We start from the raw sequence: 57248 nt of genomic DNA, 5'->3' as shown, positions 1-57248 counted from the left end.
CCCACATCGTCTTGAACCGGCGTTCCCAGGAAGGCGAGTATTTCTATCTGGGGCGGGATCATCACTTCAACTATGATGATTTTCGCCTTTCGATGGTCGAACATGCCGAAAAGGTTGGGGTTCGCCTAGAGGCTACGCGCAGGCTTGACCGTGGGGACGCAACCTATGCGCCGCGCACGAAAGAAATTTACGACGCTAAAGCAGAGGGCCGGGAGCCGGTTCAGCGGGAGAGGGTTGGACGTGACCTCGACCGCGCGTTGGCTGAAATCGCTACCACATCCAAAGTCTACCTTTCGTTGTCCGCCGAGGCGACCAGCGACAACAGGGAAGACATTTCAAATGCCCTTTTCCGGGCAGGTGAAGTCCTTGCTCGTGGGGGCCAATTACAAACAGATGGAGACGTTTACATGGAGAACCAGCAGAGTTTCGATGATCTGAAAACAAGCCTCACAGATCGTCTTAATCGGATTGAAAGCCAAATCCAAAGTGCGTCCGAGGCTGATCGGCCACGGATGGAAAAACAATTGGACAGCGCATTGCAGCCGGTTGCGCACTTGAACCCCGTTGGCACAGCTTCATCGAAGCTGACAACCGCACCGTCAGACACCGGCGTTTATTCAGAAACAAACATCAACAAAGACGGCGTTGGTGCCATGCGCGAGCCTGAGACACGGGCGCAGATTGAGACTGCGTTGCGGGGAACGGGCATTTCATCAGAGGCCGTCATTGCGCGAGTAGAGCAGGGGGCCAACAACGCATCTTTGGAGCAGCGTTGGATTGCGGATGACCTCACCAAAATCGCAGATACCGAAGGCTTAAACCTTGAGCGTAAGGCTGACTTGGAGGTTGCCGCTGAAAAGCTGGATCAGGCGCATGTACGTCTGGGTGAGGCACTTCAACGCGCCGAGGTGATCAAAGACGACGGTGTTGTATTGGATGATGGTGACGCCGAGTTTGATGCCATGCGCGAAAACGCAGCGACGGAGACCTATCGTGAAGCAGCGTCAGAGCGGTTAGCAACAGAAAGCGGTATTGATAGGGCCGAGGCGACAGGCATCGCCGAGGCTGACCGTCAGGAGGCCGTGACGGACGCATTCAATCAAAACATGAAGGCGATGGAGCGTGCTGGAATGCCTGCGTCGGTCATTGGTGGCTACACCGTCCAAATGATGGAGCGGGCTGAAGAACGGATCGCTGATAATCCAGAGCTTATTCAAATGACCCGCGAAGATCGACGCGAGTTTGAACGGCTTGAGGAGAACCTTGTTCACACACAGGAGTTCAGTGACGGCGATAACGACCAAGCCTTGCAGCAGGACCGTCAGGCCGAGTTCGACGCTTTTGCAGCGAAGTCACCAGCCCACGCGCAGCTTGCGTCCCGTGCATGGGATAAACTTGGCGATGATATGGAGAAGCCCGCGACATACGTTCAGGCAGATCAGAACAACGCCTTGCGTGCAGATATGTCGGACAGAGAAATTGTTGCTGATATTGACCGTGGGGTGCGTGAACAGTTTGACGGGCGAGCCGACGAGTATTCCCGCTTCGAAGCCCTCTCGGTTGAACGTAGCCAAGCGGGTGGGGTCGTTAATGGTGCCGCAATGGGTGCCGCATTCACGACATTGGCTGAGAGCCGCAATGATGCCGATGTTACGACCGCTGATCAAAGGCGGATCGACGCTTACCTGCGGGATACTGCGGATCGCTATGGTGAGCAGATGCGCGATGGATTGGCCCGTGACAATCAGCCCGAAACAGACCGTCTTAACGATCCAGATTATGAACGGGACGCGGTTCAGGCCCGAGAGTTTTCTGATGCAAGGGTGCGTGAGTTTGACAATGCCATTCGGCCATACCGAACAGATCAAGCTGAAACCGCTGAAATGCGCCGCGTGATCGAGCATGAGCGGACTGAAAAGATCGAAGGTCCGTTTGATGGTGACGTCGACAGCCAGACGTTCCGTGACCAGATCGAACGCGAGTTGGATGATGAACAGCTTGAAGCATTGCGCAACGGTGATGCGGACGCCTTGGAGAACGTGATTGATGAACGTCTTGACCGTTTGTACGCAGCCAAAGCCTATCTGCAATCAGACGCCGAGACCGCCAACAGTGAGGCGACACGCGAAGTCGTCTCAGAAATTGCCGAAGAGGAATTTGATGCACAGCGATTGAAGACGGTTCGCGTAGACACAGAAAAGGGGCAGACACATGGATAAGGGCAAAATCGCAGCGGGTATCTTCCTTCTTACAGCCGTGTTCGTGGCGATTGGCTATGTCGTCGCCACCGCTTTTCTGACGTTTCGCGATTACGGCATGAATGCTGAATTGGACTTCATCTGGCTTGCGGAAAATTACACTGGATTGCAGCGGTTTCGACCGGACGACTTTCGACTGGTTAACCTGATCGTTGGTGGTTTCGGCGTGACCGGCCTTTTGCTGAGTGCGGTCTTGTCAGGGAATGCCCTGACGAAGTTTGGCCGCACTCAATGGCAGAGGGCGCAGCACATGCGGAAGAACGGGTTTTTCAGCAAACCAGGAACAGGTTTTATCATCGGGAAGCTGGGAAAACCGAAAGGCAACGGCAAGCTGATCAGCTCGAAGGTTTTTCCACATGCGTTGATCGTGGCACCAACAGGCCGAGGTAAAACCACAGGCTTTGTCATTCCGAATCTACTTACCTTCAAAGGGTCAGCTGTGGTCCTGGACGTGAAGGGCGAGAACTTTGAAGCAACTGCGCGGCATCGAGCGGCGGAGGGTGACAAGGTTTATCGCTTTGCGCCAACCGACTGGCATGACCGGCGCAGCCATCGCTACAACCCTTTGCTGCGGATTGCTGAGTTAGAAGATCCCGACCGCCAGCAGATGGAATTGCAGTTGTTGGCGTCACTTTTTCTGCAAGCGGACAGTGACCGCGTTCAAGGTCTCTTGAAGGGCGGGATCGACTTGTTTGTTGCAGCCGGCCTTTTGGCATTCGAGCGAGAGCGACCCACGCTTGGGGAGATTTACCGGATCACGGCCAGCGGTGGTAACAAGCAAAAAGAGTTCATGATGCGCCGTGACGAGATTCAGAACCGCGCCGGTAAGCTGATCTTTGAACGCATGGCTTCAACCAACAATGACACACTTACGTCCTACGTGTCGTTGCTTATGACGTCTGGTTTGGACCAGTGGAGCAACCCGGCGATCGACAAGGCCACGCAGGTTTCGGATTTTGATTTTCGGACCATCCGTAAGAAGCCTTTTTCTGTTTTTTTGGTGGTGTCACCAAATATGGTCAAACCAATGGCTGCGCTTATCCGGCTGTTCTTTTCTGACCTGATTTCATCCATGCAGGACAAAGAACCTGGCCCGGACGAGCCGTGGCCGGTCATGATCATGCTGGACGAGTTCAACCGCCTTGGAAAAATGCCGATTGTGACTGACAGCATAGAGACTTTACGTTCCTATAAGGGTCACTTGGCTATCGTCACGCAGACCATTCCAGCGTTGGACGAAATTTATGGTGAGAACACCCGCCGTGCCTTGCAAGGTAACGCGGGCGTTAAACTCTATCTGACGCCATCGGATGAAAAAACCGTTGAGGAATTGAGCAAGGCAGTGGGTAAAACCACGAAGCGGGTTGTCACGCGGTCGCGGTCCATCGGGAAAAACCCGTTCGAAGGGCGCAGCATGTCGGAGCGGACAGAGGAAGTGTCATTGCTGCCCGAAGACGAAGCACGTCGCTTGCCTTTGGATGATATTATCATTGTGGTGGACGCACAAATGCCTATCAGAGCCAAACGCATCAAGTATTACGATGATCCGTTCTTCAAAGGCATCCATTCGGCGCAGAAGGGTGAGTTGCCGTTCCCCGAAACGTCTTTGGACAAGGTTTCCCTTTCGGAGCAGGCGAAGGCTACTGGACCAGCCCCGGAGGCTTCACCGGCGGTCAAAGAGACTGATCGACCCGCAACCCCAATGGACAAGCCGGTGAAGGGCCAAGAGCCTAGGCCAGAAAGCCAACCGGCGTCACCGATGGAAAGGCCCGTTAAAGGCCAAGACCCTATGCCAGAGGGCGGAGCTGGTGCAGACGTGTCAGAGAAGGCCGAGCGGGAAGCACCGAAGGCGGTTTCCGTTGGTGCGGCGTCTCATATCCCGTCCAAAGGCACGTTGCCGACTTCCGGCCGGAAACGTGCCAAGGCGGTGGTCCAAGCAACCAGAGACTTTGATGATCGACAGAGCCAGCTTGATTTGGCCGTGCAACAGAGTTTGAACCTTGAGGCCCCAACGGCCTCTGACATTGCCGCTATCGAAGACACAGACAAGGCTCTTGCGGCGATTGAAGCCGAGTTCGAGAACGAAGGGCAGGGGGGCGTGAAGGTCACTGCCGCTGAATGATCGAGGTAAGCACAAAGCAAAAGGGCCGCTCATTGAGCGGCCCTTTTGCTGTTTGATGTATCTTCTATTTTTTTCCGGCCAGCCGGTCAGCGCGTTCTTTCAACCGGTGCTGTTGTGCGCCAGTGCCGGTTGGCTGTGGCGCGGGCCGTGAGTTGTTCGCCGGGGCTTGGGTGCGTTTGGTTGGGTCGGTGAAGCCCAACTTCTCACGCGCACGTAGAGCTACAACTTCGGCTCCAGAGGCAGTGCCGACGCCTTGTCGTGCATATGCTTGTCTTGCGCCCATTGCAGCAGCACCGAATTGATATGCACCGCCCATGCCGCTGGTCAACGCAGGCATGACAATGTTGCCTGAAATTGCCCGAACGATGAAAGGCGTGGCTATGATGAAGCCTTTAGCCATCAAAATCATCATAAAGAACGGAATCAATGCGCCAATGTTCGATGCACCAGCGGGATCGCCAAGTTCAGTGATCAATGCACCAGCGACGCCCGTGATCGTTGCGAAAACACCGGCTACAACAATCGGGTACATCGCAAAAGAAACGAGTGCGGATAGCCAACGAGCAAAGTAATCCTTGGTCACTTCAAACAGTGTGAGGAAGATCATTATAGGTGCCATGCCAATCAGCAGAGCAATCATTAGACGTGACGCAACGAGAATGAATGCCGCTAAACCACCGAGGATCGACAACATGAGAACGCCAAGAATGTCTAACATCGCGCCAGCCATCCAGTTAAGTTCCGAACCTGCGGCATTGAGATAAGAACCGAGTTCAGCGATCAGAACATCAAATTCCTCTGCAAAGGTCCCCGAAGGACCAGGCGCACCCCCTCCTACCGAGGCGATTAGGGAACCTGCAATGCTATCAATGCCGTTCAGAATCCCAGACGAGAAGGCGTTGAATTGTATCCAGTTGGTCGCAAATAACCCGACTAGGGTTATCTTAACGGCCAACCAAAAGGCCGTCCGACCATCCATCGACCTAACCTGATAGACCATATTGATAAAGACGAAAGCTACCAGCAGCGTTGCGGCCAGCACAATCAAGGTTCCGACCGTGGCTGCAACCGACCCAAATTGTGTTTCAGCAGCAGAGTTGAGATACCCTTCGGACGTTTCTACAAAATATGTGACGACACTCATTTAGCTCACCTCACCAGTTGTTTTCGAGTTCACAAATCGGTTGAGCGATTTTTCGAGCATCGTTTGCTGCACGTCTGTATTCAGACGTTCGTTGCTGCACTTCAAAGCGTTCGAGTGCGGAATAATGTTCGAAGTAGTATTCTTGCGCTTTGTCCCATGACGGAAACCTCGTTTCGCATGAACATGAACCCGCTTCAGCTACCGCCTGTAAGCCTTGAGCGCGGTACATCATCTGAACCAAATGACCAGTATGTGCCTCGCGGGGTTCAATGTTTTCAATCCACTCGGGCTGCGCAGGTTGATCTGGACAAACACGGGGCGTGTCCGAACCCAAAGTGGGAATGAATTGCGCCGCCGCTCCACTGGCGACGGCGCTAACAAGTGTTGCGATGATCAAAGTTGGTCTAATCATGCGGCTTTTCCCTCGTCTTTGTTGTCAACTAAGACTTCACGCTTGAGAAAAGCCGTTACATGACTGCCGTTCATAGACGTAGATACAACGCTGACGACTTCATAACCGGCAGCGCCCCATTCAGTGAGCGTATCGGCCATCTTCTTCATTTCTTTTGCGTTGCTTGTCCCGAAGGTCAAAACTTCATGTTCAAAATAGATCATTTTGCGTCTCCTTCTTGATCTGTTTCGCCCGGTAGATAGAATTGAGTGATACCCCGATCCCCTTCATGGCGACCGGCTTGAATAATAACATCAATCGAGCTTTCGATGTATCTTATCATATCTTGGTAAGTCATCGGCACATCTGTTTTCAGTGCTGCGATAGCAAGGCGTTGAACCGCCAACTGGGGCGTTTCAGCGTGGAGCGTTGTCATCGAGCCACCATGCCCCGTGTTGATCGCTTCAAGGAAGGTCAAAGCCTCTTTCCCACGCACCTCGCCAAGAATGATCCGGTCAGGCCGCATTCGAAGGGTGGAGGTCAAAAGAACGTCAGCCATTTGAACCGGCACGTCTCTGTTCGAGATAAGCGTGACCGTGTTTGGCTGCGTTGGGACCAGTTCCGCCGCTTCTTCAATCGTGATCAGCCGTTCGGCCTCGTCAATGTAATTGATGATCTTGCGGCAAGCGACGGTTTTACCAGTCGATGTGCCACCCGAGACAATGACGTTCAGCCGCTTATCGACACAGAATTTAATCGCAGCATCAATGTCACCGGCGAGAACAATCTTGCGAAGTTCAAGATTCCGTACCTTGCGGTTATTTTCCAGACTGATCTCCTCACCAAAGAGGAATTTCAGCTTAATGTCATCGAGCGACATGGTTGATAAGAACCGCAAGGCGATGGAATACCCGCCGCGCACGACAGGATCTTGGATCACTTGCGCACGGACAGCCCGCCCATGGTAATCGACGCTGCACGACACAATAGGCTTATCACGGCTGATCTTGGTTTCCGCCGCTGCCGCAATCTGCGTTGCCAGATCACCGATTTGCCGAGTGTCCCAGACGGTATCGAGACGGCTCATAAAGTGATCGCCCTGAAACTCGCCCCAGATCGAGCCATCGGGGTTGATGCAAATTTCGATTGCATCAGCCCTTTTTGCTTCTGGCAGCTTGTCCAGCGTGACTTGGAAATAGTTGCCTGCCACTTAGAAAATCTCCACGTCACGGTCGACCATGACCGTGATGCGCGACCCTTGATCGACATAGATCACAGGACCAATCGCAAGGTAGTCGCTGAGAACAGAGTCTGTGCTATCCGCCAGATCATCCCCAACATCTTCTAGGACTTCTGCGGAAGTATCATTTTCGACCTGCGCTGCGGCTGCACCGGGCAGGGCCGTGATCAAGGAAATCAACGCCGCCGACCCGAAGCGTTCATCGAAGCGGGTATCGACAACGCCGGTCACACCGGAACGGCCGAGTTCATCCCCACCGAAAGAGCTGATGACAACCGTTTGGTTATTAGGAAGGATAATCCGGTCCCAAGCCACAGTTACACGTTGCTGCGCTATTTCCACACCGGACTGATACCGGCCAATGAGACGTGATCCACGCGGGATCAGCACACGCGACCCGTCAAAGGAATGCACGTCCTCAGAGATAATGGCACGGATCGGGCCGGGCAGGGTGCTATCTAGCGCCGTTTCGGTGACGGCTTGGATCATTGTGCCTTGAACGACCGTGTTTGCGGGGTTTGCAATCACTTCTGCCTGCGTAACCTGCGTAGGCAGCGCACCATTGGCAACGAAATCCTGAACAGCGCCCAATGTCCGTTCGCTCAATTCGGTATCACCAGCCCCCGAACCACCACCGAAAGCGATAGTCGGGGAAAGAATGCGAGCCTCTTGAAATGCCAGTTCTGCTGCACGACGTTGTTCGAGTTCCGCCATGCGCCGCGCTTCTTCTTCGCGGGCGAGACGTTGGCGTTCAGCTTCCAAGAGTTCGTCTTGAGACGGGCCAAGCGGAGCGGGTGTAGGCGATTGAAGCTGCGCCAATTCGAGGTCCATGCGCAGCCGTTCAAGATCACGGTCGCGGGCTTCCAGTTCATCTTGGAATTGCTGTTGTGCTGCCTCAGACGATGCTTGCAAAGCTGAGATTTGCTCTGTCAAAGCGTTGATAGCGTCAGCCGCCGCCGTGTCTTCTTCAACAGCGGGTTCGGGCGCATTTTGTATGGCCTCGATTTGGGCCTGCAAAGCTGCGAGTTGCGCGAGAAGTTCCGCGTTCGGTTCGGCCTGTGTTTCCACAATTTGAACCTCTGGCTCTGGTGGGGCAGGGGGGACGAACGGCGCAATCTCACCAAAGCCGTCGCCCTGGGACTGAAATTCCTCGGGCTGTGCGACGGGCATTGGCGCTTCGGTTTCGGGCTGCAAGGCAACATAAGCAAGCCCGCCAAGGGCTGCGATGCCGCCGATGCCAGCAATTGCGACTATGGGTGACGGTTTTTTTCTACCGCCAGTGCCGCCGCCCGAATTTTCTAATGCAGCAAGCCGCGCTTTGAGGTCATCTGCTTCACTCATAATTATGTCCCTCCATTGGTGACTTGGATGCAGACAACTTCATCGCCGAGGCGAAGAACCCATTGACCGCTGACACCTGACACGCGCAGGACGCCATCTTCGATTTGCTGAGAATTGACCGTCCGTTCACGTCCGTTGGTAGACCGGAAAATCGCGGGGATTGGTGCGTTTCGTGCGAAACGGAAGTAGGTAAACGTGCCATCGTCCCATACCGATGTTGGGGTGAAAGCTGTCTGACTGCTTGCAGCGTAGTTGTAGTTCGGGGCTTGCTGCGCGACCGCGTTGACACGTTGCACGTTATCTTCGGGGTAACGGAATTGAACGACATAGTATGTCGGTGACGATGCTTCTGTGACGTTGAAGTAATAGCTGCGACGGTTGGTGTAGACCGTGATGTTCGTATGGACACCACGCGCATTGGGTTTCACTGCGAACGCCCGTCCACCAGGAACACCGTCAAGCTGGAAACCTTCCGTATCACCAGCGATGATCGACCGGATTGTCTCACCTTCGCCAAATTCTACAGTGGTAACGTGCGTCAGGCTTACACTGAGACGGTAAACTTGGCCTTCCTGATAGGTGGCCAGCCGAACCCGGCTATCGTTCGGGCCGGATCGTGGTGTGTATTCCGCAAGTGCCGGACCGGCTACAAGAGCCAGCGCCAGCGACAGAATGGTTGGCTTCAATACATTCATCCTAGTTCTCCAATCTGTCTGAGCGGATAGAATATTCTGTGACCGTGAACCCGAATGGGTTGCTCCAAACGTCATCAATGGATCGACGTTCTTCGGGTCTAAATTCGAAGAGCATTGTGGCGGTGAACAAACCGGCTTGGACGCCTTGATTTGAAGTCAGGCGTTTGCGAAGCCGGACCTGCGCACGGTTGACGCCAATGCGGTTGATGCTCAAAACCTCAACTTCGAGACGCGCATTGTCTCCGTAAAGTTCGGGCGGATAGTTCGGGTTGGCGCTGTCCCAAAGCGCCCGCATAGAAGCGAGCGCCGCGCCGTCTGACCTTTCAAGGATGCTCCGAACCCGCACGTCATTGTCGAGCTGGTTGTATGTTTCGCGGTCAGTCACATAACGGAAGGCGACACTTTCGATAATCGCCTGATTTTCCGTTATGCGCTGAGTCAGCACCTGAGCATTAGGCAAAGCCATGCCGGTTTCAGGGTTGAAGGGGACGACAACTGGCTCAGGGTCTACATCGAGAACAGCAACCGCCGCCGCTGACAAGCACCCAATAATTCCAAACGCCATGCCGCCCAGACCGAGCTTTTGCCACAACTGTTCACGACGCCGAGCGCCGTAAATCAGTTCTTCTTCGATGTGTTCCTGTTCAGTAGCCAATGTCTTTTTTCCTTAATCTGCGCTCAAAGTTGGCAGCGTGAAGTCCATGAATTGCTGTTCTTCGGCCAGGGTCGCGGCATCCAGTACGCCAGTCGAACCAGCGCCGACGGTTTGCACGGCTTCCAACTGCCATTGGGCAACCAGAGCGATTGCAAGTTCAGCCGTGACCCGTGTGTTGAGGTCTACGCTGTCCTTGAGTTCTTCCATGTCACCAATCATGCCGACGAGCCGATCCACGCGCTCAAGCGATTGTCCGGCGTCCTCATAGCTATTCTGCGCCGCCGCGGACATGACCGCGCCAGTCGTCGCCTGTTGGGCCGCACGTTCAGCACCGGCAACGCCGCTGTTTGCCATTTCTGACAATGTGTCTTCATCGAAACCGGCATCGGCCAACACGCGCGTCATTTGCGTCTGAATTTCACCGGATCCACTTCCGGCAAGCTGGGACCAGTCGCCGTTCTGGATCGCGTCGATGGTGCCCATAATGTCACCAAATTCTTGATCGAGCAGGCCGTTCAGTTCGTCTTCGAACTGCGTCGTGATGATTTCAGGAAGATCCATCAGGCCTGTCAGCGCGGCATAGGTTTCCTGTAGTTGGGCGTATTGCTCGCGCAACGTCTCCAACTGTGCCACAGCTTGGCGCAACTGTTCGTTTTGCAGAACTTCGTCTTCAATCATCTGGCGAAGCTGTTGAATTTCTTGTGCGATGTTCTGCGTATCAACCGTTGGGACGCCCTGCGCATAGGCCGCGCCGCCCCCCATAAGGCTGGGCGCGGCAACGAATGCGGCTGTGCCGATCATGCTTGCAATGATTGTTTGACGCAGAAACGCACGGGGTTGGGTGAATTTTTCCATTAGTCGAGTTCCTCCAATGTGAAGTCCATAAATTGTTGCTCTCTGAGTTGAGCCGCAGCCATAGCCATTTCAGCATCACTCAGAGGACGTGTGCGGGCAGCTTTGAGACGGGTCAGCACGGACACCAACCTGACCAGTTCGGCCCGCGCATAGGTATTCAGAGCCATCGACTCTTGAATGTCCTCGGTCTGGCCGATCCGCTGCACGATGTTGCGAATGCGAAGGGCCGCAGCTTCTACGTTCTGCATCGAGCTATTAGCGTAGAAACTCGCACCACTGCCCGAAATGGACAGGTTGGAGTTCGCCAACAACGCAGGGTCGATGGTTCCCAAAGCATCAATCCCACCAACGCGGGTCAGATATTCGTTATATTTCTGGGGGATCACCTGCACATAATGCTGGGTTTCTTGGAAAGGCGGAACACCACCGTAGTTTTGGACGTTGCCCGGTCCAGCGTTATAGGCAGCAAGCGCGTGGATGATGTTGCCATCAAACATACGAAGCATCTGCGCGAGATACCGTGCGCCGCCTTCAACCTGCAAATACGGGCTGTCATAGTAAGCGGGGTAGATACCCAGATCACCCGCCGTAGGTGGCATAATCTGGGTTAGGCCGAACGCGCCCACTGGCGACCGCGCGCCGATGGTAAACCGGCTTTCCTGCCAGATCAGAGCTTGCAAAAGACAACGCCATTGTACGACCGAAAGACCTGCCTGATTGACGCCGTTCAATCCGTGCGTTTCCTGTGCCACACGGATGATAAGCTGTTCGATGTTCAGGTTTGCGTCCCCAAACATTTGATTCCCAGCAGGGTTGGTGTCGGTCGGTGAGTAAAGGGCGTCAGCAGATTGTTCTGGTAATGCGCCGTCTTCGAGACCTTGAACCATTGCAGGAATATTCTGCCCACCAAAACTGGATTGTGCGTCGAGGATGTTCTGCAGCACTTCAAGCTGTTCGGCTTCAATTTCCGCGATGGCCTCGGCGGTCGAAAGACGTTCGGCCTGTGTCGCAAGATCAACCTCACGCCGCAGGTTGGCGGCTTCGTTGCGAATGATCAGGCCCCCATCAACCGTTGGCACACCTTGAGCGAACGATGATGTTGCCCAGATTAGGCAAAGAGCCGTTGTTGATAGGGTAGGGCGCATCACTGGCCCCCCGGTCCACCCAGAGGGGTGAAGTTGCAATCGTCAACGGGTGCAGTCGAAGTAGACAAGCGCCCACCGGATTGCGGCAAAAAGCTCATTGAATTGGCCGAACGTGTGACCACATCAGAAGTGTTGTCGAAGCAATTTGCCGTTAAGCCTTGATACTCACCACACGCTGACAGCGATGCGAGGCCGAGAAGCAATAATACAGTTCTTGTCATTTGACTCTCCAAAAGTCTGGACGTTGGCGGTAATCGGCACCCACCAACTGTTCTCCTTTTTTCATCCCGCCGAGGATTGTTAGCAGCGGCCCAAGGGCGCTCAGATCAGCATTGACAACAACTGACCCTTGATCGTCTCTCACAAGCCCCAGGCGCGACGCGCTTGGAGTTGTGAGCATCACATCAAGTTCCTTGTCTTCGAGGCTCAGGAGGTCATAGTCAGCCGCCTTCGCTTTAGAATTGGGAAGCAAGATTTGCGTCGGCACCGCTTGCAAAATGGTCTCTGCAACGCCGGTCTTTTTGAGTTGGCTAGGGAATTGGGTCATCATCACAACGACCGCATTCTGTTTCCGCACGGAAAAGAGCCAGCTTTCCAGTTTTTCGCGAAAGTAATGGTTGTCGAGCGACTTCCATGTTTCATCCACGATGATCAAGGTTGGCTTGAGGTCTTTCATGGTCCGTTCCACACGGCGGAACAGATACGAAAGCACAGCCATGCGTTCGCGTTCACTGGAATCGTCCAAAATGCCTGTTAGATCGAAGCCAACAAAATCGCCATCCAGCGAAAAGCTGTCTTCAAGGTTCTGGCCGAAAATCCAACCGTAACGTCCGTCAGCAGCCCATTCACGCGCCCGCTGTTGCAGGTCGCCATCATCATCGGTTGCCGCGAACAGAGACGCCAGATCATCCCAATTCCGCAAGGACGGATCGGCGGCTTCGGCGTTCTGGCGGATCACCTCTTGGATTTTGGTGCGTTGCAGGGGCGTGTATGACTTATCATCGCGGCTAAACAAAGACATAAGCCATTCGTTCATCCACGCCTGACCTTCAACATCTGTCTCGGTCCACAGCGGGTTCAAACCTGTTGGTTCGCCCGCTTTGATCGAAGAATATGTGCCGCCGTTTGCGCGGACGGCCATTTCCATACCGAGGCGGTAGTCAAAGACGAAGACCCGCGCACCGGCCCGCCGAGCAAGCGTGGCAAGGAAAGCCGACAAGACCGACTTACCGGCACCCTGCCGACCAAAGATCAGCGTGTGACCGCCCGTAGGTTCCGCGTCAGGTGAGCCCTTTTCGTGATAGTTGAACCAAAAGCCGGAGCGTTCGGGCGTGGGGAGCATTGTGATCGGGACGCCCCAAGGCACGTTATCGCCGGTTTTCCCCAACGGGGTGCGGTGAAACGCGGCAAAGGACGCGAAATTCTTACTCGTCACGATTGCCTTGCGGCTGCGCTTGACCGAGTTGCCGGGGTGCTGGGCAAAGTAGTGGGTCCGCAACGCGAAGCCTTCTTTGATGATTTTCATACCCTGCGTTAGCGCACTACTGCGTATCTCCGCCGTGAAGTCATCCAGTTCAGGAACAGAATTGGCAAAGAGCGTCACCGACATATGGTGATCGCCAAAGCTGAGACGGCCACTGAGAAGTTCATCACGCGCGGCGGCGAGTTGTTCATATTGCGTCACGGCGCCATCATCGGTGGTTTGCATCAAGCGCATCTGACGCTTGATACGATCATCCATCGTATTGCTGTTTACTGGCGTGAAAGAATGCGTGATCACCATGTCGATAGGCAGATTGAGTTCGTCGAACATCGTGCAAGGCGTTCTCTCGGAATAATCCTTGATCGCTAATGTTGTGCCGATTTTCTTACCGACCGAACCGCCAGTCAGTTCAAAGCTATCGCCCTTGAATGTGACCCGAGTATTGGCGACAGCATCCGCAACCACACCGTATTTTGTGCCGGGGTAGAGCGGGGTTTCTTCGCCGGTGTTGAGACTGCCAAGGAAGCCCAACAGTTCGCCGCTTTCCGCGTTCAGCAGACGCGGTTGCATATCTACGAATGTGGTGCTGATAAAGCCAACAGCCTCGCGCAGCGCGCGCATACGTTTCGCAGTTTCTTCGCGCAAAACCTCGATGGATTTCTTTGGCGAGAACGGCACCTTTTTCGCTGTTGTGGGCCGGTGCATGATTGTCAGCGTGAGGGTCTTATCCCGCATTCCGGCATTTTCTAGAAAGTCACGCCACTGTTCATCGACCGCCGCCGCAAAGCTATCGCCCTCGATAGGCTTCATTGTGGGATCAATGGGCTTGGAAACTTTGTGAACATAGTAGGCAAACTGATGGCCGCTATCGGAAACGATTTGCGCGAACAAATCACGCACCTTGTCCAGTTCGTCGTCGTCTTTGGTGTAGCTGTTGATGCCATCGAGACGGATGCACTGAAACAGTTCATTGCCGCGTGTGCGAACCGTTTGATCGTCTACCAGACTGACATAGGGAAGCATCTGTGCGAGGTGCTTTTCCTTCGCAACCCAATGGGGCAACAGCGATGCAGCGTCAAAGCCATCTTCAAGGCGCATAGCTATCTCCATCGTGGATTTTGCGGTTGGTCGTGGGTGGCGTTTCCTGCAAGGTCGTCACAACCACGTCCAAGAAATTTGGGTCCCAATCTGCGGCTTTGCGCAGAGCGGGGTAGGCGGCCACGGCAAGAACCGCGACCACCCAATGTTGTGTCCACAGAAACACCAGAACGCCGCCGAACAACCACACCATCGCATACATAACGGGCAAGCCGAGTAGTTTCGGCTGTCTGAGCAGCCCTTTGAAAAGTGGCACTTGTGCAGCCATTTCAAGTGTTCCTTATGTGGTCCAGATTGCAGCGACGATTGTTGGTGCGGCTGCGATGCCTGCGATCCCGATGATCACCCAAAGGGCTTGACGGAAATCGAGGATGCCAAAGAGCCACGACAGGAACACACCGATCAGAGCCAGTGTGCCGATCACGATACCGAGCGGGCCGGTAATCGCATCTACGATGCCTTGCAGAACACTTTGGACAGGTGAGAGGTCGATGGATTGCGCTAATGCCGGTTGTGCCAGCATCAGGAATACACCGATCAGTGTCACCACGTTGGTCGTATTTGGCCTCATGAGTTTTCTCCTTCTAGCCGGTTAAACACAGCCAGCACCCTGCTGACGTGATTTTGGGTTTCCCGATAAGGCGGGATACCGTTGTTGCGCGTCACGGCATCGGGGCCAGCGTTGTATGCAGCCAATGCCAATCGCGCATCCCCGAATTGGACCAGCATCATGAGAAGATACCGGGCCGACCCGTCGAGATTCTGTTGCCAATTGTGGGGATCGACGTTCAGGTCACGCGCTGTCTCAGGCATGAGTTGCCCAAGGCCTATTGCGCCGACCTGACTCCGAGCGCCGACGTTGTAGGCACTCTCGATTTCAATGTTTGCTCGGAACAATAAACGCCATTCAGTCACCGAAAGCCCTGCACGACGCAGGGCAGGGTGGCTTGCGTAGCGCATAGCTGTTGCGTCGATTGCTTGAAGAATTTCAGGGCGCGGCACAGCGGCCCTTGGTGCAACAGAGGCAACGCGGAAGTCGCCATCTGCTGTCTCACTGTCAACAGCGGTGCCTTGACCGAAAAGTTGCAGCCCTTCCGCAGCTGAACCTTGGCCGACACCATCATTGTAATTTCGTGCAAAATTGTCTTGCGCAGTAGACTCACTAAGTGAGCCGTCGCCGTTCATTACAAGCACCATGCCCTGCGCAAGAGCAGGGGTGCTGGCGAGTGTTAAAGCAGCAAGACTAGCTGTCGCTACTCTCGATAGGCGTTTCTGGCAGGGCGTGCAGCGTGCGACCACCTTCAAGCATCGGAATGTTGACTTGTGTGAAGCCCATGCTTTCGAGGAACGAGATAAGGCCGTTGGCTGTCTTAAAGGTACGGACTGCAATTTCGTCGTCGTCGCCGAGCTTTTTGCGGGCTGGGACGAGCAGCTTTTCGTAAGTGCGTTCCTTGTTGACGACGCGGATAATCCAGATGCCGTACCAAACCGCAGCTTTCTTTGTAGCTTTGGTTTTGCACACAACCTCTGCTTGATAACCGCTGTCAACAAGGGTCTTGAAATGTGTTTCTGTGACCACATTAGGGGCTTCTTTGTTTATGTTTGTCGCCACGATCTGCGTCACCTCCATGGTCAGCAGCAGTGGCACCCTTCTCAGGTACCACCGCAATACAATCTTATAAGATCCTCATCAAGTTATAATATTGTCACTCGATGAAAGTCTCTCTATAAACTACCTTTAAGCAGCAGGATGAATTTTTCCAAGTATCTTAGGGGCACAAGCATCATGTCTAAGTCGAAGAAAAAGACATACACTGTTATAATGTGGTTTGTTTTTATGGCCCATTCGGCGCAAGCCGAGACGTGTTTGGCACCTTCCAGACCATTTGTACCGAGCGATCCGGCCTCCACGCGTGAATATGAAGACCTTATCCGACAAGATTTCGAGCACTACATCACAAATATTCAAGACTACTTTCGATGCATGGAGGGTGAACGGGCGAGGGCGTTCACGGAAGCGCAGGAGGTCAGTCAGGAATATGGGCGCTTCGTTCAGCAAATGGCGAATTGAAGCGCCAGCTATCAGTTGATTTGATTTGACCTGCATTCCCGCACCTCAAGAAACGACGGGACGTCTTGCGACAGTCGTATGTCATCAAGGCGGGCTTCACGCATAACCATTCATTCAATGCGCTTTGCATGCAAGCATGCTTTGTTGTTTGTGGATAGATCGTAGGGAAGCGTTTCTAGGGTATAAGTTCTTTAAATCCCTGTTAGTATTTATAGAATGAAAACGGGGCAGAAACACACAATGGCAAAAGACGATATCTCTAATCTCGGCGGCTTCGTTTGGTCCATCGCCGAGATATTGCGCGGCGACTTCAAACAATCTGAATATGGCAAAGTGATCCTGCCTTTCGTGGTGCTACGCCGCCTCGATTGCATTCTCGAGAGCTCTAAAGACGCTGTGTTGAGCGCAAATAGTACTCTCCCCGCAGGGGTGGACGAAGCCACGCGCGACATGATCCTTTTCGGCGCGGTTGGAGGTAATGCTCAGGTCTATAACCTGTCGCGCTTCACCTTTGACAAGCTGCGCGGCCAAGACCCTCGCCAACTTCATGACAACCTAGTGGACTACATCACCAATTTCTCGACCAACGTTCGCGACATTTTTCTGGATAAGTTTCTTTTCACCGACCAGCTCAAGCGCTTGAAGGACGGTGGCATCCTCTGGAACGTCTTCGAGCGGTTCGCTGAGATTGACCTGCATCCCGACACGATCAGCAACCTTGAGATGGGCTACCTCTTCGAGGAGCTGATCCGCCGCTTTTCGGAAATCTCGAACGAGACCGCAGGGGAGCATTTCACCCCGCGCGAAGTAATCCGTCTGATCGTCGATCTTCTTATCGCAAATGACGACGATAAACTCACAGGGCGCGGCATCATCCGTCAGGTCTATGACCCAGCTTGTGGGACGGGCGGCATGCTGTCTTTGACCGAAGAAGCGCTTAAGGACTTCAACGACGCGATCCGCGTCGAGCTCTTCGGCCAGGAGCTCAACGGCGAGTCCTTCGGCATCTGTAAATCAGACATGCTTGTGACAGGCCATGATCCCGAGCAGATCGCCTTTGGCAACACGCTTACGCAAGACGCCCAGGCGGGCAAGCGTTTCCATTACATGCTTTCCAATCCCCCTTACGGCGTGGACTGGAAGAAATACCAAGACCCGATCAAATCCGAGGCCGAGAATTTGGGGATGGACGGGCGCTTCGGGGCAGGGACGCCCCGTATCTCTGACGGCCAGCTCCTCTTCCTTCAACACATGATTTCCAAGATGCGCGACGATGAGATCGGATCGCGCATCGGCATCGTCATGAACGGCTCGCCGCTTTTCACAGGCGGGGCAGGATCGGGCGAGAGTGAAATCCGCCGTTGGATGCTAGAGAACGATTGGGTTGAAGCCATCGTCGCCCTACCCACCGACCTCTTCTACAACACCGGTATCCAGACCTATGTCTGGCTCTTGACCAACCGCAAGCCCGCCAACCGGCAGGGCAAGGTTCAGCTTATCGACGCGAGCGGCGAACGCTTCTGGAAATCCATGCGCAAGTCCCTGGGCAGCAAGCGCCGTGAAATCCCTGAGGAGGCGCGTGCCGAGATCGTGCGCATCTATGCGGGTTTTTTGAACGGTGAGAGCGGCGAGGGTGAGGTTTCCCGCATCTTCGACACAGCCGACTTCGGCTATCGGGAAATCCGTGTCGAACGTCCATTGAAGCTGAATTTCTCGGTCGATGCGGAACGGCTTGATCGCCTGTCCGATCAGAAAGCTTTCGCCAAGCTTGAAGAGGACGAGCAGGCAGAAATCCGGTTCGCGCTCAAGGCCATCGGCGACACGCTTTTCACCAACCGCGCAGAGTTCGACAAGGCTCTGACCGGCGCGTTGAAGAAAGCTCAGATCAAGATCGGCGCACCTATCAAAAAAACGCTCATGGCGGCTTTGTCCGAACGGGATGACGAAGCTGACACCTGTGTGGGCAAGGACGGCAAGCCCGAACCCGACACTGACTTGCGCGATCACGAGCTTGTACCGCTGTCCGAAGATTGGCGCGCCTACATGGAGCGCGAGGTTCTGCCCTTCGTGCCAGACGCTTGGGTCGATCAAAGCCATACTGACGCCCGCGACAAGCAGGTCGGGCGGGTCGGCTATGAGATCAACTTTAACCGTTATTTCTATCAGTACGTGCCACCCCGTCCGCTAGAAGAGATCGACGCGGAACTGAAGGCGTTAGAGGCCGAGATAGCTGGACTCCTAAAGGAGGTGGCGGCATGATTTTTGGCGCGGACCGGTCGGTTTCTTATTGCTTTGGTAGGAATCCTGCCCTATCTATTGTCTCAACAAGACCCGCCACGCCTCGGACGGAACCTCGGTTTCGCACTGCGCACCCCGGCGGGTTACTTGTTTTCAGGGTATCGCTTTTGCGGCATGTAGGTGCCGCATGAAGTTTGAAAAACCCGCCGTTTCTGTCCCGGATCAGATCGAGCTTCTCAAGCGCCGCGGCATGACTGTCGCGGATGATGCCCTTGCTCAGCACTATCTCGGATTCATCTCCTACTATCGGCTCAGGGCCTACTGGCTGCCCTTCGAGGTGCCGGCCACGAACAATGGCGATCACGCATTCCGTGACGGGGCCACATTCGAAGATGTGCTGACGCTCTACATCTTCGACCGTGAACTGCGTTTGCTTGTTCTGGACGCCATCGAGCGGGTCGAGGTGGCCTTGCGGGCGCAATGGGCGCATCACATGGCGATGAACCATGGCGCCCATGGCTATCTCGATCAGGGCCACTATGCGCATATCGGGCGTCATGCGTCTGCGGTTGCCGAGTTGCAAAAGGAATTCACGCGCTCACGCGACACATTCGCAACCCACTATCGCGACAAATACACCTCGCCCAAGCTGCCACCGGTCTGGATGGCGGCTGAGGTCATGTCGTTTGGTCTGCTGTCGAAATTCTACAGCGACCTGAAACTGCGGAGTGAGAGAAAGGCCATCGCAGCCCCCTTTGCGCTGGATGAAAAGGTGGTCACGTCTTTCGCGCACCACATCAGCCATGTGCGAAACATCTGCGCCCACCATGGCAGGCTGTGGAACAAGCGCTTCACCGTGAAAATGACCGTTCCTCAGTATCCGGCCAAGCTGCCTGTCGCCATGCGGAATGCCGATCCACGCTATCTGCACAACACGCTGGTGATGCTCGACTACCTCCTGGCTCTAATCGCGCCGGACAATGAATGGAAAAAGCGCCTTGTGGCGCTGATCGACGGCTGCCCGCTCGCCGATCCTGCCAGCATGGGCTTTCCGGCGGACTGGCGAACCAGAGCGGCGTGGAAGGTGTGAAGATGGTTAACGGGCAAACAGATTTAAGGGTCCACGAAATCGAAATCTCAAGGCTTCTGAATAGGGTTGTCGTATGACCGAACTTCAGGGGTTCATTGCTTCACGGACGCCGCCAGGCTGGGAAACCCGCCCATTATGGTCGCTGTTCCGCAGGCGGAAGCACACTGGCTATGCCGACGAAGAATTGCTGTCGGTGTATCGTGACTACGGGGTCATTCCCAAGTCGTCCCGAGACGACAACCACAATAAGGAGTCTGATGATTTATCGGGCTACCAGCTTGTCACGGAAGGGTCGCTTGTCACCAACAAGATGAAGGCATGGCAGGGGTCAATTGCCATATCACGCTACCGAGGGATCGTTAGCCCTGCGTACTATGTCTATGAACCGCTGAGCGCGGAATGCGATCAGTTCTTGCACTACCTCCTGCGCAGCGAGCCTTACATCGCGCTCTACGGGCGTATTTCAAAGGGAGTTCGGGTCAACCAATGGGATTTGGAACACGAAGCACTTCGCAACGTGCCGGTGATGTTGCCCGATCTCGACACCCAAAAAACCATCGCGGATTTTCTCGACCGCGAGACCGCCCGCATCGACCAACTGATCGAGAAGAAGCAGCGGTTGGCAAATGTGCTGAAGGAACGGCTACTCTCGGAGCTGGAACGGCTGACCACGCCGAATGAACCTTCACAGAGCGAGCTGGTGCCATTCCGTTGGGTCTGCCGCGTCACTGAAGGTCAAGTCAATCCTACTGCCCCTGAATGGGCAGACAAACCTTTGATCGCCCCGAACCACATTGAATCGCGTACTGGTCGCCTCATCTCAATCGAGACCGCTGAGGATCAGGGGGCAATCAGCGGGAAATACGCGTTCCCTGCTGGAACGGTTGTTTACAGCAAGATACGCCCGAACCTTGCCAAAGCTTGCGTGTCGCCGGTTGCCGGTATGTGTAGTGCAGATATGTATCCGATACTGCCCAATAAATCACTGCGCCCGCAGTTTCTATTGATGCAACTTCTCTCCGCAAAGTTCACGGATTGGGCCACTCTCGAATCTATGCGGGTCGCGATGCCCAAGATCAACCGAGAGACATTGGGCGGATATCGTTTTTGGGTGCCTGCACTAGATGTCCAAGACGAAAACATAAAAGGCTTTTTTACTGAGCAGGAAGCTCTTGAGCGGCTCACCGACAAGGTTAGGAAGTCCATCATCCAGATGCGCGAGTTTCGCTCTGCCCTGATCACCGCAGCCGTTACCGGCCAGATCGACGTGGCGACCTGGGACAAGCAGGGGCAGACCGACCGCCGTCTTGATGAGATCGAGGAGGCGATGCAGGCATGACCAGGTTATGGATCGTCAGGGCAGGGGCACATGGGGAGCGGGAGCTTGCAGCTATCGACCAGAGCAAGCTGTTCCCCGGTTTTCTGGAAGTTAGCGATCTGAGCGCCTGCGCGGATCGTGATGCGGTGTTGGTGCAGCTCCAAGAGGTCATGCCCGATCAAGGCAAGAACCGCCTGCGCAACTTCGCTGCTCAGCTCAACCAATTTGTGAACCGGATCGAGGTCGGCGACATCGTGGTGATGCCGCGCAAGGTCACGAACGGCGTGGCCATCGGGATCGTGACGGGCGACTACCAATTCGACGGCGTGAGCGACTTCAAACACTCGCGCACCGTAGAATGGAAGGAAGAGTCGCTGCCTCGCGACACCTTCAAGCAGGACCTGCGCCATTCCTTCGGTGCGTTCATGACCATCTGCCAGATCAAGCGCAATTCCGCCCTTGAGCGCGTGCAGGCCGTCCTTGAGACTGGCACCGATCCTGGTGCGCTCTTGGGCAAGCAGGGGCAGGCACCTAAGCCCCTGCCCGTGAACGGGGCAGAGGATGATGACGTTGAGGCGGAAGACTACCAGACCGACATCGAGGACATTGCGCATCAGCAGATTATCTCGTTGATCAAGTCTGAGTTCGCAGGTCATGCCCTGGCCGATCTGGTGGCTGAGATCATGCGGGTTGAGGGCTACACCACCAAGGTTTCCCCGCCAGGTGCCGATGGCGGCGTCGATATTCTGGCCGCAGGCGGCACGCTTGGCCTTGGCGAGGATCGCATTTGCGTGCAGGTGAAGTCCGGTGATGGCGTGGCGAACCATGACGTGGTGTTGCGCCTGATCGGCTCAGTCTCGAACAGCCAAGCCCAGACGGGGCTTCTGGTCAGCATCGGCGGTGTGAACGCCGTTGCCCAGAAGGAGCTGGACAGCAACTTCTTCAAGCTCCGCCTCTGGCAGATGCCCGATCTACTGAAGGCGCTTTTCCGCACCTATGGCGAGCTCTCCGACGAAACCCGCGCCAAGCTGCCTCTGAAGCAGATTTGGGCACCGATGACAGGGGGGGCGAATTAATGGGGCAGATACAGGAACACGCAGCCGAGTACGAAACCGTTCGCCGACTTGCCGAAATGCTGACGAGCACAAAGGAAGACTACAAGGCGACGGAATCTTATGCGCTTTTCACCACCATCGTTTGCTGGGTTGTTCAGCGTGCGCGCACACCGGCCAATCAGAATGGCCCCGATGATGTGCAGGCACGAGAAGTAGGCATTGCCTTACAGGCGGCGCGGATCATTGACGCACCTTGGTTGGTGCAAGAGTTACCCGAGATGACGGCATTTGATTTTTTCACCAGCATTCGCAACTCAGTTGCTCATGGTGACGGTCGCCAGATCAGGCCATTGAACGAGAATGGATTTCTGACAGGTCAGATTGTTCCGGTAGCTGGAAGGCGGCTTCGATTGAGGCGTGCTGACATGAATCGTCTCGGTTGTGCACTTGCAACCTTGTTTTGCGAAACGATGGCAGCATACGAGCAGGAGGGGGACCTGCAATCAGCGGCTGAACAATTTGAAGCAGCCGAGGCGATGCCATGACCGAAAGAGACCCCCGTCATCACCCTTTGTTCTGGGTGCCAGATACAGAATTTCAGAGATTTAACGAGTGGAGCCTTCCGAAGTGTTTTTCCTTCGGGGACATGGACATTTTGGAGGAGAATAATTTGGGAGATATTTCAGATAACTACTTTCGGTGCAGCGAGGCACTGATCAAGCAGGTTTACAACAACGACATCGAAGATTTCGTTGCACAGTTCCCGATCATCTATCTGTTTCGCCACGCCTTCGAGGTGAAGCTGAAGCAGATCATCGAGGCGCAGACCGGCGAGAAGATCGACCGTGGACACAGCCTTCATGGGCTCATGAACAAGGTCACAGGGCTGGACACTTGGGCTCAGAAGCGTTTGCAGGAGATCAACGACATCGACCCAGGATCGACCAGACTTCGCTATGGCGGCGTCGGCACCAAGGCAAGAGATTATCTCGCCACTGATGTGCGCTTCTTCCACGAGGCGATGTGCACCCTTCGCGACTACCTGACCGCCTTCACGGGTGCGCAGCAGGGGAGAGTCGCGTCATGACGATTTCCCCGCACAGCATACACAAGGAAAAAGTCCTTCAGGATCATCTCATCGCCGAGCTTGTGCGCGGTGAGGGCTACGAGCGCCGTGATCCGAAGACGGACTATGATCGTGCCCTGGCGATGGATAAGGCTCTTGTCCTTCGCTTTGTGCGGGACACACAATCCGAGGCTTGGGAGAAGCTCTCCCAACACTACACAGCCTCGGCTGAAGACGTGTTCTTCAAGCAGCTCGACAAGGCGCTAAAGGATCGTGGCCTGCTCGATGTGTTGCGCAAGGGGATCAAGATCGTCCCTGGCATTGCGCTCAGCCTTTGCTACTTCCGTCCCGCGAGCGCTTTGGAGCCGAAACGTGTGGCCGAATATCAGGCCAACATCCTGTCAGTGATGGATGAGGTCGAATACAGCCAAAAGCACGGCGGTCGCCTTGACGTGGTGCTTTTCGTCAACGGCCTGCCTGTTGTTACCATCGAAGCGAAGAACCTCCTGACCGGATCGACATTCCGCAACGCTGAGAAGCAGTATCGCGATGACCGTTCTCCAGCGGGCGAGCCACTTCTCACCTTCAAGCGGGGCGCGCTCGTTCACTTCGCGCTCGATGAAGACAACGCCTCTATGACCACGCGGCTGATGAACGAGAAGACTCGCTTCCTGCCGTTCAACCGAGGCCGCGAAGGTGGCGCAGGAAATCCCGATGTCGAGGATGAACACCGCATTGCTTATCTCTACAAATCGGGCGCATGGGGCGAGGCGATCTTTTCCCGTTCCGTGCTGCTCGATGTCATCGGGCAGTTCATGGTGATGGAAGTAACGGGCAAGAACGAGGTGATGATCTTCCCGCGCTTTCAGCAGCTCGACGCAGTGCGCAAAATCATGGCGCACGCCAGAACCCACGGCACCGGCTCCAATTACCTGATCCAGCATTCGGCTGGCTCAGGGAAATCCAACACCATCGGCTGGCTGGCACACCATGCGATCAACTTACATGACGACGCTGACAAACAGGTATTCAACACGGCGATCATTGTGACCGACCGCGTTGTGCTAGACAGGCAGCTCCAAGGAACAGTTACGCAGTTCGAGCAGACGACCGGCGTCGTCAAGAAGATCGACGGCACATCCCGCCAACTGAAGGACGCAATCGCCAAGGGGGCGCGGATCATCGTCACGACGATCCAGAAGTTCTCGACAGATCACTTGAAAGAGCTCTCTGGGCAGGGGAACCGCACCTTTGCGGTCATCGTGGACGAGGCGCATTCCAGCCAATCAGGCAAAAGCGCTCAAGCAATGACCGACGCCCTGACGCGCGACGTCAATTCGAGTGACGACATTGAGGATCTGATTGCCGAATATCAAAAGGCGCGTGGCCCGCAGGCAAATATCAGCTTCTTCGCGTTCACAGCCACACCTCGCAACGTCACCTTGGAGCGCTTCGGCGTGACGGGTGAAGACGGGCTTCCTCACCCGTTCCATCTTTATTCCATGCGCCAAGCTATCGAGGAGAACTTCATTCTCGACGTGCTTCAGAATTATATGACCTACAAGGCTTACTATCAGCTTGAAAAGGCCATCGAAGACGACCCAGAGCTGAGTGGACGGAAAGGGCAGCGCAAAGTCGCGCGATATGCCAGCCTACATCCAACAGCCATCGGCCAGAAGGTCGAAATCATTGTTGAGCACTTCCGCCGTCACGTCATGCATGAGTTGAACGGACAAGCTAAGGCGATGATCATCTCCCAGAGCCGCGAACATGCTCTCAAATATTTTTTTGGCGTACAGACCTACATTAAGGCGCAGGGTTACACCGATTTGAAAGCGCTTGTCGCCTTCTCAGGCGATCTTGACGTGAGTGGGGAGCCTACAACCGAGGCCGATCTAAACGGGTTTGCCGAGACTGAACTCCCCGGCCGGTTCGATGGTTTCAAGCCAGATGGGACACCTTATCCAGATACCTATCACATTCTGATCGTGGCCGAGAAATATCAGACAGGCTTTGACCAGCCTAAGCTGTGTGCCATGTATGTTGATCGAAAGCTTTCCGGTCTTCAGGCGGTGCAGACGCTCTCCCGCCTAAACCGGACGCGGGCAGGGAAGGATCGCACCTTCATTCTCGATTTCCAGAACACCATCGAGGACATCCAGACGGCCTTCAGGCCATTCTATGAAGCGACTACGGTTGAGGCGATGTCAGACCCCAATCAGATTTATGATCTGGAAGGGCGGCTCTTCAAATTTGGCTATCTCGACAAGGACGAGATCGAGCGGTTCGCCCAAACCTTTTTTAGGGGAGCGCTTAGCACCGCAGACAGACCTCGCCTTGAGGGCCTCGTGCGGCAGGCTGTTGCCCGCTTTGAGGCCGATGATGATGAAGGGCGGCAAGAGGAGTTTCGTCAGCTTCTGAAGAGCTTCAACCGCTTCTATGCTTTCATTGCTCAGGTCATCTCACTGGAGGACACTAGCCTAGAAAAACTGGCCTCGTATGGTGGCTGGCTTTCGCGCTTGTTGCCTAACCGTGAGCTTCCACCTGAGATCGAGATCACGGAGGAAATGATTCGTTTGGAAGCCTTTAAGGTGGATAAGAAAGAACAGGGTAACGCAGCTCTTTCTCCTGGTGACACGCAAGCCCTTGCCGCCATCAGCGAGTTCGGCGCGAAGCCCTACACGGACGACGAGAAGAAGGAGCTGTCCGAGATCATCAAGTCCTTCAATGACCGTCACGGAACGCAATTTACCGAAGCGCAGATGACAAGAATTGAGGCTGTAAATCCGCAGATCGTTGATGATGACATGCAAGAAATGCTACGCAACAATCCTCCGGACGTTGTACGCTCAGCTTATGATCAAGCTGCATTTCAGGGCATGATCCGCATGTTCCAGAACGACGCGGAAATGCGTGACATTATTCTGACTGACCCAGAGATACGAAATAAGGTAACGAGTTATTTGTTCGGTCGGGCACTACGTGAAGCGCGTGGCACAGCTTGATCCAGAATTTGAGCTCCGTATATAAGTCAAGACTTATGCACGCTTGTTCCTGCCAAGCCTGCCCCTCGAAGTCACGCTGCTGCCCCGAACATGGACTTCCGGTCCATCACCCGCGAGGAACACGAAGATGCCCGCCAGGTTGCGCGCGACATCGCCAAAACCAAGCAATACGACTTCTACTTTGCAAATGTGAGACATTATCGCTTTGCGCGTACAGGCAAGATTCGCATAATCATTGTTATGTTAAATAGGTCAATAGTACTGACATTTCTTAATGCGACAGACTAGAGGGAGTCGTTTGCGGGAGAGTGTCAAAACCTAGGGTAAGTCGGATCATTCATACACTACATTCTGGCGCTTTCCGTCTTTCCACATTGGAACGAGTGCTCCTGTGTTCCACTTATAAAGCCACCCTACGACATCTCGCGTATCGCTATCGAGGATGAACTTGATAGGCTCGGCGGTTCTACGCTGTTTCGACTCCTTGCGTGTGGTTTTTGTTGTAGCTGGCATCGAAAGTGCATCCGATTTGATTGATGAAGTTGCAGCAGTTGTCATGAAAAATCCCCCTAAGGTTATGGCTGAGACATGCCTAGAAACTGGCTTCTGCTTCTGGCAGCAGAACCTACCCGCACTAGTTGAACTTACATTTTCTGCAGACGCACGATAAAGAACGCGAAGTAACGAAAAAGAACGAAACATGGAGCCACTAACAATTTGAAAAAAAACGGTAAATATTTTGTTGCTCCGCAGCAAAGCGATGACAACTTTAAGGTGCTAATTGCCCGGCTCGCCGCTGAAGGTGCCGGACGATCTGTTGACAGCAAAGGTTTTGCTGACGGTCCGTGGACGGCCGAAACCTTGACGCAAGCAATCTGTGAGTTGGATGGCAACACCAAAGGCATCGACCTTCGTTCCGTACAGGTTTGGTTCCAAGCGAATGACAACGGGATAGGCACTGAAAATATTCGCTGGCTCGCTCGCATTTTCGGATGTGACGACCCCGAGGAAACAAGTAGATGGGCAGCGGAAATCCGAGCGTCGAAAGATCGGCTTACCGCAGAGCGCCGAGCCAAAAAAAGCGATGTTGGCAGTTCCGGCCCTATGCAGGCACAGCACGCGGTTGACTATGACATATCGCTAGAGAACACATTTCTCCCTAGCTATACGTTTGTGGCGTCGCCTCCCGTACCTGATAAAAAGCCCACCGTTAGCGGGATCAGTTTAGCTCTACGATGCGAACAAATGTTCAGCGGGCCAAATCACCTGATCATGCCAATTGCAATCTGGGGCGGCCTGGGCATCTTGTGGTTTCTTACGATAATCCTTGGCGTTCACAGCGTCACATACTCCCCTAGCGAAGGTATCGAAAAACAAGTTGGCTTCATTTGGTCCCCAGGGTGGAATCTTGGCGAACCAATTTTTCTCCCGATTCTTCTGATCCTGTGTGGGTCACTCATCAATGCTTGGAAGGAATCCGACCGTGGAAGACTGCTCGACTACGGGCGGATCAAATATGAAGAAAATTGGTATGCAAAGGTGCGTTCGTTCACGTCGTCGTTTTGGGCTATTTTTTTGATATGCTTCTTCCTGATTTTCATCGTTCAATGGGCAGGCGTTTACTTGTTGCCGCTACAAGCTGACGACCCCAACGTGCCAATGATCGACTGGATGCTTATAGCTCTTGTCAGACCTGATGTTTTGTCCAACAACGCAGCAATATTTGTATCATTCTTGGGGTTTCTCTACTCAGGCATGATCTACTGGTTTTTGTTCTCGGCATCGCTTTTTCTGTTCACCGTGTCGGGCGACTACGCAGCGATTTGCAGTGAAAAAGACGATAGCCACATACCCTTGTACAACGGTCATGCATTCAGCATTGGCCTCAAGATAATGCAGACGGTGTTCCGATGCACGGTACTGGGGATCCTTGTGGCGCTTTGCATCAAGATGAATGCCGCCTATCTCGTTTCAGATGCGGAAGGTATCACAGCATGGTTGTGGAATGATGCTTTGATTTTTCTGGGCTATAGCAACGATAGGTGGCTTTGGATCAATGGTAGCCCGTCGCCATTCTTCACCAGCTTTTTGCTATTGTTTCTTCTGTGTTTCGTTTTTGCAGCGTGCCTAGTGCAGGTGAAAACCGGGATCGATAATACCGTCCTGTTTGCACAAGAAGAGAGCCGCGCGATGCGAACGTGGTTCCGTATGGGTGCCGTAGTTCTTATACTGTCCATGGGGTACATCACCATTGGTCAATTCTATGGCTTTTCTCTCCTTCTCGGAGTTAGTGTTACAGTTGCGGTCGCAAGCCTTTTCTGGCGGTTTGAGCCGCATAAAACCGTACCGGAGGGGAAGGGAACATGATGGAACCAGCACAAATTCACTCCGACATTTCGACAGCACCAGAAGCTGTCGACGGCTTTATGGTGACGGCCACCGATGGGGTAAAACTCCGGGTTGGTGTCTGGCAGACTACCAAAGAATGTCTGGGAACGGTTCTCTTTTTCCCAGGTCGCGGTGACTACATCGAACTCTACGGACACCCCGTCGCGGCGTTCGTGGACGCAGGATATAATGCCGTTGTCATCGACTGGAGGGGTCATGGGCTTTCAGATCGAATTGCACCCAATCCCAAAATGGGCCACGTCAATTCGTTTTCCGAATACCAGCTTGATGTTCAAGCACTCATGACATGCGTAGACGAGTTGCAATTGCCAAGGCCTCTGTACTTGGTTGGACATTCGATGGGCGCTTGTATTGCCCTGCGATCACTCATGGACGGTCTTGCGATTGAAGCTGCAGCGTTCTCTGCACCGATGTTCGGCATATATATGGCACCGTATGAACGCATAGCCGCCTGGCCCCTCACATGGGGATTGCAAGCCATTGGTAAGGGTCAAATGTACGCGCCCGGTTTCAACGACAAAAGCTATGTTTTTCGCCACGACTTCGGCGACAACACGCTAACAAACAGCAAACCCGAGTATGACAGATGGATCATGCAAGGAACCAAGTGTCCTGACCTTCACACCGGCGGCCCAAGTATGGGCTGGCTTTACGCGGCGCTAAAGGAGTGTGCCGCGCTAGACAAATTGCCGTCGCCTGACATTCCCTGCCTAACATTCTGCGGCAATCAAGAAGAAACTGTTAGGGTCGGTTCTATTCGATCAAGAATGGCGAACTGGCCGAAGGGCCATCTTGAGCAAGTTTTGAACGCCAAGCACGAGCTGTTCCTTGAGCTTCCTGAAGTCAGAGAAAACGTCATCCGACAGATCATCGCCTTTTTCCAAAGTCCGCTGTCTTCAAAAGCATAAAGGTCGCGTCAACGTGGTGGCCAGATTGTGTCTGCATTGAAGGCAGGTGCTATCACGTCACTCCAAATCTCTCGACCGACCCGCCCAATTTCTCCGGCGCTATTGATTTCCTCCAATGTACCGTCAGATAAATTTGCAGCAGTCGGAATGTACCGCGCCGTCAAACGATCAATGACAATTTCCGTCGCGGGAAAGGTCTCACTGAACTTTTTCAAGTTGGGTTCAAGTTGGTAAATCACCCCATTTGGAATGGCTCCTCGCGCAACCATCATCTCGGCTCGAATTTCGGCACTGATCACATCCTTTGGCGTTGGTTTGGTCATTCGTCCCCAGTCATCGAGGATGATCGACGGAACATACGGATAAATATCGTCACCAGCCCAACGCTGTCTTTTAATCGACGCATCAACGACCACGAAGGGTGGCGCACAAACCCATGTGTGGCCAAGTCTGGCACCGGGAAAGTCTGCCCGATCGACAGTATGCAAACCGCGCCAAATATCCTGATCTTTGACCTCGAATGTTGAACTGCCAACCAAACCAACGGACCAAACGCCAAGTCGGTCCAGACTTTTTGTTAAGAGTGAGCATGCCATTTCGCATGATCCTTCCAACGTATCTTCTTCCAGGACGGTTGCCACCAGCTGAGCAAGTTTGGGGACAGTCTCTCTTACATGAGCATCATATTCTCGATCACGGGGCCGAAGCATCACCCACTGCGCGTATGTCTCTAAAAGCGAAGGATCTCTTTGCTCGGCAGCTAAGAATGCTTCGCCGTCACAAAATCCGAATTGATCAGTATTCACACCTGCGCCAGTCAATTGCTGATCTAAGCGACGGAATTTTGCCTCGTTTCCGTTTTTGCGTCTTTTGGCCTCGCCCATCATCATGTCTCCCGGCAACTTTAGATTGTTGGCTTGCTACCATCATCCCGCCTCCAGCGAAATCCGTTGGATACGACAATCACTTGATTTAGGTCCCTTCTTTCGATTAAACAATATTATAACCGTCTCACGCCGTTATAATATGTTACTTAGAAAGGGGAACATCATGAAGAACATTCTCCGCACAAGCGCACTGGCACTGGCAACCGCCGTAGTCGGCATCGCAGCAGCACCCGAACGCGCGCAAGCCCAGACCTATCAGATTGATTGCGCAATTTTGTTATGCTTATCGGGAGGCTGGCCCGCATCTGTCCCATGCGCTCGCGCCCGCGCCGAGTTCATCCGCAGGATCACACCTTGGCCTGTTGAACCCCCGTTGCAAATCTGGCGCTGTCCGATGGGCGCGGCCTACACTGTTGATCCTGAAACCCTGACTGCCGGCCGGATCTACGACATTCTCCTAGAGTTGGACGATGTGGCACCACAGCAGTCGTACCCAAGCGCACCACTCACGGATTTCGCGCTTGAGCCACAGCCCGCCGTTGTTCGACGCAGTGGCGGGACTGGGGCCCCTCTCCCAGAAGGCTACGCATTGCAACTTGTTCAAGACGGGGGCGGCGCTGACATCGACATTAGCGGGCAAGAGTTCAACTTTGTGAGGTCCATCCGGGTCTACAACGTCACTTATGCAAGCCAGCGCGAAAGCGGGCGCGACGACGATTGCAACAGATCATTCTCCATGCGCGTCGGGACCTATGGGACACAGGGCGATTTTCGCTGGACCGGATCAAGCGACTATCGCTCACTTCCTGCAGCGCACACGGGGCTTGAGAACTATCCAAGCAACTGCCCGTCAATTTTCCATCGCTCTGTTTTCGTGGAATGGCGGGATTATGAAGGCAACTACGGCTTCGAGCAGGTCAACTACTAGGCGTAGTATGACGCCGAACGAACGATACTATAATTGCGACAGGCATCCAGACGTTGTATGCCTGTCTTCACAAATAATAAGAATCAACAGGCAGAGGAGCAGTTCCCGCCGTACAACGAGAAACCCCCGCAGAGGGGTTAACCTGTACGGGGGGTTTAGAACCAAGGGATTGGCGTCCCAAGCGGCTACAAGAGTTTTCAAGTCCGGTTCTAACACCCCACCCACATGGCAAGCAAGAAAAAAAACGCATTTGTGCGCTCGCTACATCTGCATCTTGGTCTGACCCTTCCAAACGCCACAAGAGTTAGACCAAGGCGCATCATACAGTAGGTACTATAGCCGAACGGCCAATACCCTGTATTCTGAGAGCGTCGGAAAAAAGAGAATCGAAAGGAGAGAACAGCCCTAGAAAGTAGAAACCCCCGCAAGGCGGAAACCTAACGGGGGGGTTCTGAAACCAAAGAACGCCAATTCTTTAGCAGATCAAAAAAGCTGTTGATCTCGGTTTTATCACCCCCTTCCAAAGCTGGCAACAAAAAACGCATTTGTGCGAACTATAAAGAATTGCCTGCTTCCGCCCTGCTTAAACCGAGCAAGGACAGAGACATGCACAGCATTGCAGCTCGTATTGAGCGATACGATCACCACACCGAAGGGTTTCCCACCCTACCAGACGGCATGGAGCGTGACGGCTTCATCCGTTTGTTTGAGAACGTCGCACCGACGATGTTCAATCTAACTGACGCGGAAATTTCCACTTTCGTCCGCATGGCCGAAGATCCCCGGCCAAGCGACTGGAAGTCGCCCGACCGCGAACCCTGTTGCTACCGTAGGCAGGGCGAGATTGCCGCGAGACGCAGCAAATCCCGTTACAGCATAGCCCGACACGAAAAGCGGCTTGCCGACGTGGGCCTGATCGACAAACGCACAATGGCGCATGGCGGCAGGTCAGGGTTTGATGGGTGCGGTGTGTTCTTCTCGCGCGCAATCGCACTGGTCCCCGCCATGCTGGCGCACCAGCACCAACAGGACGCGCTAAACAAAGAGCGCAACCTCCTGTGCAACACACGCAGCATCCACAAGGGCCACCTAAAGGCCGCGATCAATGACCTGGCCGACCTTGGGGCCGACACGTCGCAGATCGAAGCTGAATACGAAGCGTGGCCGGATGCACGGCAACTGAGGCGGATCGACATGGACGATCTTCGTCAGCACGTCGCAGAGGCCGACTTACTCACACAGCAGACCATCATTTTGCTTGATGAAACAGAGAATATGCAACACGGGTGCAGCACCAGTGCTACCCCCTATATACAAGATACAACCCAAGACTTTAATCCTGTCTGTAACGCAAGCGTGGATAAAAGGAGCGCGGGCAAGCCCGCGCACTCTGGATTTGTTGGTTCAGAGCCTAACGGCCCTGAACATTGCAGAGAAAAAGATGATGAAAAGTCGTGCGAGACAAGCAAGGGCGAAATTCGATTAAAGCTATCAGGACCGATCCTTTATGGCCTCGCATCACCGGACATGCAGCTCTACATCGACGCGAGGACCTGCGGACGACAACCCACCGAGCATGACGTTTCTGCTGCAGCCGTGCAGATGCTTCCCGAATTGGGCATAAATCAAACGGCGTGGCGTGATGCTTGCGAAGTGATGGGTCACAATGACGCCCTTCTCGCCTTGATCATCACGGATGCAAACAGGTTTACACCGGAAATCCGTGTTCAAAACCCCGGCGGATACCTTCGGGGCATGACCAGTGCAGCCCGCAACGGAACTCTGAATCTCGTAGGTAGCTTGAAAGCATTGGCCGAGCGCAAAGATGAGCAGAATAGATGATTGTTTTGCTATCCAGCGTCAGATTTGAGCGCTTCCCCGTGCTTGTGGATCGTCATTTGCTCGGATGGAAAAGGTGTAATCAACGAAAAGGCTTCTTCGGGCGAACCGTGAAGCCAAACTTCGAGATTTTCAGGCGACAGGATCACGGGCATTCGGTCTGGATGCACGTCGCGCACCAGTTCATTGGGCTTTGTCGTAATGATCGAGGATGTCACCAGCGACCGTTCTTCTTGTCCGTATTGGCCTTTGAAAAACCGCCAAACCCCGGCAAATACAAACGGCGGTCGCGCGTCTTCGCCTTTCAGCCCAAACCAGTAATACGTCGCCGGTTTTTTTCCCTTGGCCTCACAAAAACTGGTCGCAGGAACGAGACAACGCCGCGTTTCAAAGCTGGTTTTCCAAAATCTCGAAGTCAGCAGCTTGTCGTCACGCGCATTGTTCACGGCCTTGGGCTGGATTGGTTCTCCCGTCACTTTGGATTTTTGCGGCAGCACGAAACCCCAGTGAGACATTTCCAAGCGTCGCTCACCACCAGCGTCGAGAGTGATAATTGGAGCGGCCCCTTTTGGAAAAATTGCTGGCAGAGGTTGCGCATTTCCGAGCTGATCATTCTCGGGTTTTACGTCAAATAGCCTTCGCATCGTTTCTTGCGGGATGGTGTTGGAGTAAAGATTGCACATTGTTTGGGCCCCGTTTTTCACCCTTATAGTGAAATTTTTGGGGCGTCGCACGCAAGCGTGCGACCAGCTCTAGGTTTCAGCCGGCATAGGACGGCTTACACCCAGAACAGCCCCACCCTGCGCCCGGTGTTGCGATAGTCATTCAACGTCTCTTACAGAGCCGCGCCATTTCCTTCGCTGCATCCCCGCCCAGGGCAGGCCCGATCTGCCCGGAGGGTAACGATCTTCGCCCATGTGTCGTGAATATCAAAACGAATTTCATTTGCGTCCTCTCAAAGAAAAAGGACCGAAACCTTGCGGTCCCGGCCCTTTCGGTAAATCCAACCGGAGTTTTTTTCACCTTCCACGCACCGTCGCATCCCTGCTAGGTCCGCAGTTCCGTGCGATATTACAATATTGTCTATAATACAATAATATTATGTACCCATCCCGCACACCGATAGGGTGTTGTCCGCCAATCTACCCTTAAAATCGTTCTCCTTCATCTTCCCCTAAAAATCCTCGGGGGAGCGCCCTGCAGGGCGCGGGGGCAGACAGCCCCTTCTATCTCAGTTTTGAGGGAATGCTTCAGGACACATACGGCGCTGAGCGGCCATGTGGTCTCTTCAAGATGCAGCAGCCGGTACGAACGGCAGCTTTCGGGAAGCTGCGATGCAGCATTGAGCCGCTCACACAGTGTCCGGTATGTGCCGTGTTTCCTACTTCAAGGTGCAGTGATGGGCGGTGGTTTTCTTCGCTTGCCCGACAGCGCATTACCCGCAATCGCTGCGAGCAGAACTGCACCGCCGATCAGGGTGTTTACGGACGCAGTTTCCCCCAGAAACAGCCAGACCCAGAGTGGGCCAAGCAGCACTTCGGCCAGTGACAGCAGAGCAAGTTCCGCAGCGGGTAAGCTGCGCGAGCCCAGTGTATAGAGGATAAGTCCGGCGCCGACCTGGAATACCCCCATGCCCATTGCAATGCCGCCATCACTGGGGCTCAGCACGACGGAGAGCCCAAGGCCCAAGCAAATGGCCGAAGTGATGATGATCGCAAAGAGTCCCGACAGGAACACCGCGGGCAGCATTTCTCCTGTCCGCCCCCATCGTAGCGCCACGGTGAAGACAGCAAAACCGAATGCCGATCCAAGCGCGGCAAGGCTGCCTTTCAGGGCGACGCCTCCGGACTTGTCGGCGACCATGATCCCAATCCCGCCGATTGCGACGGCGATCGCTATCCAGGTTGCAGCGCGGACTGGTTCTCGCAACACGATCCATCCGAGTACTGCAGCCATAAACGGTGCGGTCGCAAACAGAAGCATGGCATTTGCGACCGAAGTGTTCTGGATCGCGTAGATACCCCCGGAATAGGCCGCGACCAGTGAAAGCCCCGCGATGATGGCAGGGGTACCGATGCGGCGGATTTGAACGAAGGGGCTTTCGTCAGAGCGCACCCTAATTAGCACGTATAAAAACAGCGACATGCTGATCGACCGATAGAGCAATATCTGCCACACGACAGCATCTTCGATCAAGCGAATGCCAAGGCCGACGGTTGACCACAGCACACCCGCAGCAAATACGAAGAGCACACCGTACTTGTGCGCATCCGCATTGGAAGATGAAGGAGAGATAGATGTCATTTCAGGCCAATCAAAGAGGTCTCTAAGAGCAAGTTAGCTTTTCAGCCGGAATTCGAACCACTCATATGCGACATTGGCATGGTTTACTGAGCGCGGTCTTGCCTAACCATAAACGCTGCGTGGTGCGTCTGGTGAAGCTCCTGCGCAGCATTTAACACTTCAGCCAGCGGCGGCTTTGGGCACACTGCCGCCATCGGATGCGGCGCGGCATCCAACCATATGTAGGCGAAACCGGCGACACGCCCGGCCCAGACCTGACCTTCAATCGCTGATCTTATGCTGCAATGCAGCCCGCCACAGCGGCCATTCGCACATTGTGCAGCATATTTTTGTCAAATGCCCGCGATGCGGACCTTGATGGCATACACTCCATAGCGAGCAATGACCGCTCAGCAGTTCGAACCGGATCTCCGCTCAGCTGTCAAATGCCGCATCGTAGCTTTCCCCCGCCGGACATCGCGCAGAACTTCGGTCTGCCGGGCACCTTCCGAAAAATGTCATTTGGCATTGGCGTACCCACGGATCTTGCCAGTGAGAACCGTTCGTTAAGGATACTAATAATTCATTGGAAATGTTCTTCGCCAAGGTCTTCTCGGTGAAGGAGAAAATGGCGATGGCAGGATCGACAACGGTCAAATCCACAAAAGATAAATCACGCAGCGTCTTTACTGTTCCAACCACGAATTTGAAAGGAAAAAGACCACTGTTTCTAACATACACAAATGGTCCACTCTTACGGCTCGGTAAAAGTAATTTACTGATTGAAGGGATTATCCTCCTGCGGGAATAGGGTAAAACTTGATCACCTGTCGAGCTTAGAGCGAAAAAACCACTAACCGTCGCCCATGCCCGCTAACGATTCAAAAAGGATGTGAGATGTTCAAGACCACGGACAGGCTGAATTTCAGCGGGCAAGATCTGGATGTCATTGAGCGCGCTCTACAGGCTCAGTCGAAAATACTGTCGTTGCAGGCCCGCGCCGGTGACAATAGTGCACTTAGGCGGCTAAATGACGTAACTCGTATTCTGGCGCGCTTGGAGCGGGACCGCCCTGAGGCAATAGAAACCATCCATCGCCACAGAGGTTTCAACAGTATTTCGCGCGTTTTCTGTTGATCTTATTAGTTGAGTTGAACGTTTGCGAACTTCAGTCCCCCATCAGATTAACGACTTGGGCTTCTTTAAGAGTGTGATACCGCTTCCTAACAGTTAGCCAACAACCACCGAAGAGAAAGATAATAGAATGAAAGCGATCAAGTTTCAAAAACCCGGTGGTCCGGAAGTCATGCAGTACGAAGACATCAATCTTGATGCTCCGGAACAAGGTCAAGTGCGCCTGCGCCACACCGCTATCGGATTGAACTATCTTGATACATATTATCGCTCCGGTGCTTATCCATTGCCTTTGCCAAGCGGTTTGGGCTCTGAGGCCGCGGGCGTTGTCGAAGCGGTTGGCTCGGGCGTAACTTCGCTGAAAGTGGGCGATAGAGTTGCCTACGGTGCAGGGCCGATCGGGGCTTATTCTCAAGCACGCAACATGCCAGCCAACAGGCTTTCAAAACTACCAGACGCGATTAAAGACAATATTGCCGCCGCCATGATGCTAAAGGGCATGACTGCGCGATATCTGCTGCGCGAAACCTATAAGGTCAAAGCGGGCGATACGATCCTCTGGCATGCTGTGGCCGGTGGCGTTGGCCTGATCGCCGTGCAATGGGCAAAGCACCTCGGCGTACGGGTTATCGGTACCACAAGCACACCGGAGAAGGCGGCACTGGCCAAGTCTTTCGGGTGCGACGAGGTAATCGATTACACGCAGGAAAACGTGGCAGAACGGGTCCGTGACCTGACCGAAGGCAAGGGCGTGCCAGTTGTCTATGACGGTGTGGGCCAGGCCACGCTTAATGCATCGCTTGATAGTCTCAGCCCTTTTGGCACGCTGGTCAGCTTCGGCTCGGCCTCCGGGCCGGTGAAAGGATTTGATACAGGCGTCTTGGCGGCTAAGGGGTCGCTTTACCTCACACGCCCCTCGCTCAATACATATGTCGCCAGCGACGCAGCCTTACAGGCCAATGTGGCCGATCTGTTCGAGGTCGTCATTTCGGGCGCGGTCAAGATCGAGGTCAACCAGACCTATGCGCTGGGGGATGCCGTCAAGGCGCATCAGGATTTGGAAGGCCGTAAGACAACCGGCTCAACTGTGCTGTTGCCTTAGATAAACGCGTGAAAAAAATTACCCAAGATAGCTCCCACAAGGTCCCGTGCGACCCTAACCACTGCATTCAGGTGCGGGGCGCGCGTGTTCACAATCTAAAAAATATTGACGTCGATCTGCCCCGCAATGCGCTTGTTGTTTTTACGGGCATCTCCGGGTCTGGAAAATCCTCGCTGGCCTTTGGAACGCTGTTTGCGGAATCGCAGCGCCGCTTTCTCGACTCAGTGTCGCCCTATGCGCGGCGTTTAATTGATCAGGTCGGCGAGCCAGATGTAGATGCGATTGATGGGCTTCCGCCAGCGGTCGCCCTTCAACAACAGCGTGGAGCGCCGTCGGCAAGGTCCTCAGTCGGGAGCGTCACGACAATATCCAACGGCCTGCGGATGTTGTATTCAAGGGCAGGGGAATATCCGCCTGGTCTGCCAATACTTTATGCTGACGCGTTCTCGCCGAACACACCGGATGGTGCCTGTCCCCGCTGTCATGGCATTGGCCGCGTGTTCGAAGTGACTGAAAAGTTGCTGGTGCCCGATGATACCAAAACCATCCGCGAGCGTGCAGTTGCAGCATGGCCCCCCGCATGGGGCGGGCAAAACCTGCGCGACATCCTCGTTTCGCTCGGCCACGACATTGACATACCGTGGAAAGACCTTCCGCAGAACACTCGTGACTGGATATTGTTCACCGATGAGCAACCCGTAGAGCCTGTCTTTGCCGGCTTCAGTCCTGAAGAGGCGCGCACCGCACGAAGGCGCAATATGTCGCCCAGTTACATGGGGACCTTCACGAGTGCACAGCGCTACGTACTGCATTCGTTTGCAACGACCCAGAGCCATCGCACGAAAAAACGGGTCTCGCAGTTCATGCGGATTACCGAGTGCCCGGATTGTGAAGGCAAAAAGCTAAAGCGCGAGTCACTGTCGGTGAAATTTGCGGGGCTGGATATCGGAGAATTGTCGCAACTCACGCTGAGTGAGCTCGCTGCACGGCTGCGCGAGGCTGCCATTGCGGAAACGATGGCGCATGACCCGCACCCGGAAAAGGCGATTGTGGCGCACCGAATTACCACTGACATTCTGGCCCGAGTCGAAGCGCTTACCACCCTTGGTCTGGGCTATCTGTCACTTGAGCGGAGTACGCCAACTTTGTCTCCAGGCGAATTGCAACGCCTGCGCTTGGCGACGCAGATACGCTCGCAACTTTTCGGAGTGATCTATGTTCTGGATGAGCCGTCGGCTGGGCTGCATCCGGCTGATACGCAAGCATTGCTGGGCGCGCTGGACGAGCTCAAAGGCGCTGGCAACTCGCTCTTTGTTGTCGAACACGATGACAGCGTCATTCGTCATGCCGACTGGATTGTGGAGATCGGACCCGATGCTGGCACTCATGGTGGCGAAGTCGTCTACAATGGCCCGATAGAGGGCCTACGCGACGTGAAGGCGTCACATACTGGGCGCTATCTGTTTTCGCCAGATGCCTCTGCAGATCGGATGCCGCGGCATCCTACAGCCTGGCTAAAGCTGGCAGGGGTCGAACGCAACAATCTCCGGGGGCTGGATGTCGAGTTTCCCTTAGGCATCTTAACAACAGTCACCGGTGTATCGGGTTCGGGAAAATCGAGCCTTGTGAGCCAAGCCCTCGTCGAGCTCGTCGGCGAAGCTTTGGGGCAAGAAAAGCACATCGAAAACCCCAGTGATGAGGCTGGGCTGCTGGAGCAGGAGCTGGAGGCAGCTACCGAAGGTAAGATTTTGGACGGCATGCAACATGTTCGGCGGCTTGTCACCGTCGACCAAAAACCAATTGGCCGCACGCCACGCTCCAACCTTGCCACATACACGGGGTTGTTTGACCATGTTCGCAGATTGTTCGCGGCGACGCGAGAAGCAAAAGCGCGCCGCTACGATGCAGGACGTTTTTCGTTCAATGTCGCAAAAGGCCGCTGTCCGAATTGTGGCGGAGCGGGATTTGTCAGCGTGGAACTGCTATTCCTCCCCAGCGTCTACGCGCCATGTCCAGTGTGTCAGGGGCAGCGCTACAATGCGAAGACGCTGGAGATTACCTACCGCGACAAAAACGTTGCCGAAGTCCTGAACCTGACGGTCGAGATGGCACACGACTTTTTCTCCGAAGAACCTCCGGTTCTACGCGCCATTGAGGCGTTGCTGCAGGTTGGTCTGGGGTATCTGCGGTTAGGTCAGCCGGCAACCGAGCTTTCGGGCGGCGAAGCACAAAGGATTAAGCTCGCAACGGAGCTGCAGCGCGCCGGGCGTAGTGGCACCCTCTATATTCTGGATGAGCCAACAACCGGCCTGCATCCCGCAGATGTGACATTGCTTATGAAACAATTGAATGGCTTAGTTGACGCAGGCAACTCCGTCATCATGGTTGAGCACAATATGCTGGTGGCCAGAAGCAGCGATTGGATTATCGACATTGGCCCCGGCGCAGGCGACGAAGGGGGTGCTGTTGTTGCACAAGGCTCTCCTGCGAAAGTTGCAGCGTCGAAGGACAGTCGAACAGCGCCATTTTTGCTCAGGTAAAGCTCGCCGATAATCAAAGCCTCGCAGAGCCTCAGGATTGAGACGTTCGGTATCAGAAACCCATGAAACTGTCTCCCATCAGGACAATATCATAACGGGAGATACGGCGCCCCCGATGATCTTATCAGCTAAAGTGGTCATTTAAGCTTGCCGAGGACGCCAATATCATCAGGGTTGGAACCGGGGTCCAGCATCCGGCAATCATCCCGCGCTTCTTGCTGCGGAATGTTTGCTTTCTGTTGATCCCCGATTTCGTCGCAAGGAAGCCCGCTACTTAGGCAGGTTCGGGCCAAACAAACTCTGGACGCAGGCTGTCATAAACCGGCCGACCGTCCGTTGGCTTGGCGTAGCCTTTCGATGTGTCGTAGAAGGCGTGATAAGTGGCTTCCGGGAATGAGGCTTCTTCATAGCCCATCACGTTGGGCACCGCGACGCGGATCCGCTTTTGCTTATCATCAAGCATCAGCGCAGCCCCGCAATCAGCACAGGTGCAAAGTTCGAGCGGGCCGTCCGGATTGTCCTTGTTAAACGGCTGCCTGTTCATTTTTTCAGGGTGGTCAACCGACAGGTCGTCGTGTTTGAAAAAGGCCACATGGGTGGTTTGTTGCCCGGTCACACCTTTACAGACATTGCAATGACAGACGTGGTTATCGATCGGCTCTGATGTTGCTTTTACCTTAACGTGGTCACAACCACCGGTATAGGAACTGGTCATAGTATCGTCTCCTTTTGCGCGTATCCTCTTGGAACACTGCTAAGTTGAACACAGATTGCAACAGAAACCGTCGTGATGGCGTCTGTCGGTGGCAGATGCAGTTTGAAATTATCCACACTCTGTAGCCCTGAATCTCAGCTACAAATTCTCGAGAGGTTGAAACTCTCTCGACGTGAATTCTTGAGGGTGGGTCAGATTGAAATCTGAACCACCGCGTAAACGATGACCGCTGCGGCAAACGCCAAAAACGAAGAAGGATGTTCTCTCGAAAACTCCTCTTCCAGCACTACCAGAACAATACCGCCGGCGAGAAACGACAGTAGCAGCGTGACCAAAACCGGCGAAATGACGGTAGTGGCCCCAACAACCCAGCCCACAAGAATCGCGACTGTAAGAGCCCATCTACCGATCCGCTGATAGACCCCCTTGTGGATCGCCATCATTCGATAGTCTACGACCAGAAAATGAACCGCCATTGAGAGTACAAAAATCACGAGCGAGACCGGATTGTTCATTTGCACAATCAGGTAGCCGATGACGGCCTTGTAAAAGGCGTAAGACGCAAGGTGAATCCAGACCCTAAGGCCGGTCGTTTGCTGTTCGGTGTGAGTGCCAATTGCTTCAATTGGCCTTTCGACCAGGCGCTCCATTCCATAAAACGCGACGAGGCCAATCAGCAGCGGCAGAAATGGGCTATGCTTAAGGATGTCCGTGGCGTAGCCCAACGTTTCTGGAAAAGCAGCGGTCCCATCAACAATTTTTGGCAACAGACCTAAAAAGACGTAGCTGATGGAGATGCCGTCAGCAAACGACAGCCAGTATTTCTGCGGCAGATCACGCTTCCACCGCAGCATATCTGCGAGCACGTGAACCAAGCTGAGAAACACAACCGATGCAAGTGAAAGCCCAATCAGCGTAATATTGTTCATGTTTTTATCCTCTCAGTTGCTAAGGGTCCGTGCTACCGAAGTTGATAGAAATACTGCCCCGATTTACGTGCTCAAATGCTTTGCGTGGAAGCGCAGGTGGTCTTCGATAAAGCTCGCAATGAAGTAATAGCTGTGATCGTAGCCCTCTCGCCTGTTCAGCGTTAAAGGATAGCCGCTGGTCTTTGACGCAGTTTCCAGCGTTTCGGGCTGGAGTTGCTCAACAAGAAACTTGTCCGCCTCGCCCTGATCCACCAGCGCTGGAACCGCGCCTTGTGCTTTTCGCATCAAGATGCTGGCGTCATAATCCGACCAAGAGCTCTGATCCTTGCCCAAATATGCGGTAAAGGCTTTCTGCCCCCAAGGCGCGTTGACCGGGTTGCCGATCGGGCTAAACGCCGAGACGGATCTGAACCGCTCTGGATTGCGTAGCGCCAGCACCAGCGCGCCATGTCCGCCCATGGAATGGCCGGAGATCGAGCGTTCAGCGGTAACTGGAAAGGTCTCTTGAATCAGATCCGGCAGTTCATTCAGCACATAGTCATACATCCGATAGTGGCGGTTCCAAGGTGCCTGCGTCGCGTTAACGTAGAACCCCGCACCCTGACCAAGGTCATAGCCCTCATCATCTGCGACATCCGCGCCGCGCGGGCTGGTGTCGGGGGCGACAATCGCGATCCCAAGTTCTGCAGCCATCCGCTGTGCCGCGGCTTTCTGCATGAAGTTCTCGTCGGTACAGGTTAACCCGGAGAGCCAATAAAGTACCGGCACTTTCTGCCCATTGGCGGTCTGCGGTGGGAGGTAAATTGCGAACCGCATGTCGCAGCTTAGCGTGGATGATTGATGGATATAGTGCTTGGTCCAGCCCCCAAAGCCCTTGTTAGCGCTTGTGATTTCAAGTGACATATCGTTTCTTTCTTTCGAATATTGAAGTCGATCCGCAGTGGCCGAGAGTGCCTTTGCGAAGTATTGAAGGCCCGGATCGCGCTTTAGTGGCACCGGGCCAATTGGGATCTGCTACATACTCACGGGAGTGCTAAGCTTATGCGTAGATTGTGTGGCGTCAGGTGAAGTCAGGATCCGCGCCGCTCGGCCGCGGGTGACCCAGGCCCAAGTCCAGTTGAGATAGACCGCGCCACGGCTGCGGAAATCAATTAGCAGCATAAGGTGCACGAGCGACCAAGCAAGCCATGCCGGAAAACCGTTTAGACGAATCCAGCCGAAGTCGGCCACCGCCTTGGCGCGGCCAATTACTGCCATGGTGCCCCAGTTACGGTAACGGAAAGCGCGTGGCGCGCTCCGCCGCTTGATCCGCGCGGCAATCACCTTTGCGACATATCGGCCCTGCTGTTTGGCGACGGGGGCGAGACCCGGCAGGGTGTTACCATCAGAGCCAGTATAGCTGGCCAGATCACCGATTGCGAAGATCTCGGGGTGATTGGCAATTGCGCAATCTGGACCTACGATGATCGCTTTGTTGCGAGCTGTTGCCGCGCCTATCCACGCCCCAGCCGGACGTGCTTGGGTGCCAGCACACCAGATGACATTGGCGCTGGCAATAGGTGAACCGTCTACAACCAGTCCATGCGCATCGATATGTTCAACCGCCTTGCCAAGCAGCACTTCAACGCCAAGTTCTCGGAGGGCTTCCAGTGCCACCTGTGACTGGCTGTTGCGGCAAGCACCGAGCAGGGTTGAACCAGCCTCTACCAGCAGGATGCGGACGTCCTCCTCGCTGATCCGGCGGAAATTGCCGGAGAGTGCGGTGCGTGCCAATTCGGCAATCGCACCGGCCATCTCGATTCCAGTCGGGCCACCGCCGACCAGGGCGAAAGTTAAGAGGCGGCGGATCTCTTCAGGATCATCACAGCGCTCGGCTACTTCGAACGCTGCGAGCAATCGCGCACGGATATGCAATGCATCATCGATAGATTTTAGCACCGGCGCATGGGCCGCCCAGGCGTCATTTCCGAAAAAGCTGTATTCGGCACCCGTGGCCAGAATCAGGAAATCATAGTGAATACTACCACTGTTCCGAGCTGTGACTTGGCGCTGTGCTGCATCGATTCCGGTGACCTCATCCATCACTACTGAGACGTTGGAAGTTTTGGAGAACATTACGCGGGTCGCCGAAGCAATATCGGCCGGAGAAAGTGCTGCAGTCGCCACCTGATAGAGCAGGGGTTGAAACAGATGGTGATTGCTGCGGTCGATCAAAAACACATCAGCTTCGGTTTTTTCCAAAGCTTTGGCCGCAGCAAGGCCACCGAAGCCGCCGCCAATAATGACCACGCGGGGCCGTTTGACCACCTGGTTAGCAGATAGGTTTTGATTTGCCGCTTCGCGCCCACTTTCAAAGGTATCGTTCATTTTGGTGAATGCTTGGTTCATGTTTTTCATTCCAGAATGGTTTTAGGAGCCGCGTCTGCACAGCAGGTGCAGCGGCATACCGATGAGGGGGTCGACAAATAGAATCAAACTGAGCACATATAGCCAAAGAAAGGGTCAATGGCGCGTTCAAGGCTTGGACACTTGCAATACCGGCGCAGGCGCTTGCGCAGCGGCAGTGCCCCGGCCAGAGCCGGTGGAACGGCGCGCAGGTCTACGCAGCCGTTCCACCGGTTTCGCTTACTTGTCGAAGTGGATCACAGTGCGAATGCTTTCGCCTGCATGCATCAGCTCGAAGGCTTTGTTGATGTCCTCAAGCCCCATGGTGTGGGTGATAAAGTCATTCAGCTTGAATTCACCCTTCAGGTAACGCTCGACGTAGTCAGGCAACTCGGACCGACCTTTAACACCGCCGAAAGCAGAGCCGCGCCAGACGCGACCCGTCACCAGCTGGAACGGACGGGTGGAGATTTCCTGCCCCGCGCCGGCCACGCCGATGACCACGGATTCACCCCAGCCCTTGTGGCAACATTCAAGCGCCGAGCGCATGACATTGACGTTGCCGATACATTCGAACGAATAATCAACGCCGCCATCCGTCATCTCGACGATCACGTCCTGAATGGGCCGATCATGGTCCTTTGGGTTGACGAAATCTGTCGCGCCCAGTTTGCGGGCCAGTTCAAATTTGCTCTCGTTGATGTCAATCACGATAATCCGGCTGGCCTTGGCCATCGTGGCACCAATCACGGCAGACAGGCCGATCCCGCCCATGCCGAAGATCGCGACAGTCGCACCTTCTTCGACCTTGGCGGTGTTCATCACCGCTCCCATGCCGGTGGTGACGCCGCACCCCAGCAGGCAGACTTCTTCCAACGGGGCTTCTGGGTTCACTTTGGCCAAGGAAATCTCGGGCAGCACAGTGTACTCAGAAAACGTCGAGCAGCCCATGTAGTGCAGAATCGGCTGGCCGTCCTTGAAGAACCGTGTGGTGCCGTCGGGCATCAGGCCCTTACCTTGGGTTTCGCGGATCTTTTGGCACAGGTTGGTTTTGCCGGATTTGCAGAACTTACACTCACCACATTCCGGCGTGTAAAGCGGGATCACATGGTCGCCCACGGCAACGCTGGTGACACCCTCGCCAATGGATTCCACAATGCCGCCGCCTTCATGGCCGAGGACAACCGGAAACAGTCCCTCGGGATCATCACCCGACAGAGTAAACGCATCCGTGTGGCAAACGCCGGACGCGATGATGCGCACGCGCACTTCGCCTTTTTGCGGGGGCATCACGTCGATCTCTTCAATCGAGAGCGGCTGGTTAGCAGCCCATGCGACTGCGGCTTTGGATTTGATCATTTCTGTCATGGCAACTCGCTTTGCTTTGAATTGGTGTGAACCCGCACGTCCAGCGGTGATAAAGGCAACATATACTATTTGCCCGCTGCGACAATCATAAATATTTGCAATTCTCTATTACGACAGCGTAACAATGGCGGGCAAGATTATGGAGAATGGAGGCGTGAATGTTCGCTTGGGAAGGCGTGTCCGAGTTTGTCGCGGTCGCGGAAACGGCAAGCTTTACCGCCGCCGCCACCCGATTGGGGATCTCGACAGCGCAGGTCAGCCGTCAGATTGGCGCGCTGGAGCTACGACTGGCAGTTAAACTCTTTTATCGCACCACCCGAAAGGTCACGATCACCGACGCGGGGCAGATCTATTACAATCACTGCCGACAGGTTCTTGACGGGCTGGAAGAGGCCGAGCGCGCCATCTCGGACCTGCATCAAACGCCCAAAGGAAAGCTGAACCTGACCGCCCCGGTGACCTACGGCGAAAACCACATCGCGCCGCTGGTCAACGATTTTGTCAGCCGCTATCCCGAGCTTGAGGTCAACTTGACCCTGACCAACAAGATGCTCGATCTGGTCGCGGAGAGCTATGATCTCGCGATCCGTCTCGGCGCATTGGAAGACAGCACCATGATGGCAAAAAGATTGGCGTCGCGTACCCATTACGTCTGCGCCGCGCCCGATTATCTGGCAGTGCATGGGGTGCCGCATACCCTGTCAGAGCTGGAAAAACACAATTGTCTGCAAGGCACGCTGGGCTATTGGCGTTTTCAAGAACGCGGTAAGACCCGCCATATCCGAGTTAAGGGGAATATCAGTTGCAATAGCGGCTGGGCGCTGGTCGACGCGGCACGCAAGAGCATCGGTATCATTCAACTGCCCGATTATTACGTTCAGGCCGATCTGGAGACGGGGCGGCTGGTCTCTGTGCTTGACCCCTATCGCGCGCCGGATGATGGCATATGGGCAATCTATCCTCAGAACCGCCACCTGTCGCCCAAGGTGCGTTTGCTGTTGGACCATCTTGACCAAGGGTTAGGCACAAATAGCCCTGTATAAGCCTGCATTCGAAGAGAGAAATCAGATGATCGTTAGAGACCACCCGACTGCGCTGCAGCTATTCTTTGTCATGCAAGGGTCGATTGTGCCAAAAATCATCGGCAGGATCTTCGGCGTCGCGCTGTTGTCTGTGATTGTTCTTTTGGTCGATCAACACATCCAGACGCTGCCGCATATTTCAATTGGTGCGATGGGGATATTTGGCGTCGCGTTGTCGCTGTTTCTGGGGTTTCGCAACAACGCGGCCTATGACCGCTGGTGGGAGGCTCGCAAACTTTGGGGCTCGATGATCGCCGACGTGCGCAATCTGGGGCGGCATATGTGCGTTTTCGTCGGCAAGGGCGAAGACCGCGCGGGGTTCTTGTCCTGCGCCGTCGCCTTTGCCCATCTGCACCGGGGTTTCCTGCGGGGCGTGGATGTGAGGGCGGATATTGCGGGCTGGGTCGGCGAAGATAAAGCCGACGCGATGATTGCACGGAAAAATCCCGCCGATGCAGCGTTGCGGGCGATGGCCGAACAGATTGGCACCCTGGTTGAAAAAGAGGCGGTCAGCGGCTTTGGCCAAATGACCATCTCGCACACCTTGTCGTCCTTGGCGCTGGCACAAGCGGGATGTGAGCGCATTGTGACAACGCCGCTGCCCTTCGTTTATTCATTGCTGGTGCGCCGAACCACCTATCTTTATTGCTGGCTCCTGCCGTTCGCATTGATCGAAGCCACAAGCTGGTTTGCCCCAATTTTCACGGCCATCGTCGCCTATGTTTTTTTTGGTCTTCAAGCAGTGACCAACGAGCTGGAGCTGCCATTCCGCAATGTTGAGAACGGGCTGCCCTTGGATACGATGTGCCGGGTGATTGAAATCTCGGTCTGCGAAGCGCTGGACCGTACGCCGCCTGCCGCCCTGTCCCCGAAAAATCATATTTTGACTTAGATTTGGGACGAACGCACTGTTTGCAGAATGTGTGGTTCGCACCTAAATCATCCATACGATAGAAGTTCTCTATTGCACGAGTTATTGAGCAAGCTTGCAGCGAAGGTCAGCCTGGCGCTGGACAACTTAGGTCCCTGTGAGTTCGAAACGGCAAGGATTGAAAGGCAGCTTTCTATAGATGAAAGCCTCTGGATGCATCCGCAGCTAAGGTCCGGAATCCGCCCGGCCTGCAGGTGAGGCGATCCGATGCGGGTGCAGAACGAATGTCCATTTTAGTGCTGGCAGCCGCCATTGCCAGCAATGCTACGAACGATAACTTCTCCCGGAACTTACCAGTACATGCGCTGTGCAGCGAAGGTCAGCTCACCATCGCCCGTCCCTACAGAACAAATGTCTAAAATGGACAAGAACGGCTCAAAAATTCAACCACTTACACGTTGCTTGTTGGGCATAGTTCAATTGGGGCGGGGCTTACCGCCTCTTATTATATGATTCCGCCCCCAGCCGGATTCGACCCTCAGGGCGGATCGAAACAGCAATGCTACGCTTTCGCGACGGGCCGGTGGCCCTGAGTCTTTGTTGGTCGCTTGGGGTTCGGGCAAGCCGAACGCCGCTGCACGACGTCTCGGGGACCGCCGGTCCCCCAATGCAACCCCGAAATACTGCGCCCAAAGGGGTGTCCCCACCAACGGTCCCTAAGGGCTGCGTTGCCGGGTGATCCCCCTCCCCTTTGGGCTGGATTTCAGCATTGCATCGGTTCCCCCCTGCTCTCGGCGAGGGCCAAGGTTTCAGGAGAGGCACCGCTTCGCGGTCCTTCCAGAACCCTTGTCCGATTTTGGGAAACACCAGAACGGACCACACCACAAAGGAACACGATATGAACAATGCGCTTTCAATTCCCGAAGAAGACTTTGAGGCGGCGGAAAAGGCCAAGCTGATCGCGGAACACAATGACCGTTTTCGCAATACATGGGGGGCGGATTTTACGATCCCCGGCCAGATCGTCATGACGCGAGCAGTGGCAGCATTGAGCCCTGCTTGGATGGTACGACTGATGCAGGCAATCCAGCAGTTTTCCGACTTTACCGAAGATAACGACCCTTATGGGGATCACAGTTTTGGTGCGGTGGAAATCACCGTAGGCGGCGAGACCAAGACCATTTGGTTCAAGATCGACCTTTACGATTTGAACCTTGAATATGGAGCCGAAGACCCAACCGACTTGGAGCAAACCAAGCGGGTCATGACGGTTCTTTTTCCCTCTGACTACTGAAAATCAAGAGCGCCCGACGAAGGGCGTTCCCCCCAAACCCATCACCATATCAAGGATAGAAAAATGACTGACCAAAGAACAATCCCGCAGATCACCGAAACCGTAGCGTTTGCTGATCTTTATGTTTCTCCTTTGAACCCGCGCACAGTGGTTTCCGAAGGTGAAATCGCATCGCTGGCCGAGAACATCAAAATCGCTGGCCTGATCCATAACCTTGCAGGGTTCCGCCATGACGGTACCGATGGCGTTGGTGTTGTTGCTGGCGGGCGGCGTTACCGCGCCCTTGCTTTGTTGCAGGACGATCCGCGCTTTCAGAACGTGCAGGTTCAGATTGCAGCCGATGAAGATACCGCAAAACTCTGGGCGACCAGTGAGAACGCACAACGCCAAGACCTTCACCCTGCCGATGAAATCCGCGACTACGGCGCATTGGAGAAGACAGGTTTGACCGCAGGACAGATCGCCGTGGCATATGGCGTGACCGAAAAGAAGGTCTATCGCCGCTTGGCAATGGCAGGGTTGCACACGGATGTTTTGGATGCGTTGAAGGCCAGCGAAATCAGCATGTCCCAAGCCAAGGCGTTCACGATTAGCAATGACGAAAAGCTGACCCTTGAAGTGCTGGAGCGCGTGAAAGCGAACGGCACGAAGGGTTGGGGCGCAATGTCCGATTATCAGATCAAGGAAGGCTTGAAGCCTGATCACGTCAAAGGCAGTGACCGTCGCGCTGTTTTTGTTGGCGTTGAGGACTACAAAGCCGCAGGTGGCCGTGTCGGCGGCGACCTGTTTGAAGATGAAACGATCTTTGACGATCCCGCGATTTTGCAGGAGTGCTTTGAGGCGAAACTTGCCAGCACCGCCGCGCAGATCGCGACAGACAACGGATGGACTTGGGGCGAGGGTATCACGGACGATTATGTCTATAGCGATACGATCAATCGTATGAAGATGGCGCGGGTCTACAAGGTCGAAGGTGTTTTGACCGAGGAAGAAAGTGACCGCTACGACGAGTTGGGCGAACTGGTAAACGGTGACGCTTGCGATGAAGCTGGAACGGCTGAATTTCTGGAACTGCAGGCAAAGGCCGATGGGGGCTTCACAGCAGAGCAGCATGCCCATGCAGGCGTTGTGATCTACGTTGACCACAGCGGAGATGTAGAGGTGATTGAAGGGCTTGTGCGGCAAGAAGATCAAGAGGCAGCTATCGCAGCGGGCGTCTTGAAGAAATCGGCGCATAAAGAGACACCGAAGAAGTCACCCATTTCTGCGAAGTTGCAGGAAGACCTTGACCGGATCGTCATTGGTGCACGTCAGAACGCGCTACTGGACGACCCGACCCTTGCGCTTGATCTATTGGCTTTCCAGTTGACCCAATCGAAGGGATGGCAGCGCATCCATGCTTATGATGTGTCCCTGCCCTATCTGGCGAACGTGCCAGAGTGTGAGACAGGTTACACGCGGGACAAGCGGCTGACGTTGCCCGAACCGGTTGAGAGCAAGGGCAGCAAAGCCGAGGACTTCACCGCATTCCGCAAGCGCGGCCATAAGAAGTGCATGGATATGCTTGTGCGGACCCTGATCGGCCAGCTTTCAATTTCACATGCCGATCTTGGCGAGTTGATTGACGAGAAAACGAAGAAGGTCACGCGAGAACACTTCACGCCGACCGCAGAGAACTTCTTTAGCCGTGTTGGTGGCCCTTACATGATCGCATTGTGGAACGAATTGTTGGACCTAACGGACAGCCACGATGCCGCCAAAACATTCGCGGGCCTGAAAAAGGGCGAGAAGGCCGCGAAGCTGGAAAAGCTATTTGGCGACGAAGCAACACGCAAGGCCCTTGGCGTCACAGAGACCCAAGAAGCCCGCATCGCAGCATGGTTGCCCGAAGGCATGGTTTGAAGCACGGAGCGGGGCGCACAAGCGCCCTGCCCCCCTCCCCCTTGAGAAACCAAGACACTCGTTAACTCACGGCTCTCTTGTGTATCGGCAATATGGCAATGCAGTGACGATATTGTAATATTGTTTTATTGCGTTTACACATACGATGATCCCCACCGTTTGGGAAATGGACATAGCAATGCAATCGAAAAGAGAGTTCATAAAGTCAGCCGTGATGGCATCCATGCTGCTTGCGGCACCGGCTATTTGTATTGCTCAAGATACCCCTTGGGCAGAAATTGGCTATGATCGTATCTTGGTTGCGAACACCAATGGGGACAGGCTGGCCGTGCGTTTCCGCACCGGCCAGCGATATGACAACAGTAACCTTCAACAGCTGAATTGGCTGTGGCGCGACTGGCGTGCAGGCGGTGCGCACCGCCAGATTGACCCACTGTTGTTTGGCGATCTGACGTTGATCCAAACGCGTATGTCGCTCGATTTTGCAGAACCCAAACTGATACTGGTCAATTCAGGGTTCCGCACTGCCAGCCGCAACGCAACCATCGAAGGCGCAGCCCGCAATTCGCAACACGTCCAAGGCCGAGCATGTGACTTCAACATGGTTGGCGTCAGCCCTGCCCTCGTTGTTGGCTACGCCGAGTCCTATGGGGTTCATGGCCTAGGCCGCTACGCCGATTTTACCCACATTGATGTTGGTCCAGAGGGGCGGCGTTGGAGTGGATAGACAGTTTCCTTGTGGTGAGGATGCACCTGGCCCCGTTTGCAGTTACTATTTTGCAGCGGGGCCGTTTTTCGGTATATCCTTTTAGTATTGCCAGAATATCCTATGTGGGATATACTCATGCCAAAGAAAGGATATACCTATCATGCCCCTCTACATCAAAGACGACAGCGTGGACGACTTGGCTATCAAGTATCAGAAATTGTCTGGCGCAGATTCTAAGACCGCAGCCGTGCGCAAAGCCCTGCTTGAAGGTTTGGCTTCCATCCAGCGCAAGGTTCCCTTGATGGAGAAGATTGCCGCCGTGCAAGCCAAAGCTGACGAAATCGGTCCCGTTGATCCCGACTTCGACCAGAAGGCTTTTGCTGACGATATTTGGAGCGACCAGTAATGTTTGTTGATGCGTCCGTAGTCGTTGCGATCATCAATCGTGAAGCTGGCTTTGAGGAAATCGTAAAGCGCATGGAGGCCCACAACGGCAAATTTGATGTATCGCCGTTGGTCAAGTTTGAGGCCGTTGCTGCGGTGGCCCGTTCCCGAAGTGGAAAGGTGCGTCCGACACCAGAACAGTTTGAAGCGGCTGGCACTGTTGTCGAAACCTTTTTCCATAGCATCAATGCAAACGAAATCACGATCACAGGCACCATCGGCGACAAAGCCTTGGCGGTCGCAGCCTGCTACGGCAAGTTTGTCGGCCATGAAGCTGATCTGAATTTTGGCGATTGCTTTGCCTACGCCTGCGCAAAAGCGTTCAACAGTCCGTTGCTCTACAAGGGCGATGATTTTGCAAAAACGGATATGGCGTAATGACAAAGAGTGCATTTTTTCTACGTGATCCAGAGTCGGAAATGACCTACAAAATGCCACTATCCAGCTCTATGGCGATCTATAGGGGCGAGGTCGGTTATGCCGAACTGTCAGGCAAGATCATGCAGGCGGTGACTGCCCTCATTTACGATAACGGGGATATTGCGTGGCAGAACGGATCACTTTGGCGCTTTGATAGCGACGGGTTGGTTGACCAAGAGTACGTCCGCGCCACGGCAGATGCAGTCATTGAGAAAGCGTTTGACGCTGATCCATACGATCCAGCGAAAGACGCCGAGTGGAAAATGCGATTGCGACGAGCAGACGTTAATCGTGACATGATGATACAGCCTGAAAACAGCGAGTTACGGGCGCGGCTTGAAAACTATCTCAGCAACGGCACCAAACACCCCCACATCAAGACCGCACGCGGGCTTACGAAGGTATTTTTGGAGGACCAAACATGAGTGTTGAATATGACCGCTTCATGAAGGCTGCACTGGTTCAGCTGGCGTCCCCTGAGATCGAGACCAGTGATAGATAACCCCACCACGATCTATGGGCGCTTCCTGTTATGGGTCTACATCCAAGGCCACGGAGGCCGCACCTTGCCAAGATGGTTCAGGCGCATGTTTGCACGATCCCAGATTCATCAAGCCTGGCTCTCTGGCCGCGACGGAAATTTCTGGCAGCATGGCATTCGGTTTGGCCCAGCCAACCCTTATGGCGAATACCGGGCGGCAGTTGATGCAGATCTGGATGAAATTATGCGGTGGGATGAAGTTGATGAAAGGTAACGCTGTCGCAGCAACCATCATTGTCACCGCCGTCGCCAGTGTTTTGGGATATACCTGCGCAACCGCATATCTGACCTTCCGCGACTACGGTTACACTGCCGCTGTCGATTGGACATGGTTGGCCCTCAGCTATTTCCCGGTGCGCACCGTCCGACCGGATGATTTCTGGCTTGCAACCATGATCATCGGTGGCTTTGCCTGCGTCGGTTTGATTTTCGCAGCTGTAACTGTGCGTCGTTCCCGATACGAAGGGTGACTGTTTGCCCGACATCCTCAGGGCGATGCCCCGTGGACACGGGCCTGCGTTGTTCACGCAGAAGTCGCGCCCCCCGGCGCTCCATCCCCACCCACTTGTTGCACCAAGCACGAACAATGCAGATCGTGTCTGGCTGTTAACCTGGCCGCGCCTTGCGCGGGACAGGGCCAGACTACACCACCCCACACGGTCTTTGCATTATCCCACACCCGTAAAGGACTTCGCCGCGCCAAAGAGGGCCCAGCTCGCACGCGGCCTTGCAGGCCGTCCTTGACGTGGCGTGTCCAAATGCCTGCGACCGCATGGGGCAGTGATTTCATTGCTTTTTGACGGTTTTTCACCTATATCACCGAGGAACTCATCATGAGCGAGAATATGACCGAAACACAGTTTGACACATTGATGAAGCGTCTTGATCACATCGAGAGCAACATGGTCAGGAAGTCCGACGTTTTTCAATCGGTCATGACGGTGCAAGGTTTCACCTTTGCTATCGTCGTGGGCGTCATCGTTGTTCTAAACTCACTGGTCGGCTTTGGCTGACACGAGAGCGGCCCTTCCGGGCCGCTTTTCTGCGTTTCCCGCATGCATCACTACCCACACCATCCCAAGCGCCTGCCGCCCTCATAAGGCCGTGCAAGCCCTTCGCGGACCAAAATATCTGCGATATCTTCGCCCCCGATAAAGAGCCGCGCCAATCCCCGATCGAAGCGGTCACGCCCCGGCAATCGGATCACCTCTACGACACGTCCGGACGCCATCAACCCGCGCAATCGCGCAGTTGCGGCCTGTCCTAAGGCCAGCTCGTAGTCGCAGCCCGGTTCATACGTCTCTGGCGTGTCCAGGCCGACGAGACGCCAGCTATCGCCATCCATGCGGATTGTGTCTCCATCAACGACATAGACCGTCGCAAGATTGATCGTTTCAGCGTCCACCTGCCCTGCAATGAGCGCCAACGCCATTCCAGCCTGTAATGCCCAACAGGAGAGCAGCGGCCGGTTGCCCCACATCGAGTTGTAGAGCCACGTTGCTGTTTCTCTGAGGTGCGTTCCGCTTCTGTTGTCTGTGTCAGCTATGATCATACCATCTTGCCAAACAAGGTTATCCCTCTGCCAAACCATGCCACAAACATGGCTCAATCGGGAGGGGGTTTTCATCCATTTCCGTCCGTGTCGAAGATCCCCATCACGTTCCGCGTTTGCCAGTACCGTTGCTGTCTTTGCTGTATTCTGTGTTGATCACGCTTGCACAGTCACCAACATCCTCGGTCTTACCCGGCCCTTCCAAAAACTGAACGCGACGGTTCTCAAGTGTCCCCTTGGACGTGTTTCTCAAACGGAACTTCACTTAGTTTTCTCTTAGCGACCGGCTCCGGCTACGCCTTTACCTTCAAACAAAAAAACGGTTTCCATCCGAATTAGAATAATTTACAATATTATAATATCGTTCGGACCCTCCGCTTTTTGGTTTGATCGCATCGAATACACGCTTGACCGTTTTTTATCGAAACACTCTCACCAAGGAGACACCACAATGAGAACCTTTGCAGAATTTCAGATCATGGGCCGCGTAGGTAAGACCAAAGACGTTGGCAACACCCTTCGGGTCACAGTTGCCGCCGAATACGGTCGCAAAGACAACAACGGCGACTTTCAGCCAAACGCCTACTGGAACGAAGTGACTATCTTCAACGAGAACGTCATCAAGTGGGTGAAAGAAAACACCCAACCCGGTGATTTGGTCCACGTTCGCGGAACGCTCCGCCAAACAAGCTGGGAAAACAGCTCCGGTGGCACCGAATACGGCATGACCCTTGCGGCTGACGACTTCGATAACATGAGCCAGGATGAACGCCGCCGCGCAGCGAAAAAGCAAGAGGGCTAACGCCCTCGGTGGGCCTTCCGGCCCACCACCGCCCCCACGGGCTTGTCAGTCGGCTGGACGTTTTCGGTCGCAGATAACGGGAATAAGGATTGGACGTTTCCGGTCGGCCCTCTCACCAAAGGATCCTTCCCGGCGACAAAAACCCAAAGGGTTTTTCCAGCCGGATAGCCGGGAAGGTCATCTCAGAGGACAAGCCGATGGAATACAAAGACACGCCTGATCCACGTCACAACCTGCCATCAAGGCGGCTCACCGAGACTCGCAAAATCACAACGCAAGACGGTCATAATATACACCTGTCGGTCGGATATGATCCAAAGGAAAATGGGCGGCCCCGCGAAGTCTTCTACTCCGCGGGCTTCAAATCCGGGTCGCAGCTTGAATTTCAGGTTCAAGACGCCTGCGTGATGTTCTCGCTTCTTTTGCAACACGGCCTGCGGCCAGAAGACGTTGCAAAATCGCTGTCACGATCCGAGCAGCCAGATGGTGCTATGACCTATGCCAGCATTGTCGGCTTGATCGTGGCTGAATTAATCCAAACTGAGACCGTTGCCCCTAACGACTGACCATTGTATGCTCTGTCTACCCTCGGTGGTCTTAACCGCCGTGTCTGGTTTCAAATCCAAAGCGCCGCTTAAATTCAAGGACCAACCATGCCTGAAATCTCGATTCCCGACTATCCGTTCAAACTGCCAAACGAAGCGTCGACGCTCATTTCGCGGTTTGGATTTTCCCAAAAAGAAGCGTCTGTTTTCTACGGTGTCCGCCTCGATACCATCAAAAAATGGATCAGCGGGAAGATGGCGATGCCCGACGATCTTGTCATTGAAAGCTACAACAAGCTGGCCCGATTGCAGGACTTCGCGGCACTTGTGGCTGCGGCTTACAATGATCTGGCCGTTGAAGATGACGGTGAACACATGGCCCATCAATACATCAGCCTGCCTACTGTTACGCAGATGCGGCGCGGCTTCATGCCGGTCTCAAAGGGCTTCTACGAAAGCCTTTTCGCCGACATAGCCGCTCACGCTTATAGTTCAGGTCCGGATGACTTCTGCTACGTTGTCCCCGAAGCGCCAGACGAAGAGATTGGCAAAACCAATTTCTGGATTCATCTTTGGGTACAGCACGATATGCAGATGGAGCTTTGCATCGAGCGCGAGGGCAGCGTTGCACGGTTTGATGTTGATTTTTACACCTTCCTAAAGAGTGAATTGACCAGCTGGAAAAATGTTCAATGCACGTTTTCCGGCGGAAGCGATTTGCACCCTCACCCCGACGAAGTTTGTCTCGATATTCCTTATTCCCCAGATTGGTATGGCGAAGCCCATGACCTCACAGATGAAGAAGTTGCCTTAGCTGGGACTTCAGTTCGGATCGCCATTTCCATCACCGGCAGCGACACTTTTGATGATATTGCAGGCGATGAACAACGATTTATCCAGTTGGTCGAAGATGATGAAATTCGCCCAATGATGGAGGCGCATGAAGGCCCAGAAGACGCCGATCTGTGCGCAACAAATGAAAATTTGGCGTTGATCCTGCGAGAAGTCTTCGGGTCACGCAAAGCGTTGCTGGCAAAAGCTGCACATCAGTAGAGGTTAGGCCCATGCCCCGCCCTGCCTGGCGGGCCACCGCGCCCTAGTTTCAGCCGACAGGCGGCTTCCACCAGAACACCACGTCCCGATGCGTGCTGATGCAATAGGATGGGGCCCGTCTCTTACAGAGCCAGGCGCCACCTTTCCATCATGCCCGCCCTGGGCCGCGCCGATCTGCCCTTCGGGTGACGGTCGTTCGCTTCGCCTTGTGCATCGGATCTCGCCCGATCCGGTTTTTCTAGTCGCTTGGGGTTCGGGCAAGCCGAACGCCGCTGCACGACGTCTCGGGGACCGCCGGTCCCCCAATGCAACCCCGAAATACTGCGCCCAAAGGGG

At 54.5% G+C, this 57248-nt stretch carries 54 protein-coding genes (1 of these 54 running past the window's edge); 30 read left to right on the top strand and 24 right to left on the bottom strand.

From position 1 onward, the window contains the following. Nucleotides 1-2219 carry the 3' portion of a relaxase/mobilization nuclease domain-containing protein gene (locus BMZ91_RS17230; RefSeq protein WP_092841507.1) on the top strand. The gene continues 496 nt to the left of window position 1, outside the view, so only the last 2219 of its 2715 coding nucleotides appear in the window; its start codon lies off the left edge, out of view; the stop codon is at nt 2217-2219. Beyond that, entirely contained in the window at nt 2212-4380 is a 2169-nt protein-coding gene (locus BMZ91_RS17225; protein WP_092841505.1) for a type IV secretory system conjugative DNA transfer family protein, read from the top strand. The genes BMZ91_RS17230 and BMZ91_RS17225 overlap by 8 nt, the downstream gene beginning before the upstream one ends. A gap of 64 nt (nt 4381-4444) precedes the next feature. Here BMZ91_RS17225 and BMZ91_RS17220 read toward each other — a convergent pair whose 3' ends face one another. The 14 genes from BMZ91_RS17220 to BMZ91_RS17160 all read right to left on the bottom strand — a co-directional run bounded on the left by BMZ91_RS17220 (nt 4445) and on the right by BMZ91_RS17160 (nt 16075). After that, nucleotides 4445-5524 (bottom strand): TrbL/VirB6 family protein, encoded by a 1080-nt coding sequence (locus BMZ91_RS17220; RefSeq protein WP_092841502.1) that lies wholly within the window; start codon nt 5522-5524, stop codon nt 4445-4447. 10 nt (nt 5525-5534) lie between these two features. Then, nucleotides 5535-5936 carry a hypothetical protein gene (locus BMZ91_RS21200; protein ID WP_143076376.1) on the bottom strand — a complete coding sequence of 134 codons (402 nt, stop codon included), beginning with the start codon at nt 5934-5936 and terminating at the stop codon, nt 5535-5537. Then, nucleotides 5933-6139, bottom strand: coding sequence for a hypothetical protein (locus BMZ91_RS17215; protein ID WP_092841499.1), 207 nt, complete (start codon nt 6137-6139; stop codon nt 5933-5935). The genes BMZ91_RS21200 and BMZ91_RS17215 overlap by 4 nt, the downstream gene beginning before the upstream one ends. Beyond that, nucleotides 6136-7125 carry an ATPase, T2SS/T4P/T4SS family gene (locus tag BMZ91_RS17210; protein WP_092841496.1) on the bottom strand — a complete coding sequence of 330 codons (990 nt, stop codon included), beginning with the start codon at nt 7123-7125 and terminating at the stop codon, nt 6136-6138. Before BMZ91_RS17210 ends, BMZ91_RS17215 begins: the two co-directional genes overlap by 4 nt. Beyond that, a complete protein-coding gene (locus BMZ91_RS17205) occupies nt 7126-8496 on the bottom strand; it encodes a TraB/TrbI/VirB10 family type IV secretion system protein (protein WP_092841494.1) in 1371 nt (456 codons plus the stop codon). Nucleotides 8497-8498: 2 nt separating this feature from the next. Next, nucleotides 8499-9191, bottom strand: a complete 693-nt coding sequence (locus BMZ91_RS17200) for a TrbG/VirB9 family P-type conjugative transfer protein (protein WP_092841492.1) — start codon at nt 9189-9191, stop codon at nt 8499-8501. Nucleotide 9192: 1 nt separating this feature from the next. Further along, entirely contained in the window at nt 9193-9846 is a 654-nt protein-coding gene (locus BMZ91_RS17195; protein ID WP_092841490.1) for a VirB8 family type IV secretion system protein, read from the bottom strand. A 12-nt stretch (nt 9847-9858) separates the two neighbouring features. Beyond that, entirely contained in the window at nt 9859-10647 is a 789-nt protein-coding gene (locus BMZ91_RS17190; protein ID WP_092841543.1) for a type IV secretion system protein, read from the bottom strand. Between the two features lie 53 nt (nt 10648-10700). Continuing rightward, the gene (locus tag BMZ91_RS17185) at nt 10701-11846 is read right to left on the bottom strand and encodes a lytic transglycosylase domain-containing protein (RefSeq protein ID WP_092841541.1); all 1146 of its coding nucleotides are present in this window, start codon (nt 11844-11846) and stop codon (nt 10701-10703) included. A gap of 217 nt (nt 11847-12063) precedes the next feature. Continuing rightward, complete coding sequence (locus BMZ91_RS17180) at nt 12064-14427, bottom strand: VirB4 family type IV secretion/conjugal transfer ATPase (RefSeq protein WP_092841488.1); 2364 nt, start codon at nt 14425-14427, stop codon at nt 12064-12066. Next, nucleotides 14417-14695: a VirB3 family type IV secretion system protein gene (locus tag BMZ91_RS17175; protein ID WP_092841487.1), complete on the bottom strand. Its 279-nt coding sequence runs from the start codon at nt 14693-14695 to the stop codon at nt 14417-14419. Before BMZ91_RS17175 ends, BMZ91_RS17180 begins: the two co-directional genes overlap by 11 nt. Before the next feature lie 12 nt (nt 14696-14707). Continuing rightward, nucleotides 14708-14998 (bottom strand): TrbC/VirB2 family protein, encoded by a 291-nt coding sequence (locus tag BMZ91_RS17170; RefSeq protein ID WP_092841485.1) that lies wholly within the window; start codon nt 14996-14998, stop codon nt 14708-14710. Next, a complete protein-coding gene (locus tag BMZ91_RS17165) occupies nt 14995-15624 on the bottom strand; it encodes a lytic transglycosylase domain-containing protein (RefSeq protein ID WP_092841483.1) in 630 nt (209 codons plus the stop codon). The genes BMZ91_RS17170 and BMZ91_RS17165 overlap by 4 nt, the downstream gene beginning before the upstream one ends. A gap of 46 nt (nt 15625-15670) precedes the next feature. Beyond that, nucleotides 15671-16075 (bottom strand): hypothetical protein, encoded by a 405-nt coding sequence (locus tag BMZ91_RS17160; RefSeq protein WP_244915716.1) that lies wholly within the window; start codon nt 16073-16075, stop codon nt 15671-15673. A gap of 138 nt (nt 16076-16213) precedes the next feature. Between BMZ91_RS17160 and BMZ91_RS17155 the strand changes: the two genes are divergently transcribed. From BMZ91_RS17155 to BMZ91_RS17120, 8 genes are all read left to right on the top strand, one after another. Continuing rightward, nucleotides 16214-16498: a hypothetical protein gene (locus tag BMZ91_RS17155; RefSeq protein WP_425441596.1), complete on the top strand. Its 285-nt coding sequence runs from the start codon at nt 16214-16216 to the stop codon at nt 16496-16498. Between the two features lie 240 nt (nt 16499-16738). Continuing rightward, on the top strand, nt 16739-18757 hold the full coding sequence (locus tag BMZ91_RS17150; protein ID WP_092841482.1) for a type I restriction-modification system subunit M: 2019 nt from the start codon (nt 16739-16741) through the stop codon (nt 18755-18757). Nucleotides 18758-18923: 166 nt separating this feature from the next. After that, nucleotides 18924-19826 (top strand): Abi family protein, encoded by a 903-nt coding sequence (locus BMZ91_RS17145; protein WP_092841480.1) that lies wholly within the window; start codon nt 18924-18926, stop codon nt 19824-19826. A gap of 73 nt (nt 19827-19899) precedes the next feature. After that, nucleotides 19900-21165 carry a restriction endonuclease subunit S gene (locus BMZ91_RS17140; protein ID WP_092841478.1) on the top strand — a complete coding sequence of 422 codons (1266 nt, stop codon included), beginning with the start codon at nt 19900-19902 and terminating at the stop codon, nt 21163-21165. Beyond that, entirely contained in the window at nt 21162-22220 is a 1059-nt protein-coding gene (locus BMZ91_RS17135; protein WP_092841476.1) for a restriction endonuclease, read from the top strand. The genes BMZ91_RS17140 and BMZ91_RS17135 overlap by 4 nt, the downstream gene beginning before the upstream one ends. Then, on the top strand, nt 22220-22744 hold the full coding sequence (locus BMZ91_RS17130) for a hypothetical protein (protein ID WP_092841474.1): 525 nt from the start codon (nt 22220-22222) through the stop codon (nt 22742-22744). The genes BMZ91_RS17135 and BMZ91_RS17130 overlap by 1 nt, the downstream gene beginning before the upstream one ends. Next, nucleotides 22741-23286 carry a hypothetical protein gene (locus BMZ91_RS17125; RefSeq protein WP_092841472.1) on the top strand — a complete coding sequence of 182 codons (546 nt, stop codon included), beginning with the start codon at nt 22741-22743 and terminating at the stop codon, nt 23284-23286. Before BMZ91_RS17130 ends, BMZ91_RS17125 begins: the two co-directional genes overlap by 4 nt. After that, nucleotides 23283-26270 carry a type I restriction endonuclease subunit R gene (locus tag BMZ91_RS17120; RefSeq protein WP_092841470.1) on the top strand — a complete coding sequence of 996 codons (2988 nt, stop codon included), beginning with the start codon at nt 23283-23285 and terminating at the stop codon, nt 26268-26270. Before BMZ91_RS17125 ends, BMZ91_RS17120 begins: the two co-directional genes overlap by 4 nt. Nucleotides 26271-26603: 333 nt before the next feature. Here BMZ91_RS17120 and BMZ91_RS21190 read toward each other — a convergent pair whose 3' ends face one another. Beyond that, nucleotides 26604-26828, bottom strand: a complete 225-nt coding sequence (locus BMZ91_RS21190) for a hypothetical protein (RefSeq protein WP_143076375.1) — start codon at nt 26826-26828, stop codon at nt 26604-26606. Nucleotides 26829-26987: 159 nt separating this feature from the next. Here BMZ91_RS21190 and BMZ91_RS17115 point away from each other — a divergent pair, with 159 nt between their 5' ends. Together BMZ91_RS17115 and BMZ91_RS17110 are read left to right on the top strand one after the other, a co-directional pair. Further along, the gene (locus BMZ91_RS17115) at nt 26988-28637 is read left to right on the top strand and encodes an RcgA family putative transporter (protein ID WP_143076374.1); all 1650 of its coding nucleotides are present in this window, start codon (nt 26988-26990) and stop codon (nt 28635-28637) included. Then, a complete protein-coding gene (locus BMZ91_RS17110) occupies nt 28634-29587 on the top strand; it encodes an alpha/beta hydrolase (protein WP_092841466.1) in 954 nt (317 codons plus the stop codon). Before BMZ91_RS17115 ends, BMZ91_RS17110 begins: the two co-directional genes overlap by 4 nt. Before the next feature lie 8 nt (nt 29588-29595). Here BMZ91_RS17110 and BMZ91_RS17105 read toward each other — a convergent pair whose 3' ends face one another. Next, nucleotides 29596-30474 (bottom strand): hypothetical protein, encoded by an 879-nt coding sequence (locus tag BMZ91_RS17105; protein WP_143076373.1) that lies wholly within the window; start codon nt 30472-30474, stop codon nt 29596-29598. Nucleotides 30475-30637: 163 nt separating this feature from the next. On the opposite strand from BMZ91_RS17105, the gene BMZ91_RS17100 reads away from it, so the two are divergent. Together BMZ91_RS17100 and repC are read left to right on the top strand one after the other, a co-directional pair. Beyond that, nucleotides 30638-31402, top strand: coding sequence for a hypothetical protein (locus BMZ91_RS17100; protein WP_092841535.1), 765 nt, complete (start codon nt 30638-30640; stop codon nt 31400-31402). Nucleotides 31403-32008: 606 nt separating this feature from the next. Next, on the top strand, nt 32009-33244 hold the full coding sequence (gene repC / locus BMZ91_RS17095) for a replication initiation protein RepC (protein WP_092841462.1): 1236 nt from the start codon (nt 32009-32011) through the stop codon (nt 33242-33244). Nucleotides 33245-33252: 8 nt separating this feature from the next. Here the strand turns inward: repC and BMZ91_RS17090 are convergent, their stop codons facing one another. After that, the gene (locus BMZ91_RS17090; RefSeq protein WP_092841460.1) at nt 33253-33924 is read right to left on the bottom strand and encodes an SOS response-associated peptidase; all 672 of its coding nucleotides are present in this window, start codon (nt 33922-33924) and stop codon (nt 33253-33255) included. A gap of 703 nt (nt 33925-34627) precedes the next feature. Beyond that, nucleotides 34628-35545, bottom strand: coding sequence for a DMT family transporter (locus BMZ91_RS17085; protein WP_092841458.1), 918 nt, complete (start codon nt 35543-35545; stop codon nt 34628-34630). Between the two features lie 876 nt (nt 35546-36421). Between BMZ91_RS17085 and BMZ91_RS17080 the strand changes: the two genes are divergently transcribed. The 3 genes from BMZ91_RS17080 (at nt 36422) to uvrA (ending at nt 40300) form a co-directional block, all read left to right on the top strand. Beyond that, complete coding sequence (locus BMZ91_RS17080; RefSeq protein WP_045685362.1) at nt 36422-36661, top strand: hypothetical protein; 240 nt, start codon at nt 36422-36424, stop codon at nt 36659-36661. 127 nt (nt 36662-36788) lie between these two features. Continuing rightward, the gene (locus tag BMZ91_RS17075; protein ID WP_045685359.1) at nt 36789-37760 is read left to right on the top strand and encodes a quinone oxidoreductase family protein; all 972 of its coding nucleotides are present in this window, start codon (nt 36789-36791) and stop codon (nt 37758-37760) included. Between the two features lie 8 nt (nt 37761-37768). Continuing rightward, on the top strand, nt 37769-40300 hold the full coding sequence (uvrA, locus tag BMZ91_RS17070) for an excinuclease ABC subunit UvrA (RefSeq protein ID WP_045685357.1): 2532 nt from the start codon (nt 37769-37771) through the stop codon (nt 40298-40300). A gap of 274 nt (nt 40301-40574) precedes the next feature. Here the strand turns inward: uvrA and BMZ91_RS17065 are convergent, their stop codons facing one another. The 5 genes from BMZ91_RS17065 to BMZ91_RS17045 all read right to left on the bottom strand — a co-directional run bounded on the left by BMZ91_RS17065 (nt 40575) and on the right by BMZ91_RS17045 (nt 45685). Beyond that, nucleotides 40575-41015, bottom strand: coding sequence for a GFA family protein (locus tag BMZ91_RS17065; protein ID WP_092841456.1), 441 nt, complete (start codon nt 41013-41015; stop codon nt 40575-40577). 191 nt (nt 41016-41206) lie between these two features. Next, nucleotides 41207-41944, bottom strand: coding sequence for a hypothetical protein (locus BMZ91_RS17060; RefSeq protein WP_045685336.1), 738 nt, complete (start codon nt 41942-41944; stop codon nt 41207-41209). Between the two features lie 63 nt (nt 41945-42007). Next, nucleotides 42008-42847 carry an S-formylglutathione hydrolase gene (gene fghA, locus BMZ91_RS17055; protein ID WP_045685332.1) on the bottom strand — a complete coding sequence of 280 codons (840 nt, stop codon included), beginning with the start codon at nt 42845-42847 and terminating at the stop codon, nt 42008-42010. Nucleotides 42848-42958: 111 nt separating this feature from the next. Beyond that, complete coding sequence (locus tag BMZ91_RS17050; protein ID WP_218145683.1) at nt 42959-44332, bottom strand: NAD(P)/FAD-dependent oxidoreductase; 1374 nt, start codon at nt 44330-44332, stop codon at nt 42959-42961. A 237-nt stretch (nt 44333-44569) separates the two neighbouring features. After that, complete coding sequence (locus BMZ91_RS17045) at nt 44570-45685, bottom strand: S-(hydroxymethyl)glutathione dehydrogenase/class III alcohol dehydrogenase (RefSeq protein WP_218145684.1); 1116 nt, start codon at nt 45683-45685, stop codon at nt 44570-44572. A gap of 170 nt (nt 45686-45855) precedes the next feature. Here BMZ91_RS17045 and BMZ91_RS17040 point away from each other — a divergent pair, with 170 nt between their 5' ends. The 10 genes from BMZ91_RS17040 (at nt 45856) to BMZ91_RS16995 (ending at nt 53973) form a co-directional block, all read left to right on the top strand. Then, nucleotides 45856-46740 carry a LysR substrate-binding domain-containing protein gene (locus BMZ91_RS17040; RefSeq protein ID WP_045685328.1) on the top strand — a complete coding sequence of 295 codons (885 nt, stop codon included), beginning with the start codon at nt 45856-45858 and terminating at the stop codon, nt 46738-46740. 25 nt (nt 46741-46765) lie between these two features. Continuing rightward, entirely contained in the window at nt 46766-47671 is a 906-nt protein-coding gene (locus BMZ91_RS17035; RefSeq protein WP_045685327.1) for a bestrophin family protein, read from the top strand. Nucleotides 47672-48548: 877 nt separating this feature from the next. Further along, nucleotides 48549-48944 carry a DUF3768 domain-containing protein gene (locus BMZ91_RS17030; RefSeq protein ID WP_092841531.1) on the top strand — a complete coding sequence of 132 codons (396 nt, stop codon included), beginning with the start codon at nt 48549-48551 and terminating at the stop codon, nt 48942-48944. Nucleotides 48945-49007: 63 nt separating this feature from the next. Beyond that, a complete protein-coding gene (locus BMZ91_RS17025; protein WP_092841453.1) occupies nt 49008-50846 on the top strand; it encodes a ParB/RepB/Spo0J family partition protein in 1839 nt (612 codons plus the stop codon). A 178-nt stretch (nt 50847-51024) separates the two neighbouring features. After that, a complete protein-coding gene (locus tag BMZ91_RS17020) occupies nt 51025-51573 on the top strand; it encodes a YcbK family protein (protein ID WP_177193903.1) in 549 nt (182 codons plus the stop codon). A 142-nt stretch (nt 51574-51715) separates the two neighbouring features. Continuing rightward, complete coding sequence (locus BMZ91_RS17015) at nt 51716-51961, top strand: type II toxin-antitoxin system VapB family antitoxin (protein WP_092841449.1); 246 nt, start codon at nt 51716-51718, stop codon at nt 51959-51961. After that, the gene (locus BMZ91_RS17010) at nt 51961-52377 is read left to right on the top strand and encodes a type II toxin-antitoxin system VapC family toxin (protein ID WP_092841447.1); all 417 of its coding nucleotides are present in this window, start codon (nt 51961-51963) and stop codon (nt 52375-52377) included. Before BMZ91_RS17015 ends, BMZ91_RS17010 begins: the two co-directional genes overlap by 1 nt. Continuing rightward, nucleotides 52377-52844, top strand: a complete 468-nt coding sequence (locus BMZ91_RS17005) for a hypothetical protein (RefSeq protein WP_092841445.1) — start codon at nt 52377-52379, stop codon at nt 52842-52844. The genes BMZ91_RS17010 and BMZ91_RS17005 overlap by 1 nt, the downstream gene beginning before the upstream one ends. Before the next feature lie 166 nt (nt 52845-53010). Continuing rightward, entirely contained in the window at nt 53011-53430 is a 420-nt protein-coding gene (locus BMZ91_RS17000; RefSeq protein ID WP_143076372.1) for a hypothetical protein, read from the top strand. Nucleotides 53431-53793: 363 nt separating this feature from the next. After that, nucleotides 53794-53973 carry a hypothetical protein gene (locus BMZ91_RS16995; RefSeq protein WP_092841441.1) on the top strand — a complete coding sequence of 60 codons (180 nt, stop codon included), beginning with the start codon at nt 53794-53796 and terminating at the stop codon, nt 53971-53973. A 50-nt stretch (nt 53974-54023) separates the two neighbouring features. Here the strand turns inward: BMZ91_RS16995 and BMZ91_RS16990 are convergent, their stop codons facing one another. Then, complete coding sequence (locus BMZ91_RS16990) at nt 54024-54587, bottom strand: thermonuclease family protein (RefSeq protein ID WP_092841439.1); 564 nt, start codon at nt 54585-54587, stop codon at nt 54024-54026. A 376-nt stretch (nt 54588-54963) separates the two neighbouring features. Between BMZ91_RS16990 and BMZ91_RS16985 the strand changes: the two genes are divergently transcribed. The 3 genes from BMZ91_RS16985 to BMZ91_RS16975 all read left to right on the top strand — a co-directional run bounded on the left by BMZ91_RS16985 (nt 54964) and on the right by BMZ91_RS16975 (nt 56912). Next, entirely contained in the window at nt 54964-55314 is a 351-nt protein-coding gene (locus BMZ91_RS16985) for a single-stranded DNA-binding protein (protein ID WP_092841437.1), read from the top strand. Nucleotides 55315-55511: 197 nt separating this feature from the next. After that, nucleotides 55512-55880: a TSCPD domain-containing protein gene (locus tag BMZ91_RS16980; protein ID WP_092841435.1), complete on the top strand. Its 369-nt coding sequence runs from the start codon at nt 55512-55514 to the stop codon at nt 55878-55880. Nucleotides 55881-55967: 87 nt separating this feature from the next. Next, the gene (locus tag BMZ91_RS16975; RefSeq protein ID WP_092841433.1) at nt 55968-56912 is read left to right on the top strand and encodes a hypothetical protein; all 945 of its coding nucleotides are present in this window, start codon (nt 55968-55970) and stop codon (nt 56910-56912) included. Nucleotides 56913-57248: the final 336 nt, after the last annotated feature.

The organism is Roseovarius lutimaris, from assembly GCF_900115165.1.
GTDB classification, from domain to species: domain Bacteria; phylum Pseudomonadota; class Alphaproteobacteria; order Rhodobacterales; family Rhodobacteraceae; genus Roseovarius; species Roseovarius lutimaris.
Note: the sequence above shows the minus strand (reverse complement) of the source record. Positions and strands in the feature narration are given on the sequence as shown.

What these genes read in the sequence shown, in the direction of transcription:
- BMZ91_RS17225 (WP_092841505.1), top strand. Translation starts at nt 2,212, where the DNA reads ATGGATAAGGGCAAAATCGCAGCGGGTATCTTCCTTCTTACAGCCGTG.
- BMZ91_RS17220 (WP_092841502.1), bottom strand. Translation starts at nt 5,524, where the DNA reads ATGAGTGTCGTCACATATTTTGTAGAAACGTCCGAAGGGTATCTCAAC.
- BMZ91_RS21200 (WP_143076376.1), bottom strand. Translation starts at nt 5,936, where the DNA reads ATGATTAGACCAACTTTGATCATCGCAACACTTGTTAGCGCCGTCGCC.
- BMZ91_RS17215 (WP_092841499.1), bottom strand. Translation starts at nt 6,139, where the DNA reads ATGATCTATTTTGAACATGAAGTTTTGACCTTCGGGACAAGCAACGCA.
- BMZ91_RS17205 (WP_092841494.1), bottom strand. Translation starts at nt 8,496, where the DNA reads ATGAGTGAAGCAGATGACCTCAAAGCGCGGCTTGCTGCATTAGAAAAT.
- BMZ91_RS17200 (WP_092841492.1), bottom strand. Translation starts at nt 9,191, where the DNA reads ATGAATGTATTGAAGCCAACCATTCTGTCGCTGGCGCTGGCTCTTGTA.
- BMZ91_RS17190 (WP_092841543.1), bottom strand. Translation starts at nt 10,647, where the DNA reads ATGATCGGCACAGCCGCATTCGTTGCCGCGCCCAGCCTTATGGGGGGC.
- BMZ91_RS17185 (WP_092841541.1), bottom strand. Translation starts at nt 11,846, where the DNA reads ATGCGCCCTACCCTATCAACAACGGCTCTTTGCCTAATCTGGGCAACA.
- BMZ91_RS17180 (WP_092841488.1), bottom strand. Translation starts at nt 14,427, where the DNA reads ATGCGCCTTGAAGATGGCTTTGACGCTGCATCGCTGTTGCCCCATTGG.
- BMZ91_RS17175 (WP_092841487.1), bottom strand. Translation starts at nt 14,695, where the DNA reads ATGGCTGCACAAGTGCCACTTTTCAAAGGGCTGCTCAGACAGCCGAAA.
- BMZ91_RS17170 (WP_092841485.1), bottom strand. Translation starts at nt 14,998, where the DNA reads ATGAGGCCAAATACGACCAACGTGGTGACACTGATCGGTGTATTCCTG.
- BMZ91_RS17165 (WP_092841483.1), bottom strand. Translation starts at nt 15,624, where the DNA reads ATGGTGCTTGTAATGAACGGCGACGGCTCACTTAGTGAGTCTACTGCG.
- BMZ91_RS17155 (WP_425441596.1), top strand. Translation starts at nt 16,214, where the DNA reads ATGTCTAAGTCGAAGAAAAAGACATACACTGTTATAATGTGGTTTGTT.
- BMZ91_RS17150 (WP_092841482.1), top strand. Translation starts at nt 16,739, where the DNA reads ATGGCAAAAGACGATATCTCTAATCTCGGCGGCTTCGTTTGGTCCATC.
- BMZ91_RS17145 (WP_092841480.1), top strand. Translation starts at nt 18,924, where the DNA reads ATGAAGTTTGAAAAACCCGCCGTTTCTGTCCCGGATCAGATCGAGCTT.
- BMZ91_RS17140 (WP_092841478.1), top strand. Translation starts at nt 19,900, where the DNA reads ATGACCGAACTTCAGGGGTTCATTGCTTCACGGACGCCGCCAGGCTGG.
- BMZ91_RS17135 (WP_092841476.1), top strand. Translation starts at nt 21,162, where the DNA reads ATGACCAGGTTATGGATCGTCAGGGCAGGGGCACATGGGGAGCGGGAG.
- BMZ91_RS17130 (WP_092841474.1), top strand. Translation starts at nt 22,220, where the DNA reads ATGGGGCAGATACAGGAACACGCAGCCGAGTACGAAACCGTTCGCCGA.
- BMZ91_RS17125 (WP_092841472.1), top strand. Translation starts at nt 22,741, where the DNA reads ATGACCGAAAGAGACCCCCGTCATCACCCTTTGTTCTGGGTGCCAGAT.
- BMZ91_RS17120 (WP_092841470.1), top strand. Translation starts at nt 23,283, where the DNA reads ATGACGATTTCCCCGCACAGCATACACAAGGAAAAAGTCCTTCAGGAT.
- BMZ91_RS21190 (WP_143076375.1), bottom strand. Translation starts at nt 26,828, where the DNA reads ATGACAACTGCTGCAACTTCATCAATCAAATCGGATGCACTTTCGATG.
- BMZ91_RS17110 (WP_092841466.1), top strand. Translation starts at nt 28,634, where the DNA reads ATGATGGAACCAGCACAAATTCACTCCGACATTTCGACAGCACCAGAA.
- BMZ91_RS17105 (WP_143076373.1), bottom strand. Translation starts at nt 30,474, where the DNA reads ATGATGGGCGAGGCCAAAAGACGCAAAAACGGAAACGAGGCAAAATTC.
- BMZ91_RS17100 (WP_092841535.1), top strand. Translation starts at nt 30,638, where the DNA reads ATGAAGAACATTCTCCGCACAAGCGCACTGGCACTGGCAACCGCCGTA.
- repC (WP_092841462.1), top strand. Translation starts at nt 32,009, where the DNA reads ATGCACAGCATTGCAGCTCGTATTGAGCGATACGATCACCACACCGAA.
- BMZ91_RS17090 (WP_092841460.1), bottom strand. Translation starts at nt 33,924, where the DNA reads ATGTGCAATCTTTACTCCAACACCATCCCGCAAGAAACGATGCGAAGG.
- BMZ91_RS17085 (WP_092841458.1), bottom strand. Translation starts at nt 35,545, where the DNA reads ATGACATCTATCTCTCCTTCATCTTCCAATGCGGATGCGCACAAGTAC.
- BMZ91_RS17080 (WP_045685362.1), top strand. Translation starts at nt 36,422, where the DNA reads ATGTTCAAGACCACGGACAGGCTGAATTTCAGCGGGCAAGATCTGGAT.
- BMZ91_RS17075 (WP_045685359.1), top strand. Translation starts at nt 36,789, where the DNA reads ATGAAAGCGATCAAGTTTCAAAAACCCGGTGGTCCGGAAGTCATGCAG.
- BMZ91_RS17065 (WP_092841456.1), bottom strand. Translation starts at nt 41,015, where the DNA reads ATGACCAGTTCCTATACCGGTGGTTGTGACCACGTTAAGGTAAAAGCA.
- BMZ91_RS17060 (WP_045685336.1), bottom strand. Translation starts at nt 41,944, where the DNA reads ATGAACAATATTACGCTGATTGGGCTTTCACTTGCATCGGTTGTGTTT.
- fghA (WP_045685332.1), bottom strand. Translation starts at nt 42,847, where the DNA reads ATGTCACTTGAAATCACAAGCGCTAACAAGGGCTTTGGGGGCTGGACC.
- BMZ91_RS17050 (WP_218145683.1), bottom strand. Translation starts at nt 44,332, where the DNA reads ATGAACCAAGCATTCACCAAAATGAACGATACCTTTGAAAGTGGGCGC.
- BMZ91_RS17040 (WP_045685328.1), top strand. Translation starts at nt 45,856, where the DNA reads ATGTTCGCTTGGGAAGGCGTGTCCGAGTTTGTCGCGGTCGCGGAAACG.
- BMZ91_RS17035 (WP_045685327.1), top strand. Translation starts at nt 46,766, where the DNA reads ATGATCGTTAGAGACCACCCGACTGCGCTGCAGCTATTCTTTGTCATG.
- BMZ91_RS17030 (WP_092841531.1), top strand. Translation starts at nt 48,549, where the DNA reads ATGAACAATGCGCTTTCAATTCCCGAAGAAGACTTTGAGGCGGCGGAA.
- BMZ91_RS17025 (WP_092841453.1), top strand. Translation starts at nt 49,008, where the DNA reads ATGACTGACCAAAGAACAATCCCGCAGATCACCGAAACCGTAGCGTTT.
- BMZ91_RS17020 (WP_177193903.1), top strand. Translation starts at nt 51,025, where the DNA reads ATGCAATCGAAAAGAGAGTTCATAAAGTCAGCCGTGATGGCATCCATG.
- BMZ91_RS17015 (WP_092841449.1), top strand. Translation starts at nt 51,716, where the DNA reads ATGCCCCTCTACATCAAAGACGACAGCGTGGACGACTTGGCTATCAAG.
- BMZ91_RS17010 (WP_092841447.1), top strand. Translation starts at nt 51,961, where the DNA reads ATGTTTGTTGATGCGTCCGTAGTCGTTGCGATCATCAATCGTGAAGCT.
- BMZ91_RS17005 (WP_092841445.1), top strand. Translation starts at nt 52,377, where the DNA reads ATGACAAAGAGTGCATTTTTTCTACGTGATCCAGAGTCGGAAATGACC.
- BMZ91_RS16995 (WP_092841441.1), top strand. Translation starts at nt 53,794, where the DNA reads ATGAGCGAGAATATGACCGAAACACAGTTTGACACATTGATGAAGCGT.
- BMZ91_RS16990 (WP_092841439.1), bottom strand. Translation starts at nt 54,587, where the DNA reads ATGAAAACCCCCTCCCGATTGAGCCATGTTTGTGGCATGGTTTGGCAG.
- BMZ91_RS16985 (WP_092841437.1), top strand. Translation starts at nt 54,964, where the DNA reads ATGAGAACCTTTGCAGAATTTCAGATCATGGGCCGCGTAGGTAAGACC.
- BMZ91_RS16980 (WP_092841435.1), top strand. Translation starts at nt 55,512, where the DNA reads ATGGAATACAAAGACACGCCTGATCCACGTCACAACCTGCCATCAAGG.
- BMZ91_RS16975 (WP_092841433.1), top strand. Translation starts at nt 55,968, where the DNA reads ATGCCTGAAATCTCGATTCCCGACTATCCGTTCAAACTGCCAAACGAA.